The organism is Ignavibacteriales bacterium (assembly GCA_026390815.1).
GTDB lineage: Bacteria > Bacteroidota > Ignavibacteria > Ignavibacteriales > SURF-24 > JAPLFH01.
Genome location: JAPLFH010000041.1, coordinates 1 through 57,671 on the forward strand (window position 1 = coordinate 1; position 57,671 = coordinate 57,671).

Annotated in this window: 43 protein-coding genes (1 of these 43 running past the window's edge); 7 read left to right on the forward strand and 36 right to left on the reverse strand. The window is 34.2% G+C overall.

Annotation, left to right across the window (positions count from 1 at the left end; translation table 11 throughout):
• Window positions 1-213: 213 nt before the first annotated feature.
• Complete coding sequence (locus NTX22_12745) at window positions 214-2,313, reverse strand: hypothetical protein (protein MCX6151391.1); 2,100 nt, start codon at window positions 2,311-2,313, stop codon at window positions 214-216.
• A gap of 594 nt (window positions 2,314-2,907) precedes the next feature.
• Here NTX22_12745 and NTX22_12750 point away from each other — a divergent pair.
• On the forward strand, window positions 2,908-7,032 hold the full coding sequence (locus NTX22_12750) for an alpha-amylase family glycosyl hydrolase (GenBank protein ID MCX6151392.1): 4,125 nt from the start codon (window positions 2,908-2,910) through the stop codon (window positions 7,030-7,032).
• 302 nt (window positions 7,033-7,334) lie between these two features.
• On the opposite strand, the gene NTX22_12755 is transcribed toward NTX22_12750, so the two are convergent.
• The 17 genes from NTX22_12755 to NTX22_12835 form a co-directional block, all read right to left on the reverse strand.
• Window positions 7,335-10,454 carry a family 78 glycoside hydrolase catalytic domain gene (locus NTX22_12755; GenBank protein ID MCX6151393.1) on the reverse strand — a complete coding sequence of 1,040 codons (3,120 nt, stop codon included), beginning with the start codon at window positions 10,452-10,454 and terminating at the stop codon, window positions 7,335-7,337.
• Window positions 10,455-10,456: 2 nt separating this feature from the next.
• Window positions 10,457-12,310, reverse strand: coding sequence for a class I mannose-6-phosphate isomerase (locus NTX22_12760; GenBank protein MCX6151394.1), 1,854 nt, complete (start codon window positions 12,308-12,310; stop codon window positions 10,457-10,459).
• Between the two features lie 21 nt (window positions 12,311-12,331).
• On the reverse strand, window positions 12,332-13,234 hold the full coding sequence (locus NTX22_12765) for an ROK family protein (GenBank protein ID MCX6151395.1): 903 nt from the start codon (window positions 13,232-13,234) through the stop codon (window positions 12,332-12,334).
• Window positions 13,231-14,442 (reverse strand): alpha/beta hydrolase-fold protein, encoded by a 1,212-nt coding sequence (locus tag NTX22_12770; protein ID MCX6151396.1) that lies wholly within the window; start codon window positions 14,440-14,442, stop codon window positions 13,231-13,233. Before NTX22_12770 ends, NTX22_12765 begins: the two co-directional genes overlap by 4 nt.
• 15 nt (window positions 14,443-14,457) lie before the next feature.
• Entirely contained in the window at window positions 14,458-16,524 is a 2,067-nt protein-coding gene (locus NTX22_12775) for a hypothetical protein (protein MCX6151397.1), read from the reverse strand.
• A gap of 36 nt (window positions 16,525-16,560) precedes the next feature.
• Complete coding sequence (locus NTX22_12780) at window positions 16,561-17,640, reverse strand: DUF4185 domain-containing protein (GenBank protein ID MCX6151398.1); 1,080 nt, start codon at window positions 17,638-17,640, stop codon at window positions 16,561-16,563.
• 68 nt (window positions 17,641-17,708) lie between these two features.
• Window positions 17,709-18,554 (reverse strand): T9SS type A sorting domain-containing protein, encoded by an 846-nt coding sequence (locus tag NTX22_12785; protein ID MCX6151399.1) that lies wholly within the window; start codon window positions 18,552-18,554, stop codon window positions 17,709-17,711.
• A 58-nt stretch (window positions 18,555-18,612) separates the two neighbouring features.
• Window positions 18,613-19,746, reverse strand: coding sequence for a DUF4961 domain-containing protein (locus NTX22_12790; GenBank protein ID MCX6151400.1), 1,134 nt, complete (start codon window positions 19,744-19,746; stop codon window positions 18,613-18,615).
• A gap of 93 nt (window positions 19,747-19,839) precedes the next feature.
• Window positions 19,840-23,298, reverse strand: a complete 3,459-nt coding sequence (locus tag NTX22_12795) for a hypothetical protein (protein ID MCX6151401.1) — start codon at window positions 23,296-23,298, stop codon at window positions 19,840-19,842.
• 12 nt (window positions 23,299-23,310) lie between these two features.
• On the reverse strand, window positions 23,311-25,251 hold the full coding sequence (locus NTX22_12800) for a DUF4185 domain-containing protein (GenBank protein MCX6151402.1): 1,941 nt from the start codon (window positions 25,249-25,251) through the stop codon (window positions 23,311-23,313).
• Between the two features lies 1 nt (window position 25,252).
• On the reverse strand, window positions 25,253-26,209 hold the full coding sequence (locus tag NTX22_12805) for a PorV/PorQ family protein (GenBank protein ID MCX6151403.1): 957 nt from the start codon (window positions 26,207-26,209) through the stop codon (window positions 25,253-25,255).
• Between the two features lie 11 nt (window positions 26,210-26,220).
• A complete protein-coding gene (locus tag NTX22_12810) occupies window positions 26,221-28,038 on the reverse strand; it encodes a hypothetical protein (protein ID MCX6151404.1) in 1,818 nt (605 codons plus the stop codon).
• 20 nt (window positions 28,039-28,058) lie between these two features.
• Complete coding sequence (locus NTX22_12815) at window positions 28,059-30,950, reverse strand: TonB-dependent receptor (protein ID MCX6151405.1); 2,892 nt, start codon at window positions 30,948-30,950, stop codon at window positions 28,059-28,061.
• 168 nt (window positions 30,951-31,118) lie between these two features.
• Entirely contained in the window at window positions 31,119-31,961 is an 843-nt protein-coding gene (locus tag NTX22_12820; GenBank protein MCX6151406.1) for a carbohydrate ABC transporter permease, read from the reverse strand.
• Entirely contained in the window at window positions 31,958-32,866 is a 909-nt protein-coding gene (locus NTX22_12825) for a sugar ABC transporter permease (GenBank protein MCX6151407.1), read from the reverse strand. Before NTX22_12825 ends, NTX22_12820 begins: the two co-directional genes overlap by 4 nt.
• 8 nt (window positions 32,867-32,874) lie before the next feature.
• Window positions 32,875-34,200, reverse strand: a complete 1,326-nt coding sequence (locus NTX22_12830) for an ABC transporter substrate-binding protein (protein MCX6151408.1) — start codon at window positions 34,198-34,200, stop codon at window positions 32,875-32,877.
• Between the two features lie 108 nt (window positions 34,201-34,308).
• Window positions 34,309-35,046: a GntR family transcriptional regulator gene (locus NTX22_12835; protein ID MCX6151409.1), complete on the reverse strand. Its 738-nt coding sequence runs from the start codon at window positions 35,044-35,046 to the stop codon at window positions 34,309-34,311.
• Between the two features lie 243 nt (window positions 35,047-35,289).
• On the opposite strand from NTX22_12835, the gene NTX22_12840 reads away from it, so the two are divergent.
• From NTX22_12840 to NTX22_12865, 6 genes are read left to right on the forward strand one after another with little or no spacing between them, the layout of a single operon-like run.
• Complete coding sequence (locus tag NTX22_12840; GenBank protein MCX6151410.1) at window positions 35,290-36,090, forward strand: SDR family oxidoreductase; 801 nt, start codon at window positions 35,290-35,292, stop codon at window positions 36,088-36,090.
• Between the two features lie 2 nt (window positions 36,091-36,092).
• Window positions 36,093-37,325 carry a hypothetical protein gene (locus NTX22_12845; GenBank protein MCX6151411.1) on the forward strand — a complete coding sequence of 411 codons (1,233 nt, stop codon included), beginning with the start codon at window positions 36,093-36,095 and terminating at the stop codon, window positions 37,323-37,325.
• A 1-nt stretch (window position 37,326) separates the two neighbouring features.
• The gene (locus NTX22_12850; GenBank protein ID MCX6151412.1) at window positions 37,327-38,220 is read left to right on the forward strand and encodes an MBL fold metallo-hydrolase; all 894 of its coding nucleotides are present in this window, start codon (window positions 37,327-37,329) and stop codon (window positions 38,218-38,220) included.
• Entirely contained in the window at window positions 38,217-39,305 is a 1,089-nt protein-coding gene (locus NTX22_12855) for a hypothetical protein (GenBank protein ID MCX6151413.1), read from the forward strand. The genes NTX22_12850 and NTX22_12855 overlap by 4 nt, the downstream gene beginning before the upstream one ends.
• Window positions 39,302-40,144 carry a fumarylacetoacetate hydrolase family protein gene (locus NTX22_12860; GenBank protein ID MCX6151414.1) on the forward strand — a complete coding sequence of 281 codons (843 nt, stop codon included), beginning with the start codon at window positions 39,302-39,304 and terminating at the stop codon, window positions 40,142-40,144. Before NTX22_12855 ends, NTX22_12860 begins: the two co-directional genes overlap by 4 nt.
• On the forward strand, window positions 40,141-40,896 hold the full coding sequence (locus NTX22_12865) for a glucose 1-dehydrogenase (protein ID MCX6151415.1): 756 nt from the start codon (window positions 40,141-40,143) through the stop codon (window positions 40,894-40,896). Before NTX22_12860 ends, NTX22_12865 begins: the two co-directional genes overlap by 4 nt.
• Before the next feature lie 209 nt (window positions 40,897-41,105).
• Here the strand turns inward: NTX22_12865 and NTX22_12870 are convergent, their stop codons facing one another.
• From NTX22_12870 to NTX22_12955, 18 genes are all read right to left on the reverse strand, one after another.
• Entirely contained in the window at window positions 41,106-42,254 is a 1,149-nt protein-coding gene (locus tag NTX22_12870; protein ID MCX6151416.1) for a hypothetical protein, read from the reverse strand.
• A 356-nt stretch (window positions 42,255-42,610) separates the two neighbouring features.
• Window positions 42,611-43,216 (reverse strand): hypothetical protein, encoded by a 606-nt coding sequence (locus NTX22_12875; GenBank protein MCX6151417.1) that lies wholly within the window; start codon window positions 43,214-43,216, stop codon window positions 42,611-42,613.
• 245 nt (window positions 43,217-43,461) lie between these two features.
• On the reverse strand, window positions 43,462-43,773 hold the full coding sequence (locus tag NTX22_12880; GenBank protein MCX6151418.1) for a hypothetical protein: 312 nt from the start codon (window positions 43,771-43,773) through the stop codon (window positions 43,462-43,464).
• A 345-nt stretch (window positions 43,774-44,118) separates the two neighbouring features.
• Window positions 44,119-44,685 carry a M23 family metallopeptidase gene (locus NTX22_12885; protein ID MCX6151419.1) on the reverse strand — a complete coding sequence of 189 codons (567 nt, stop codon included), beginning with the start codon at window positions 44,683-44,685 and terminating at the stop codon, window positions 44,119-44,121.
• Window positions 44,686-45,081: 396 nt separating this feature from the next.
• Entirely contained in the window at window positions 45,082-45,744 is a 663-nt protein-coding gene (locus NTX22_12890; protein MCX6151420.1) for a DUF4395 domain-containing protein, read from the reverse strand.
• A gap of 123 nt (window positions 45,745-45,867) precedes the next feature.
• Window positions 45,868-46,911 carry a S41 family peptidase gene (locus tag NTX22_12895; GenBank protein MCX6151421.1) on the reverse strand — a complete coding sequence of 348 codons (1,044 nt, stop codon included), beginning with the start codon at window positions 46,909-46,911 and terminating at the stop codon, window positions 45,868-45,870.
• Complete coding sequence (locus NTX22_12900; protein MCX6151422.1) at window positions 46,908-47,756, reverse strand: hypothetical protein; 849 nt, start codon at window positions 47,754-47,756, stop codon at window positions 46,908-46,910. Before NTX22_12900 ends, NTX22_12895 begins: the two co-directional genes overlap by 4 nt.
• Window positions 47,753-47,920, reverse strand: a complete 168-nt coding sequence (locus tag NTX22_12905; protein MCX6151423.1) for a hypothetical protein — start codon at window positions 47,918-47,920, stop codon at window positions 47,753-47,755. The genes NTX22_12900 and NTX22_12905 overlap by 4 nt, the downstream gene beginning before the upstream one ends.
• The gene (locus NTX22_12910; protein MCX6151424.1) at window positions 47,910-48,632 is read right to left on the reverse strand and encodes an SDR family oxidoreductase; all 723 of its coding nucleotides are present in this window, start codon (window positions 48,630-48,632) and stop codon (window positions 47,910-47,912) included. The genes NTX22_12905 and NTX22_12910 overlap by 11 nt, the downstream gene beginning before the upstream one ends.
• Window positions 48,633-48,705: 73 nt before the next feature.
• On the reverse strand, window positions 48,706-49,245 hold the full coding sequence (locus NTX22_12915; protein MCX6151425.1) for a hypothetical protein: 540 nt from the start codon (window positions 49,243-49,245) through the stop codon (window positions 48,706-48,708).
• Between the two features lie 135 nt (window positions 49,246-49,380).
• On the reverse strand, window positions 49,381-49,815 hold the full coding sequence (locus NTX22_12920) for a hypothetical protein (GenBank protein ID MCX6151426.1): 435 nt from the start codon (window positions 49,813-49,815) through the stop codon (window positions 49,381-49,383).
• 435 nt (window positions 49,816-50,250) lie between these two features.
• Complete coding sequence (locus NTX22_12925; protein MCX6151427.1) at window positions 50,251-50,415, reverse strand: hypothetical protein; 165 nt, start codon at window positions 50,413-50,415, stop codon at window positions 50,251-50,253.
• A gap of 189 nt (window positions 50,416-50,604) precedes the next feature.
• A complete protein-coding gene (locus NTX22_12930; protein ID MCX6151428.1) occupies window positions 50,605-50,745 on the reverse strand; it encodes a hypothetical protein in 141 nt (46 codons plus the stop codon).
• Between the two features lie 49 nt (window positions 50,746-50,794).
• Window positions 50,795-52,276, reverse strand: coding sequence for a putative Ig domain-containing protein (locus tag NTX22_12935; protein ID MCX6151429.1), 1,482 nt, complete (start codon window positions 52,274-52,276; stop codon window positions 50,795-50,797).
• A 229-nt stretch (window positions 52,277-52,505) separates the two neighbouring features.
• Window positions 52,506-53,204 carry a LytTR family DNA-binding domain-containing protein gene (locus NTX22_12940; protein MCX6151430.1) on the reverse strand — a complete coding sequence of 233 codons (699 nt, stop codon included), beginning with the start codon at window positions 53,202-53,204 and terminating at the stop codon, window positions 52,506-52,508.
• Window positions 53,204-54,931, reverse strand: coding sequence for a histidine kinase (locus tag NTX22_12945; GenBank protein MCX6151431.1), 1,728 nt, complete (start codon window positions 54,929-54,931; stop codon window positions 53,204-53,206). Before NTX22_12945 ends, NTX22_12940 begins: the two co-directional genes overlap by 1 nt.
• Before the next feature lie 1,144 nt (window positions 54,932-56,075).
• Entirely contained in the window at window positions 56,076-57,059 is a 984-nt protein-coding gene (locus NTX22_12950) for a hypothetical protein (protein MCX6151432.1), read from the reverse strand.
• 234 nt (window positions 57,060-57,293) lie between these two features.
• Window positions 57,294-57,671 carry the 3' portion of an RES family NAD+ phosphorylase gene (locus tag NTX22_12955; protein MCX6151433.1) on the reverse strand. Its footprint extends 213 nt past the window's final position, so 378 of the gene's 591 nt are visible here — the last part of the coding sequence; its start codon lies beyond the right edge, outside the window; it ends in the stop codon at window positions 57,294-57,296.

Consider the following 57,671-nt stretch of genomic DNA (forward strand, 5'->3'; position numbering starts at 1 on the left):
TAGGCAGGTGTGTACGATGTTGTGCAATTAATTATTTACTAAACATCGGTAACATCCCCATGGGGATGTTCGTGCACGATCTCTTGCTTTAATAGTATCACTAAAAAGTGTGCACGATGTGGTGCTATTTGTGAATTAATAGCTATGATGAGCTAATGATTTGCGATGTAAAATAATTTCCCAACCCTGAAGCGAGCTATCCGCTCGCTTCATTTATTTCATCTCTTCTCTCTTCACAAACTTTTTCCCATTCCAGTAAAGAATTTGGGATTTAATAATATTACAATATTCTGGTGTATCGGTTAATGGTGGTTTTAATTTACCATGAACTACTAATGTATCTCGTTGTATTCTAAAACTATTTTCAATTTTTATTTCAATATCTTTTAAATTATATCCCACTAAAAAAAGAATGTCTGCGCTACCCGGTCTCTGGCTAATAGCTTGGAATATGCATTTAATATCAGGATGATTTCTTAAATGATCCTGCTCCATAGAAGCCCATCTTAAATTCAGAAACTTATTATAATCACTGTTGGGATAAAGAATGTGCATTAGGGTTTTGGCTAATGGATAGTTTTTTATTAAATATTCAGGTGTAGTAGGCAATACTTTTGTTCCACTCAATTCCTTTATATCAATTATTGCTAAACTTGTTTTTGCATATCCGTTATTTTGTGGTGCAAAAATAATTTCTTTAGAACTATCATCATCTATATCATAAATAAAACCTTCTCTAATATGACCACTGTTCCATAATGTTCCATCTAATCTTTTTCCTGTTATTAAATCTAACTTAAAAAGTGCCGCACTATATGAAAAATCATTTATTGCAATAGCTACAAGTTGTTTTTGTTTATTTACAGTTATTGTGTCAAGTAGTCTAATGAAATAGGGTGGAGGTAAAAATTCCCTTTGTGAAAAAACTGTATCCTTAAAGATATATTTCCATATTTCATTTCCATATTTATCAAAACAAACAAGTCTGCCTTTTTCTCCCTTATTTTTAAGAAATTGCACTATTTCATGTGTGGCAAATAATTCATTAACACCATCCCCATTAATATCTATTAGTCTAACAAAATATTTTAGATAAGTCTGATAATTATTTTTGGAGTCAAAATTAATATTTAAATTCCACAGTACCTTACCACTCTTATTTTTCACATATACTGTTTGTCCAACACTTTCTAATATCGCAGGGTTATCATCATAATCTCTGATGGCATAATAAGAGGAGAGTAAGATTAAGAGCAAGAGTAAGACTGAAACTCCCCAATGGCGTTTTACATTCTTAGCGGTTCTAACAACCGGGTTTTGTTTTTTAATTTCAATTAAGCTTCTTCTATCTAAAAGGTCGTCAAGATCTTTCGCTGGAACAAGTTTTAGTTTTCTTTCCGGATAAACTTCATTCAATTCATTTATCTTTTGCTCTGCTGAAAGTAAATCATCATTGGGAACCACAAACGAATTAATACTTGAGAAGAAGACAACCTCAACTTTCTTTTTAATAATTTCGTCACCTGTTCGTGTAATTTTTCCTGATGATTCCAATCCACCTGTTGATGCAATGCTGCTTTTTATATTTACAAGGTATGGGGAATTATAATACTTAAGGAGTTTTTCAATAAATCCAATTGCCAGTGTAACGCCAAGCGATTCACCAATGTAGTAACCAACCCTTTCATCAAACTGAATTATCACTTTATGGTATTTACCTATTTTTCTAATTAGTCTCTTAACATAGTTCGTTGCAGATTGCCAGGAATTTTCAATTTGTTTTTGAAGCCGTTCCTCTATTTCAATTTCGCTGGGAATTATTATAAATTGGTCTTTTGACGCTCTTGTTATTTCAATTGTAATGCTGTCAAGGATGCCTAAAGTAAAATTTGCACCATTGTTATTCTGAACTTCAAGCACAGGGAAAAGGAGTTTATTAGTTATTGGATTTTTGTCTTTGCCGATTAGAATATCATACAATTCATTTAACTGCTGTTGTATTATACTGTGAGCTGATGTAAGATCGTTCCTGTAATCCGACAGAAAATCAAGCGCACTTACTTTATTAATCTGTTCAAGAACATTTTGTGTTATTTGGGGATCGAGATAAAGAGGACTGTATTTTTTTAGAGTTTCTTTGTAGAGATCTATAAATTCCAGAATATATGACTGTGTTATAAGTGGATCATTTGAACTTAGCACAACTTCAAAGAAGTTGTTTATTAATAACAGTTTTTTAAGGCAAGAACCCGGATGGCTAAGTGATTGAATCAGTGCTTCCCTTGCTCTTTCAATAACTACAATGTTTGTCATAACCCCCGAAAGTTTTAATTCGGAGTTTAAGATACAAAATTAATAAATAGATTTGCAAGACTTCTTAATTTATAATTTAACTCTTGTTCACCAACCAAATTTAGGAAAGCCATCCCAACAAATTCTTTTATATTACTCATTCACGATACGCTAAACATTTTATGGAATAACAACGACCCTGCCTTTGCCGGCAGGCTTCAGGACGTTGACGGATCAACTCGAAATATACCGGCTTTAGTCGCAAATAAACTTTTTTTATGGCTAAAGCCCACGTTATTGGGTTTATTTAAACCCCACCATGAATGACGGGGTTAATAAATAAAAGTCTTCGTAAGGTGCTTTGCTCATCCAAAATTTAACCCCCAGCATTCATTTACAAGTATTTTTTGTAATTTTGATTCAGCTAAATTATGGAAAAATATTTTTTAGAAAGTCACGTTACTCATCGTTAGATATTTGAGCCAAAAAACTCATCTCCTTAGTCCCCTTCTATTTCAAAGAGAAGGGGATTTGGGGTAGAGTTCAAAATGCTGCGTAAGGTGACTTAGTAAGTAAGTTTTCTACTTCCTAAATACAGATAATTCCGGAGCCATTATGAAAAAACTTTTTACACTTGGTTTTATTGTTAGTATTATTTCTATAGCGTCTGCACAATTGGTACCCGTCACTTTTCACTTCAAACCTGATTACACACAATTTACAACACTAAGAATAGCAGGAACTTTTAACAACTGGAACAATGCTGACCCAGCAATGGAAATGAAAGACCCTGATGGTGATGGAGAATATGATTTAACAATAGACCTTGCGAAAGATCTGGATCATAATTATAAATTTGTTATGGATGCAAACTGGGGATTTGCTTATACCGATCCGGACAATCCAGTTATTAATATTTTAGATAATAACAACTCAACTTTGCATGTTAAAGATCCTCTTATAACTTATTTACTGCCAAGAGATATAAATTCGAAAAGTGAAAAATTTATTGATGTAACACCAACCGGCTTACCAATAAGAGCAATTTTTGCTTTTACACAAGCTAATCCAATTGATCCGAACACACTCCAAGTAATTATTGATGGCGTTCCTTTGAGTAATCCATCTCAATACTACGATGCGCAAAAGAGAGAATTTAAATATCAACCTAACCCTGCGTTAACAATTGGCGACCATACAGTAATTGTTTCAATTACATCAGCTTTAGGAACAGATGAAAGAACTTCCACATTCAGAAGAGATCCAAATTACAAAGTTTACAATGTTCCGGTTGATTTTTATTTCGATCAAAATAATACCTCAGTTGTATTTTCTCAGAAGGTTACAGATGTAGTTGTAACGGGCACCTTTAATAATTGGAACGATGTCTTTAATCCAATGCGCGATCCTGATGGAGATGGGTTATGGGAAGCAACCGCAACAATAACGCCTGATAAGTATGAATACAAATTCAAACTAAATAAAATAATATGGGTTAATGATCCTGATGAACCTGCAATTGGAACATCTGCAGATCAAAACAGCCTGGTTGTTGTTGTGGCTGATTCAATACCAAAAATAAAATTAGTGCAGCCTTTGGAAGGAACAATCTTTTCAGAAAATCCTGCTAATGTAAGTTTCAAAGCTTTACTGCGCCCTGGAGTTAAATCATCTGGAATAGTTGACGGAAGTATCATTACCAAATTAGATGGAACAAATATTCCGAATAGTTTCGATACTACAACTTCAACTGTAACTTCCACTATGATTTTAAATGGTGAAGGAAGACATATTGTTGAAGTTTCTTTTACTAATAAGGAGGGTTTGTCTGCCAGCGAAATTTACTCGTATGGAATTTATACCAATCCAAAGGGAAAATACATAGTTGATGCATTGAATGATGAGCCTTACTCATATCCTGCCGGAGTACCAAATGGTTCAGCAGATATTCTTTCCGCAAAAATCACAGATACACCAACGCACGACTCTTTGAAATTTGCAATTCAATTAAAAGATGTTACAGACAGAACAAGAATTGGATTGATCATCACAAGCCCCAGCAGCACTTTAGCAAGCGATCCGTTGGGATTAGACATCAGAACTCCGAACTGGAATGGTCAGGGAATTTTTGCATCAATCGGTGCCCCTGGAAACCTTTTTGAAAATCCTATTACTGAAAACCGAATAATGGTAAGCAACAATCCTGTAACATACAGCAATTATTATTTGAACATCAATAATGATGCATTAACAAAAGATGAATTTGATTTTACCATCAGTCTTTCTTTTTTAGATAGCATAATTGGAAGCTGGACAAGAGACCGGCAATTCATGGTTTTTTCATTTATTGCTGCTGATGATAAAAGCGGTAAAGGTTTTGAGGTTGGGGTAAACGAAGGCGGTACAAGTACAAGTGAAGATCCAAATATTTATGATGCAGCATTTATCAGAAGCGGTTTCTGGCAAAAACGAATGTTTAAAAATTTTATTCCTGTAGGTCAGCCTAATGGTCCCCGGTTTGTAACGCTTGATGGAAAAGGAAGAGGAATTCTTTCTGTTACCTCAAACGAAATTTCTGACAGTCTTGCAAAATTCGGAACAGATATTTCTTTCCTTACACCTGGAGTGGAATACTGGTATCCAGATGTAACCGTTCACGGTGAATTGAGTGATCTTTCGATATCAACCATAACTTTTTATTTTAACAATGCTCCAAGTACCCAACAAGTTACCGCCGGTAAATTTGATGTTCCATTAACATTAAAGGAAGGCGAGAATATAGTTTATGTTGTTGCTGAAGATAGTAAAGGTTTTAAATCAACTTCAAAAAATTTAATTATGAATTATAAACCGGATACAGAACCATCGATTGCTATTGATGGAACAGTAACCGGAAGACAAGTAAAACTAACTGCAAATGTAACCTCGCCAATTGGTGCGCAATTTACTTATTTGTGGTCAGCTGATCAATTAAACCCGGCAAATGTATTTCTATCATCTACGCAAAAGGAAGTTACAATAAATATCCCGCAAACTGATGGAGAGTATTACTTCAATTTAAGAGTTAGGGATTCCAAGAATAATAGAATTTATGTTAGAAAATTAGTGCTGGCACAGGGTGATTCTATTTTATTACCGGAAATAAACCATCATCCCAAATGGGTTGATGATGCAATTGTTTATGAAATTTATCCACGATCCTTTACTCAGCAAGGAGGATTTTCCGGAGTTGTGGAAAGAATTCCTGAAATGAAAGCGTTGGGTGTTAACACAATTTGGTTTATGCCAATTTATACAGGACCAACCACTCACGGTTATGAAATTACTGATTATTATGGTTTTGAAGAAGACTATGGAACCGAAGCTGATTTTAGAGCTATGATGACAGCGCTTAAAGCAAACGGATTTAAAGTTATTCTTGATTACGTTGTAAACCACACTTCAATTCAACACCCGTTTATGCAGAATGTTTTTCAGTATAAAGAATACTCGCCTTGGGCTAACTTCTATATCTGGGATGGTGAACCAGGAAATTCCAATTATCAATTTTTATTTGATTGGTCTAGCTTGCCAAATTTAAATCATCAAAATCCTGATGTAAGAAAATATTTTATTAAAGCTGCAAAGTATTGGGTTAGCAATTTTAATATTGATGGATTTAGATGTGATGTTGCATGGGGAGTTGAACAAAGAAATAATCTTTTTTGGCAGGAATGGAGGGAAGCATTAAAAACAATTAAGCCGGATATTTTTCTTGAAGCGGAAGCCAGTTCAGCAGAAGCAGTATTCTATCAGAATAGATTTGATTCCGCAAACGACTGGGAACTGCGTAATAAATTACTTGGTGCTTTGAATGGATCTGTTACAATACAATCTTTACATCAGGAAGCTACACGCGTTTATCCTGAGTACGCTCGTCCGTTTAGATTCCTGGAAAATCATGATGAAGTAAGAGTCGCATCATCGTTCGATACCAAGCGGTCGGTTTTACTCCACACAATTATTTTTACACTTAACGGTGTCCCGTTGATTTATTCAGGTGGAGAAGTTGGAGAAATAACCCGGCGGGAAATGATTAACTGGAGCGATCCCGATAATGTAAAACCATATTTCAAAAAATTAACACAGATACGTAGCAAGTATATCCATGATCCGAAGATAGAGTTAATTGATAACACAGACAATAATAATGTTTACTCATATTCATCTATAAGCGGCAATAATGTTGTTCTTACAGCAGCAAACTTTAGAAATGAATTAAAAAATACTAATATGGATTTATCAAAACTTCCATACGATGGTTCAAGCAATTATTATTTAACAGATTTGATAGATGGCAAGGTTTACAAGGTTACTCCTGAGCAGCGGACTGCTTTTCTAATAAGTCTAAATGAATACCAGGCAAAAGTATTTTATTATGGATTAGATTCAGTAACAGTTGTTGATGTTGAGAATTTTGCAGATACAAAAATTCCATCGCAATATAAACTATTTCAGAATTATCCAAATCCCTTTAACCCGGTATCAATGATCAAGTACCAGATAAAGGAGACTGAAAAAGTTACTTTGAAAATTTATGATATGCTTGGTGGAGAAGTTGCAACATTAGTGGATGAATTTAAAAGTCCCGGAACCTATTATGCTCAATTTAACGGAGCAAACTTAAGCAGCGGAATTTATTTCTATCAATTGAAATCTGGTAAGTACCTGGAAACGAAAAAGCTTGTTCTGTTAAAATAAATTGTGATGATTAACTCCATCTTTTGTTTAAGACGGAGTTAATTCTTTCGATCATTAATTTGTGTAAAGACCAAATAAAACTTTTATACCAGCAAATATTCATTAGCGATAATACCAATTAGAAAATGCTCCAAATTAAAAAACCCCTTTAATATATTTTATAACAATGATTAACTAAGCGGAATCGGCAAGACTTCCTGAATAATCATTCTAAACAAACTTGTGGGTAAGAGAAATTTCTTATTATTTTTTTTGTTTATTATTGTGAGCTTTTGCAAATATGGAAGCATTTACTATACGAGTCATTCAAGTTTACAGCTTATCTCATAACTTCCGGAACCAACCTCTAAATAAACACATCCATTTTCTTTCTTAATAACTTTATGATGTTCTTTTAATTCAAACTCAATGCTTGGAAGAACTATAATTGCCTTGGTATTAAATGGGATTGTTACCTTCATTAATAATTTCTTCACGTTTTTCTTCCAGGCAGATTTAATAACGCCATGAATAGTTTTGAATGATGCTTTTGCAAAAATTAATTCTTCGGGAATAAATGGCTTTATCATTACTTTTTTGAATCCTGGCTCAAGAATAATTATTCCTGCTAAGTCTGTAAACAGCCATTCTCCCACACATCCCAATGAGCAGTGATTGAATGAGTTCATTGTTGGATCATAAAATCCCCTTTCAGGATGATAGCTATCCCAGCGTTCCCACAATGTTGTAGCTCCGTTATCAATCATAAAAAACCAAGAAGGAAATTCATTATTTGTAAGCACTTTCCAGGCAATATCATTTCTGTTAATTGATGAAAGAACGGGCATCAAAAATGATAAGCCAAGAAATCCTGTTTTGATATGATAACCGTTATCAATAATATTTTTGGTAAGATAATTTATTGCTTTTATTTTTTCTTCTGATTCGAGTAATTCAAAATGAATAGCGAGAACAACGGCAGTTTGAGTTAACTGACTTAAACTACCATCATCATTTAGGAATGCTTTTCTGAATGATTGTTTTATTTTGTTAAACAGATCAGCATAATATACTTCATCTTCGCTGGACCCAATAATTGCTGCAATTCGACTCATTAAAGAACAATCATATGCAAAGTAAGCTGTGGCGATAAAACTTTTTGCGGTTTCTTCACCGATGTAAAGCCAATCGCCATAACCATATTCCGGCAATACAAAATTATTGCTCATTTTTTTAAGAGAGAGAGTGAAAGATTTCATTCGTTCATAATATTTTTCAAGAAGGTTTACATCGTTATAATATTTAAAAAACAAATATGGTGTAACAATTCCTGCATCAGCCCAACCAGCGGAGTTAAAATAGACAGGACCCACACCCATATCCACAAATGGTGCAAATGGTGGTAACGCTCCATCTTCTCGTTGTGCATCAAAAAGATCTGTTAACCATTTTGAATAAAACGAAGATACATAAAAATTGAAAGCTGCGGTCTTAAAAAAACTTACTGCATCACCAGTCCAACCTAATCTTTCATCACGCTGCGGACAATCAGTTGGAATATCAACATAGTTAGATCTTTGATTCCATAGTATGCAGTTGAATAACTTATTGAGTTTTTCATCCGAAGAAGTAAAAGTACTGGTCTGTTCTGGTAATGAATTTATTGATATTCCAGTAATAGTATTCTGTTCAATCTTATCAAGACCAGTAACTTCAACATATCTGAAACCGTGATATGTAAAAAGTGGTTGCCAGGTTTCTTCATTATCTCCTTTTGATATGTAAGTATCCTGCGCTCTTGCCATTCTAATATTTTCGGTATAAAGAGAGCCATCGTTGTTAAGCATTTCTGCAAATCGTAAAACAATTTTTTGATTGCTTACATTTTTAAGAACTAATTTTACAAAGCCGGTAAAGTTTTGTCCAAAATCAATAATAAATTTCTGCTTATTAATTTCTTTAATTGATTGCGGTTTCAATTCACATCGGATCTTTACTTCTTCAGCTTTATATGGCGCTAATTCTGGATTAATATCAGGTATAACTTTTACTTTTTTAAAGTTAACATTTTTTGATGGGTAAGTATCCCAACCTTCTATCATCGGTTCAAAATTGGTGTCATAGAATTCACCCATCAGAATATCAGCTTCACGGATTGGTCCTTCGGATGATGTCCAGGTTTCATCGGTAGAAATAATTTCATCACTTCCATCATCATAAGAGATCATCAACTGAAGTTTAAATGCAGGAAATTTTCCATAGTATCCTTTTCCCTTTTCCCAACCGCAATATCCGGAATAATATCCGTCAGCAAGTATTATATTAATAACATGCTCATCTGATAAACCAAGGTTTGATGTGACATCATAAGAATTGTAATAAACACGTTTATTAAAATCACTCCAGCCTGGTGTAAGCCTATCTTCACCAACTTGTTTACTATTAATTCTTAAATGATACAACCCAAGTGCCGTGCAATAAACAAACCCACGTGTTACATTCTTTGTCGTTCGAAAAGTTTTTCTAAAATATGCGGCTGGATTAAATTCTAATTCCGCTTTGGGCACACGCCATGGTTTCTCTCCAACAATTGCTACTTCTTCGGCGTTCACAAGGTTTGTTTCAGATTGTTCCAATGATGACAGCCAACTCTTATCTGTTAGAATAAAAAATGTTTCCCCGGTGGTGAATTTAATTTCTAGTCTAAGAGTAAATCCTGGTTTGTCAATGTATGAGTTTAGTCCGGTTACTTGAAAAATATTCTTGCCTTCCTTAAGAAAATCTTTTACATCACACAACTTCGGTCTTGCCCAGGAAAATATTTTATCATCACTTTGTGCAACAAATTTTTTATTAAGAAAGAGCTGGAATTTTTCATCTGCAGTTACAATTAGGTAAGCAGATTCAATAATATCTATTCGTTCAAGCTGAAACGATTTGTGTAAATAAATAGTTTTAAATTTATCATCGGAATTACTGAATGGATACCAAATCCATTTGTCTTTATTTACTTGAAAACTAATTGTACGTTCTGGTTTTTCATTGTAGATATGAGAAATCCACTTTGCACCCCAATCATTTTTTTCAAATAATCCAGTTGAAAATTTTGCGGGTTCACTCCATAATGTAGGCTCATCTTTTTCATTCCATACCATCACTTGCCAATAGTATGTTTTGGCGGAATGAAGATGCTTACCCGCAAATGCTATTTGAGATGAATAGGAAGATTGGACTTTACAAGAGTCCCAAATGTCCACAGGTTCTATAGAAAGATTATTAGTAGTAGAAGCGACTATAATTCTATAAAAAGTTTGGGAGGAATCATATCCGTCATATTCGGTTATCCAACTGAAACGCGGCTGTTTTTCATCTATACCGGCTGGATCAATTTTATATTCGCATTTTAATTCAACAGGTTTAATTGATGAAAATCTTTTTCCCATTTTTAATTCGGATCATTCAATGGATCAGAAATGCCAATACCGGGTTTTACGTAAACCATCACCATTTTACAGGGACTCTTGCCCTTGTTTACAATTTTTAATTCGCCAGTAGCTGCAGGAATAATCATTGTTTCTAAATATGAAAGTTTGCTAACTCTTCCGTTCTGGGAAAAAATCTCTACTCTTTCACCTTGAACTAAATTAGTTGAGTAAGCGATACCATTGGTATTCATAACAAATTCATTCTCAAACTCAATCCTGTGGATGTTATAAAAAGTAAAAGGCGCTTCATAAAGTACAACTTCCTGCCAACCCTGACCACTTTTTAATATCTTAGGTTTGGCAATAAGATTTTCCTGAACCCATTTTTTTCTTCTTTCAAATCTAATATTTTCAAAACCACGCTGAACGTTTATTGGTCGAAGTTTTCCCTCAAGATCTTTTCTTAAATAATCATAAATTTTAAATGTAAATATGTATGGCGTAGCGCTTATTTCAAGCACCAAATTGCCTTCCCCGCTGCAGTGAATCGTCCCATTAGGAATTAAGAAAAGATCATGAGGTTCGCTTGGTTCTTGGTTAACAAATTTTTCTATATCTACCTCGCTGCCAAATTGAATTGAATCTTCAAGCGCTTTTTTAAATTCCAATGGATCGCATTCTTCAGTTAAGCCAATATAAACTTGCGAATCTGGTTTTGATGCACATATATAATATGTTTCATCCTGAGTAAAAGTTTCACCAAATTTTTTTCTTATATAGTCTGGGCGCGGATGAACTTGTACTGATAAATTACCGCCATCGATTGTATCCAGGTAATCAAATCTTATTGGCCATTCATATTTAAATTGTTTTGAAGCATTTTCACCCAGAACATTTCTATTTTGCAAATACATTAAGCAATCGAATGAGAACTCAAGTGTAACATCATCTTTTTCAATTATGATTCCATTTTCAGGAACGATCATTTCAAATGACCAAGCAAAATTTGGTGCTTCAGGATCAAGCCCCATATGCCCTTGCATAAACTTTCCACCCCAGGGACCAGGAAAAAACCACGGACGCAACCGGAATGGTGTAACAGAAATTTCAGTTAAAGCATTTCTAAAATCATTTCCTTTAATTGCGGTTGGTTCAACTGGATTTTGAAGATCGATAAAAAGATCGAGTGAAGGAAGTAATTGTTTTTTCAATCTGTTTAATGCAGGCCACTCAACAAAGTAAGATCGTTTATAAAACTGTCCGAAAGATAAAGGCTGAATTGAACCAAGATTGCAAACCTCACCATTACGTGCATACTCCTGAATATAATCTTTAGGAACATCAATGTACCACAGGTTATCATACAATTCTATAATTGAAGAACCTGTACCGTAAATGATTGTAATATCTTTGGCTTTATTGCCGCGCTTTATTGATGAAGTTATACGAAGCTCTGATATTTTTTTTACATCGAAAAGATATTCAAGACCGAAGGGATAATGCATTCCAAAAATAGGGTCATCTCCGCCAAGGAATGGTTCAATTCTTTTCAGAATTTCATCATCAGAAGCATAATAATTTCTAACATCAATAAATTCGTATTCAATTTTAAAATATTTGAGTGCGTTAGTAAGTCCCGAAATAAATTCTTCCCAATGAATACCCTGATAGCCATCAATAACAAGCACACGGAGCCCATTGTGTATTTCTGCGGAGATATTATCAGCTAATGCGTTGTATCCTTTTTCAATTACTCCACTGCTGATTGGGAATTTAGGTAATGTATCAAATGGACCCCGCGGAAACTTCGTCATTCTTTCTGGCAGCAATGCAATGAAGGGATCTTCAATATGTTTTGAATTCTTATCAGGCATTAATTCTCCTTTATAAATTTTTTATCTTCCTAAAAATGCAACTCCGATTGCAGCAGCATTATTACCCAGCAATGATTTCTTTATTTCCACTTTGTTTTTGGGGAATGTCCACGCACGTTTATGCACTAACTTAGTTAACGGTGGAAGAATTATATCGGCAGAGTTCATAACTCCTCCACCTAATACTACTGTATCCGGTCCGTACGCGTGAATTGCATTAACTATTCCGATAGAAAGATCATCTATAAATTCATTAAAAATTATAACACATTTTTCATCACCGGTTCTTACTCTATTAAAAAATTCCGGAAGTACATCGACGGAACTGTTTAAAGATGAATGCTTTTCTTTTATCTTTTTAGTTAACGCTGTGGCAGAACAGTACAATTCTAGGCAGCCTTTATTTCCACAGGAACAATCAGGTCCATTTCTATCTATGCTTATGTGCCCTCCAAGTAGACCGCCTAATGAATCAGATCCGTAATATGGTTTTTCATCAACAACAAGCGAGCAGCCAAATCCAGTTCCTAAAGTCATGCATACCATTGCTTTGCTTCCTTTGCCCGCACCGAATTTATATTCACCCCAGGCGTAAGCGCGTGCATCATTTTCTATTGCAAATGGAAATCCAAGTTCATCAGAAAAAGCTGTTCTAAGATTTATACCTGCAAGCATTTGACCGGCGCCGATATCATTTTCTACTATGCCGGTTTCTGTATTGATTAAACCTTTGATAGCAAATCCACCGCTCTCGATTCTGTAATTCCCAATTACCTTCCTTGCATGTTTGATTAAACTATAAAGGAGGTTTTCTGAAGAAGAAAAATTAGCAAGTTTTTCCTCAACAAAGTGAACAGTGCTGCCGTTGTTTTCAAAAACACCCGCTTTAATATTTGTACCGCCAAAATCCATCCCAAATTTCATTTCGGTTCTCCGTATACACCAAAGAAATAAATCAATCCATCAATTAGATGACGTCTCCAATTCCCCCAAGTGTGTCCTTCAAAATATTCCTTATAAATAAAATTATATCCTTTCTCGGTAAGCACTTTTTTCATTCGTCTGTTTGCATTTAAAAAATCAAGTTCTGCGACTGGCAGAAAATCGGCACCTACTTTTTTCTCATAAGTTCCAATATCCACAAATAAGTTGATAGGCTTTATTGCGGAATCTCTTATCAATTTAATTATGCTGTCATCTTTGAACGAAAAATAACCGGATTGCGAATAAGCATTTTGAAAAATATCATTTCTCAAAAAAGAAATATAAGTGGAAATTAATCCAGCGAAAGAGTCTCCAATGATAAGCCGTTTGCCAGCGGATCTGATGGTCGAATAATTTTTATCGATAAAATTAACAAGTTCATCACAGAAAAATTTTACGTAATCATCATTCATCCCATACTCAGTTGATCTGTTTGGCTCTGCTGGTTGATGCATATTTGGCGGAGTGACAAATACTGCAATACATGGTTCAATTTTATTTTCAACAATTAATCTATTGATTGAATATGGCGCCAGAGCATACTTGATATAATCTGGTCCGTCATGAAAATAAACAGTTGGATAACTATTCATCTGACTGTAATTGGGTGGAAGATAAACGTGCACTTCGTGATCATAAGGTAACGCCCCGGATGGAAGAATATGTTTAATTAACCCCTGGTAACTTCCTTCTTTGCCATAAAGATAATCTTTAAGGTATGGATGTCTTTGATACTTTGGCATTACAAATTCTGAGAGTGCACCTAAACCGTACAATGATTTAAATTTATTTGATGGATCGCAAATATCATTGCCGTCAACTATCAACTGGTATTGTATACTTGCTTCAGATTCGAGTTCAAGTGCAAGAAAAAATAAATTAATATCGTTTAACTTTTTAAATTGAATTGGATCAGTCCAGCCAGTAATATCACTTAGTAATGCAACATTGTGGGCATCACCTTTATAAATCAGAATTACCTTCGAATCATTTTCATAAAACGGATATTTTTGCTGATCTAATGAGAGTAAAATATTCTGAAGTATTTCTGCTCTTAATTCATTGGAAATATTGTCCCAATTTTCCAGGGATTTACTCAATCCCTTTATAAGGTTCTGCTGTAATTTCTGATCGGTTTTGCTTTTCATTTATCATTCAAATAATTATGCTTTCTTTATTCCATTAACATTAGCGTTATAAAGTTTTCCTTGATAAGAAATATTTTTCAATTCTGCTTTAGCATCAAAGCTGCCAAATTGTGGGGTTGCACTAATACCTTTATTCAAAGTTGCATTTATTCCAAAGATAGATTCAATAATAATATTTGTCCAGCTTCCGCTTGATGATACTGTCCAATCAGTAATGTACGGCATATCAGGAGGAGCTTTCCTCGCGCCACCACTGTCAGGGTCAATTGCTGATTCAACAAAATGCGCCTGCCCTAACGGACCTTGATTAACGGATTTTGATAATCCTTTCATCCACTTAAGTGCTAATTCTATATTGCCAGCTTTGAATAATGCTGTAACAGCCTGCGCGGGCCAGGCAGGATAAGCGCCATTCCACTGATGATCTGGTCTAACGCTAAACATTGCATTATCATCACCCGGGGATAGCGCACGCATCCAGGTTGGTGATTGCAGTTCCCGTATAAAAAATTCAACCATTTCATTTTTTTGTTTTGCGCTCAGATCATTTGGAATCATATTAAGAATTGTTATGAAATCGTAGCAATGTCTTACTTCAACTAAACTACCATCCGGAAATCTTGTTGACCAATAACCTTTTCCATCTACATATAGTTTATTTATTTGGGGAATAAGATCATCCGCTTCTTTTAGAAAATTATCAATCATATCCTTTTTACCAGTCGGTTCACAAAGTTCTGCAGCAGTTCTAAGGTTAAATACATTGGCCGCATTAAGTGAAGCAACTTCGTGAATGTAAGTGCTGACGCATTCTAATAAATTATTTATTCCACCATAATCAGCTAATCCATTTGGTGATCTAAAATTTTTCCAGTTGGATGCATATTTAAGAAGCAAATCAATTACCGGAGATTTCAGCCCTTCTTTAACTTGAATTATTTTGTTAAGCCATTTGAAATCGCCATTCCATCTAAGATAATTTTTTGAAATTTCTGTTATAGCAAAATCATTTACAGAATACCACGGACCAACAGGCTCACCAGTTAAATATTCAGTCCCAAAATGTTTATGTACATCCATAGACATCCAAAGTTCAATATACTTTTTCATAACCGTTGGATCGAGAAGTGCGTGCGTAAGTGAGCTGAGTGCATAGTCCCAAATGAATGTTACTGATTGCCAGTACTTCGGCATAAGTGTATCATATGTTCGCCCCATAACGGAAAAGGGATTATCTCTACGGAAATAAATTACACCAAGCACACCCATATAATAAAGTTTAGCAATTTCTTTATCTGTAGTTTCAAGCAGCGGCATTGAACCTGAAAATCTTGAATTGCCCGGTGTAAACGCTGCTTTTATTTCTTCGTTCCATTCATTTCTGCAAAGTTGAATCTCTTCACTAACATTTGATATAATTTTTTTATAATCAGTAAGAACGTTTGAAAGAGAATCCCCAACAACAGTTACGTAATCAATAGTTTTTGATTCACCCGGAGCTAGAGATAAATTAATTTTAATTCCATTGCGAGTAATTTTTCCATTTAAAGAAATTCCCTGCACCTGGAATGCGTTACTATTCTTGGCTGAGTAGATTAACAAATTGTTTGATTCATCAATTTCAATTTTATGATCAGTTTCAAATGGTGGCAAAGGATCATTCCAGCTTTTAACTGCTTTAGTAACACTACCAGTAAAACCATATTTCAATTCAAGATTCTTTTCCACTCCGCTTATATTTTTAAATGATAGACGAACAGCACAAGCCATTTTACCCATTGGAAGAATTGTAGTTGTATTAAGTTTAAGACCTTCGTACTCTGCTTCGCGCTCAATTCTATCGGCAAACCAGGTGAATTTTATTTTTGTGCCAGTTGCAGGGAAATAAATATCATCAATGAATAAACCAGCAGTAATAATATCTGAACATCCAAAGGGTGGAAAATTCAGGCTTCTGATTCCAGTTAAATCAAAATCTGATTGCACACAACCGATAAAGTTTGTTAATCCAGGAAGATTAAAAATATCTCCGTGTTTATGAATAAGAACATCACTTTTAAGATCTTCAACAGTTGGAATCATTTATTCTCCGGTATATTCTATTTTTATAATCAATAATTATTCAAAGGTAATTTCAATTAAATGAGGATAATATTCCTCAAACTCTATGTAAGTAACATAAATAGTCTTCCCACCATCTTTTGCAAATGAAGGGTGTTCTTTACCAGCATAGATTAGCTCAAGCTGCGGTCCTTCTATTTTTCTTTGAGGAACAACTTGCCAAAGAGTTGTTGGCTCGCTCCACGGACCCCATGGAGTTGGGGAAGTTCTACCAACAATTTTTCCGGATAATTCTAATGAGTGAATAGAGAGGTAACAATCAAGATATTTATTATAGTTTACAGAGAGTTCATTTGGCATACCGGAAAATACTGGCTTGGACTGCTTTACATTTTTTGTCCAGCCGTCTTTTTCAGAAATAAAATATTCGTAAAGATCTATTTTTTCTATTTCACCAGGTTTGATTCGTGCAAGGTGAAGATTATGTATTCCGTTCCGATCATTTTTAGTACCGTACAAATAAACATATTCATTGCCTGCCTCGTAAAGAATGGCAGAAGCAAAACAAGGGTCGTCTTCCTTCCATAATATGTAAGAGTCATTATAAAAAACTCTTGAAAATTTCCAGTCTTTTTCATTCCCAACCGCAAGACCGGAACCGATAACAACAAAATTAGCCGGTGGCTCACCATCTTTAAGCATTTTAATTTTTATGAAATAAAGATAAACTTTGTCTTTAATCGCTACCCCGTGCAGGCACCATATCCTGTACCAGTTATAGTCTTCATCAGCTTCGTGCGGGATTAATTGTTTAAGCTGAATGTTATCATCAAGTATATACTTAAAATTCTTAAATCCATTTTCCCCAGTTTTATCAAAACATAATAATCCAGTATTCGTAATCATTTTTTCTAAGCCACCTATTCCGGTCATATCAACAGGACCAAGCGGAACACCACCCGGATACCATAAACTTTCGCCTTCAGTTCTTTTGCCAATGAGTGTATCACCAAAAAAGAACAAGCATTTATCATTTAAAGGAATTGAATACGCTCCATCCTGCCCAACCATTTTATTTGGGTTGTTCTGAAATTGTGGACCAAGGTCCCTAACTTTTTGAATTTTTAATTCTTTCATTTTATAAAATATTTTTAATGATTAACCGGCTTTAATTTTACTCAAAGCCGGCACAACAAAATTTATAATTACTTAAGCAAAACCATTTTGTTCGTTTGGATAAAATCTGAAGTTATAATTCTGTAATAATAAATTCCACTTGGTAAATTCTCAGCTTCAAAATTAATTATGTAACTGCCCGCAGATCTAAATCCATTTACAAGTGATTTAACTTCCTTTCCGGATGCATTAAATATGCTGATACGTACATCACCGGATTGTTTTATGGAATATGTAAAACTGGTGGTTGGGTTAAATGGATTTGGATAATTCTGTGTTAGTTTGAATTCAGTTGGAACACCTGGGATTTTTTCTTCTACATCTAAAGATCCGGTAACTTTTACCTTATGATTCATGGAAGTATCCGTACCTGCTAATTGTTGGTCAACATCCTGATCATTTAAAAACTTCAGCATATCAATGGTATTTACAGTAACAAGATATCCAATATTGAAATCGCCACTTGTTATCCCGACTCTCAGATTGATTGTTGTTTCGTAAACAACATTTGCATTGTGCAGGTATCCAACATCAGAAAGCAAATTAATCCATTTCATTCCTGCTGGTCTTTGAATTACAGTATCAACATTGCCCCATACCGGTGTAGCTGAAGTATCAAATTCCATAGTACCTGCACCCATTGGTGAGTTATAGGTACCGCTAATAAACGACCAGTCTTCCGGGACGAGTATTGCAAGTGCTCCTTTATGTGCGTTATTGTGTTCAGCATTCATATCTGAAATTGTAATAGTTGTTGTAAAAGTTTGCCCGGCATTAACCTGGCTTGGTTGATTTACATCTTCTATAAGGCATCCTGCAAAGGTAAATATTGTAATTATTCCTGCAAAAAGAATAAGTGATTTTAATAATTTCATTTTTAACTCCTGGAATTATGATGCCCGCCATTGTTACGGGCATCTTAAAATACATTTTTTACTTTAACAATAACATCTTAGCTGTTTGATTGAATTCAAATCCATTGGAACCTTTAGCATTTAGACTATAAAAATATATTCCACTTTGCAGATTAGCTGCATTAAAATTAAAGTTTTGATTTCCTGCCTGATACATTCCTTTAGCTACAACTTTAACAAGTTCGCCAATTGAATTGTAAACTGACAATGTAATATCTGATTCAACTGGTAAACTGATAGATAAAACAGTTGATGGGTTGAACGGATTTGGATAGTTCTGAGAGAGATTAAATTCTTCCGGAATCGATTGATTAACTTCAACTACTTTGGAATATTCAAACGTTCCTTCAAAATCCATTTGTTTCAAGCGATAAAATAATTTTCCATTAGCCGCACCTTGATCAACAAATGAATATGAAGTTTTTTGTGTTGTAGTTCCCTTTCCGGAAACAGATCCAATTTTATTAAATACTTTGCTATCAGTGCTTCTCTCAATATCAAATCCAAGATTATTTGTTTCTGTTGCAGTCTCCCATTTAAGTTGTACTCCGTTCTTAGTTCCTGTTGCCGAAAAAGAAGTAAGTTCAACCGGAAGAACTCCGGAAACAGTAATTGGATTATTCAAACTTACTGAGTACCAGGTTGGATCAGTAAAATCAAGTGCAGCATCTGATACAAAATAACCTAAATTGAAAGCACCTTGAGTAGCACCCGGTGTCATTTTTACATGAACAGTTACATCTAATGTAGCGGCAATTACAGCTTGTGCAGTAGATGACTGATAAACTACCCACTTCATATTTGCACCACTGGGGAATCTGTTTTCAAGAGAGTCTGTCCAGAAATCAACTTGTCCACCAGGTTCATTATCAGCTACATTTGCCGGTAAAAACAAACAGGAACCATTATACCCACCAGTGAACCAAACGGAATCTACCTGCCAGTCGTTAGGAAGTTTTAGACCAACTATTGCATAATGTGGATTAGCGTCGACATTACCCTCTACACTTACTAATACTGTAGCAGTAAATTGTTCAAATCCCTGAACAGAAGATGGTTGAGTAACCGTAAGAATCACGAAGCATCCCGCAATTATTAATGCGGCAATTGCGGAAATACCAAGAACAGAAAGTTTTGTAACTTTGCTTTTCATTTTACTTGCTCCTTTTTTTTATTTATAGGTTGTTGTTTATTAAAAAAATGAATCCCTGTAAAGAAATGACAAAAAACCTCCTTTTATAAATGATTATTTATGGATCGATTTAATTAAAATATCAGAAAATTCTCCGGGTTTCAATTCCACCTTGATAATATTATCATTAACATCTAAAAGCTGAATTTTATTCCCGAGCAGATCAATTGTCTGTGCCTGGAAATCGACAAATAATTTGCTTTTAATTCCAACCGTTTGATTATTTTGGCTATCGGAATTCAGTAGCCTGATGATGATTCCTTGTTCAACAGATTTTAGATTAATCATAACAATGTTTTTGTTATCAATAGTTAAATATTCTTCTGATGAAGGTACAGCACGGAACCAGCTTTTTCTAATTTGCACTGGTGTGTTAAGTTCATATCCCAGCATAGATGTTTTAGCAGGATCAAAACTTCCTTTGCCAGAAGTAAATGCATAATGGAAATCAATTTTTCCTTTCAGATTTTCGTGCCTGTTCCAATCATTTGGAAAATTAGTAACTGGATTGGAAATGATTACAGGATCAGTTGCCTGCTCATCTTTCCTTATTCGGATAACTCTTGCATCAGCAGTCGACCAACAAATATTTTCATCATCATTAAATATGGAAGCAGATCTTCTTAGCGAAACTCCATCGTGAATAATTCCGGGAAGCCGATCTTTATCCATTTCAATATATCCGCCAAGAATTTCCGATTTTACTTTTGCATTTGGCACATTAAAGCTAAACGGCAGACCATATTCCTCAAGTATTTTTGTTGGTTTCATTGCTTCAAGATTTGCAGCTGCGCTTACAAATACTTTGTCAATTCCATCAAGTAAAGAAAATTCGATTGTTTCAATTACATCATTTTCTCTTTTAACTCTTAAAGTAATTCTAACCGGACTTTCATCAATAATTTCATAGCTAATCTTACTCCCCAATATGGTAGAATGATTTTGCTTTAACGATGCTTTTTCAATTGTTGGATCGGCAAATCCAAAACTACTTTTTTCATTAATCAATTCTTTACCGGATTTTTTATCAATAATGCTCGTTACTGAAAAACGCCCGATATCAAAAGTAATTTTGTAAAATTTATTCTCTATTGAATTAGCAGTCTTTTTTAGATCACTTATAGGTTCTGTTGATGTGGATTTTGGTTTAAGCAAATACTTTTTATAACCAAATGAAGGAAGATCTCTTGCCACAAAATATTGTCGATGATCTTTTCTAAAACCTGGAATAATTTGATTTGTTTCAGCATCGATTATGTCATACTCAGGTGAAGTATCAAACGGATATTGTATTTCCACTAAATCATCTCTTTTCCAGGAAAGCGTGTTGAAAACAATTAATCCTTCAGAAGTAAGACTTTCTTCAGGTTTGGAAATTCTGTGCAAAGCTTTTAACAAAACAGATTCAGTTCCTAACAAAGCATCTTCCACATAATTCTCACGGTAGTCCATCGTTAGTTTATTATCCTCAGGTGAACCGTACCCAAATTCCAATCCGCTTCCATGCCCGCTGAATTGCAGCAAACTTTTATATGCTTCACTAATTTCCATATTCATTAGGCGCTTGGTGCTGTCTAAAAGATTGCTTAAAGTAGATAGCTTCTCAGCAGATAATAATTGATGCTGGCTCCACCTGGCTTTTTTATTTCGGTTAAATTCACCCTGATAAATAATATCCCAGTTGGAAGTCCAGTCACCTTTTAAAACTGGCAGTTCATCGTACGCTTTAGAATTAATTAATTCTAAAGTGAATTTGTTTACGTCGCTGCTGATGAATTTTGGATACTCATAGTGCTCATTCCATTTCATTGCAAGAAGATATTGATGACCGGCAAGAATGCTATTATCGCTGAAAGATGTGTTAATCAAAATAATATCCGGCTGATAGTTTCGCGCTTCAAGTTTATTTATTCTTTCCCAAATCATTTGTTCAACTGTATATAAATCATTTGACTCAAGTCCATATGCTTTTCCTTCATTATAAGCTTCGTTCAAATAAGTAACCACTTTACTTCCATCTGCCGCTTCCCATTTAAACACTTTTGGTAAGTTACGCTGAATATTATAATCACTATAAAATTCATTAATTCCCTCAGCAAGAAATTTTACACCAGCTTTTGAAAGAGCCTGTGGCAAAAACCAGGATTGACCTGGAACATCATTATAAACGGCACCACTAAAAGTGATTCCGTATTTATTTTTATACTCAAGCGCTTTATCGAATGAGCGTAACATTTCTTCTTCAGAAACCCAACCGGTAAATGGATTTGTGTAAATTGGAGATAATGCAACCCTGCCCTGTTTGATTAACTCAATCAGTTCCAGAAATTTATCTTTGCTTCTCAACTTCTCATAAGCCACAAGCTGCCAGGTTGTTTCAATAGTCCAATGAAAATCAGGATGCTCTTTACACATTTTTAGAACATCATCAAGAGTATTACAATGAAGTTCTTCACATACCGGTTGTGGATTTGTATAACCTACATCGGTATGATTAAGAAGCATTAAGTGAAGGCTGTATTTTTTTTGCTTCTTAAGTTGAAAACTTTTTTTAATTAATTCTCCACCTAAATTAAGTTCAGACTGAACAATAATATTCTCCTTGATTTCCGGTATGTAAAACGAGTGCCGTGTTTTTCCAAATGCAACTGTGTCTATCTTAAACTCATAGGATTTATTATTATAATCAATCTTTAAAGTCGCAGAAGTAAGTTCATGGATTAATGAATTAATCTCAACATCAATTCTTTGTTTTAATTGGCTATCTATTTTTTTAAAATAAAAAGTAGATACAGCATTAAAATCCGGTTTATTATTTTTTGTTCGGATAAGATATTTAACGTTAGAAATAGGGCTGCCATTTTTTTCAAGAAGTCGGGCAAAGAATCCCCATTCCCATTTAATCATTCCAAAGAAAGCTAAACCTAAATTGGTATGAGTGTTCAAAACTCTCACAATCAGATCATTTGCTCCTTTCTTTAATTTTATTTTAATTGTATCCTGATCTTTTAAAGCGTTACGAGCATTACTTGTTGAATAAATTTTTTCTTTGTTAAGGTAAACTTTTATTTGGGAGTTGCTGCCAAAAGTAAGAAGCGCTTCTTTATCGTAATCACTTATAATTGTTGTAAAAGCATATCCAGCGCGCGAGTACCAAATCTTTACAGGAATTTTGGTGTTAACATTCCACTCCAGCGTACTGTTAAAATCAACAAATCCCTTTTTATCAATTGACTGTAAAAACCATTTTGATTTTTCTTTCTCAGGTAGAATTGAAGTTGAAGAATCTCCTTCAAACGGAAAGATATCCGGTTCTCCTATTGCCGATGTATCTTTAGGATTTCCAAACCCAACAAGTGGAAATTCAATTGGACCTGTAACAAGCCAGGCAGGAATAAATCCTTGATCGTTTCCATTTAGTACTATTTCTGCGTTCTTATTTTGGGCAAGTACAACAATGTTTGGAATCAATAGTAACCAAAATAAAAGCTGATATAACTTTGAGGTTTTCAAATCAAACTCACTTTATCTAATTAAAATCATTTTTTTTGTTTGAACAAATTCACCGGCTTCCATTCTGTAGAAATAAACTCCTGATGCCAATCCTCCCAAGATGGATGAAGCATCGAAACTAATTTCACAATTGCCAGCACTATAATTTCTATTTAATATTTCAGAAATCATCTCACCAAGTGCATTGAATATTTTTATAGAAATATTCGATTTCTTTGGAACACTAAAAGATATTCTTGTTGATGGATTGAAAGGATTAGGATAATTCTGATTTAGCTTAAAGTCAGCCGGTAAATTATTATCATTATTTGTTACTGATGTAGTGGAATCATTAATTGTTAGATAAATAAATCTGGGTCTATAAATATCAGCATTGTTAAAATGATCCCAAAAACTATATGAGTTCACGTTGTAACTAATCAGCAATTCATCAAGGTTAGATAAATTTGGATGAGCTTTTGCGTTATAAACAAAAATATCAGGATCGATTAAAATTTCTGGACAATTATAAATGGATTGGGAAATACCAAATGGACCAGTTGGGCTTTCACCAATTTTAATTGCAACGCTATTACTAGTTTGAAAAACTAATAAATAATTTCCGTCTTTAACCGGGGATACACTGAATTCCTGTGATATGCCATTGGTTATCGGAGCACAGTTTTCAATCCCACTCACCCAATTAGTTCGGTTCCAAAATTGCCATAGAGAAAAGTTTTCTATTTCTTCAGGAAGAACACGGGCAGCTACAAGTTCCTTTCCAGTTGAACCGCTTCGTGGTCCATAAATATAAATATATCCATCAGGAAACGGATTACCGGAATTACTTGTCATTGGCATTATAGCCTGTCCCAAAACAATTTCCCAATTAGCGGCTTCATTTTTAACAAACAACGGTGTATCAAACTGTTGAACATTGGAAATAAATTTCTGTTCATCCAAAGTAAACTTTAATAAAGCCACTCCATTTACTTCAAAACCCAAGCCCCCGATAGTACCATTTAACCGCAGAGCAAAAACATAAATGGTATCGCTTAATGAAATTCCATCCATCAACCAGTACCAATCCCCTGGTTTTGCATTTGGTGTAGCAGGAACAAAAACCGCCTTAGGAGAATTACCAGAATCTTTCCCCCAGAAAAATTTAATTTCATTTGAATCTGGATTGTTACTTTGCAATAAAGCTAAAGTATTATTTACAAGCTTAGCATTAAGTCTGTGGTTGGAGCTATCAACTTCACCAATAAATGTATCGCTAAATAAAATTAATTGATTGCCAGCCGGATTATTTGAAGGGGCATCATATTCATTTAATGGAATTGAGTAAATTCCATCTGCTCCTGTCCAGCCGCTTTTTCTATCAAGAAGATTATTCCATTCCACAGCAGAACGAGTTTTATAAGTAACCCGGCATAAATTTGAATCCGGAACACCAATAGGATGCGGATAAGAAATTGAAACCCAGGTTGGATTTCCTGAAGATACTAATCCCGAAGTAGCTTTTGTTGTTAAATATCCAAGATTAAAACATCCCTGTGTTTGTCCAACTTTCAATTTCAATTGAACATTAAATGAACTGATATTATTATAGGCATAACCCTGATCAGAGATCAGAACAATCCATTTCATATTTGATCCAAACTGATTAGCCGGATAATATAGATCTATGGAATCCTTCCATTCAGAAGAAATACTTAGAGTTCCATTACCTAAAACGGAAGAATACGATGCTGATATCAATTCCCAATCGACTGGAGCAATAATACCAAGTATTCCTTTGTGCGCATTTGGTTCCGGTACTATATTATCAGTTATTGTCAAACTAACATCAATAATTTCTCCGGGCTGTGCAGATGTTGGTTGTTTAACCGATTCAAATAAACACCCATTAAAAAAAGGCAAAACAGAAAGTGATATTGCGATTGTCAAATATTTAAATTTCTTCAAGTTCATCTTAATTAAGTCCTATCATTACTGAAAACCTGTGCACGTTATCAAAAACATTTTCTGAAAGAACAAAAGCGTAATCAAATCTGGTTGATATACCACCAAATACCGGTGGGGTTAATCCCAATCCTAAACTCCACTTTCCCTCATCAACATTAATTCTATGTCCTCCTCTTACTGCAATATATTTTAATAATTGAAGTTCAGCACCGAGATTCACCCATTCATTATTATCAGTTGGGTGAACAAGTTCTGCAGCACCAGTTAAAATGAAATCTTCACTGATCTTTAATTTATCTGAAGCGCTTATTCTGAAAAGAAGCGGTGTTCTGAAGTCCTGATTTAACAAACGCATATCGGGTCCAAAATGTTGAAGTGAAAATCCGAGTGTTAAATCTCTGAATCCTGTAGCGTAAATGGCTCCCACATCAAAAAGGATATTATTGATTGAATAATCATCAAGTTTCTCATGAACATATTTTACCTGCATTCCAATCGATAGCCGATCTGTAAATCTTCTTGCAGCAGCTAAACCAAACACATAATCTCCGGCGCTTACCATTCTTCCGGTTCCATCGGGTAATAGTGCTGTTGTTTCTTCAAACTCAGCTATCTGAAGAGTTGCAGCACTTATTGCAAAAACAAAAGTCGCCATTGGAAAAGCAAACACAGCCGAATTATGTTTACTGTTTGCAATCCAACTATTATGCGAAAAAAATACTTGAAAGTTTTCTACATAAGCAATTCCTGAAGGATTCCAGAATACTGAATTTGCATCGTTTACAAGACTTGTAACTGCTTCTCCCATTGCACTTTCTTTTGCTCCGGTACCAATTTTTAGAAATTGTAATCCAGCGGTTCCGGATTTAGAAAAATCAAAACCGTAATCAAGCTGAGCAAGATTTTCTTTAATCGGAATCAGCATCAAAATTATTGTTATTAAAATTTTAGATAATCTTTTCATCTGAAAACCTTTTACTTGATTATTATTAGTGTACCTTGAGCATTACCCACGGTAGATTCAACAGTATAAAAATATATTCCTGGTGAAGTTCTTTGTCGTGCATTGGTAAGCTGATCCCACACTTCCTCACCGGAATTCAAATTTTCATGGTCAAGAGTTCTTAACAGTTCACCGCTTGAAGTGTAAATTCTAATTTTACAAGCAGCCGGTAAATTTGAAAACACAATAAAATTTTCCGTGCCGGAAGTTGGAAAACCGGAAACTTCCTTAAAAGGATTTGGAAACACTTTAACATTAAGCGCATTTGGTGTTGCACTTCTTGTAGCTGTTATTGCAGTTTCGTTTCTGTTAGTTAACCAACTCTCCTGCCCTGCACTATCAAGCGATGTAACAGCATAAAAATATCCGGCACCAAGACTAATAGACTGATCTTCGAAAACCCATTTGTTATTTTCTGAATCATAATATCTTGTTTTGTCAGTAGTTTTTTTCGGATCTATCCTGCGTATCATTGTAAATGGACCTATGAACGATCTATCACTGCGGTAGATTCTGTATTCTTTAAAATTTGCTTTACCGGAAATTGGATTTACCCAATTGTTTTCAACTGGTAACCAGGCAAGTGCAATGGTTTTATTTGATGGAAGTGGATAAATTTCAGTAGTTGGTGATGGTGGCGGAACTGACGCTGCGCGATAGTTATTCTGAAAAAGATTCCTTGCTCTATCCATCGTTTTCTTCAATGAGTCTAATCCATTTGGCAATAATGACTGAGAACTTAATCCCAGCAATGCTTTTTCTAATGGAATTCCGTTCACTGCTTCGGCTGTAACAATTCTGATAGATGCACCCGGAACTAAATTGTAAGGACCTGCACTCATCAAAATAAACGGAGTAAGATGATCCTCAGCTTTTGCCTGAAGAGTTTTATCTGTTCCATTTAAAATGTTAAACAAGCTTTGTGCAGTCGAGCTTTGAATTGAAAAAAATCTTTCGTTGTTAAGTAATTGCGCCCAAAAAATATTTGAAGGTTGAGAACGGTTATCAGATGACGGATCAGTATACAAAAATGAAAATCCTGCATATCCTGTTGTTCTCAATTCACCAGCCGATTCCAGGAAATTACCAATATCAGTTGGAATGCTAAAGTTTGGAGTGTCATCCCAGGAGTAAATCATTTTTCTTGTTGAATCATAAGCAACAAAATCATCAGTTCTGTTAAAATCATCTCCCCATCCGTTATGCACAACAAAATCCTGATAGCTTGGTCTAATTAAATTTGGGAATCCAACGTAAACATCATTTATAGCAGAGGTATTTTGATTAGTAATTACATATTCACAAATAACAAAATTATTTAGTAAGGGAAAACTCCAGACGCGGCTCTTTCTTTCAATAGAAATATTCTCCGTGGTTTTCCATTTAGCAATAATTATCTGCTCCGCTTCTGCGGGATTATAAGTTGTTGAACCAAGTAAGTTTTCAGTTTTTTGTATGGCTTCAAAAGTTCCATTATCTACAAAATCAAATGGACCGTTCTCAGTAAAGAAAATTGATCCATCGGATTTTTTTCCACCGATCCACATTCCGGCGCCTACTGTATAAGATCGTTGATCATCTTTATTCATTTTATTCGGACCGCCGGGCCAATCCATACTTGGGTAATATTCAAACCTGTTCGTTGGACTTGGAGCACCGATTGTTCCATTGTCCTTCATTGTTTCCCAGAGATTTCCCCTATCGTGAATTTTGAAATCAGCATTGCGAACCTGCGCCGATACCGATGTAATAAGGGCAAAACCAACTATTAAAGATTTCATTTTATTCATTTTAATTCCACATACTTAATTTAGAATGAATATTTAACGCCAAAATAAAAACGTCGTTTATCATAATAATTCTGCCAGCTAATATCATAGCCAGAAGCATCAACTGAAGAAATTTTTCCTGATTCCACATAATCTTTGGTTGCGTTTGCATCAAAAACTACATCCCCATACGAACGAAGGTTTTTTGTATTTAAAAGATTTGTGATTTGTAAATAAACAGTAAATTCATGCGAGCCGGATATTTTTATCAGCTTATCAATTTTCAAATCAACATTATGGCTTGCTGGATAGCGGTAATTATCATAAGTATCTGGTGGATCATTTGGCTGCAGATAAGTAAATGTCTGACCGCTTACAAATCTGTAAAGAATGCTCAAACTCATTCCGCTCATTATTGAATTTATAACTGAATTTTCTTCAGGTTCTGGATAACTTAAAAATAGATTTGCCCGAAGAATATGCGGACGGCTAAAACTTCTTTCTGTCGGAATTCTTTTGTTCACTTCAGTATCCCATTCGTAAGTGGCATTACCATTCGCATCAAACGTAACTCTTTTAGGACTCGCTCTTCCAGTCGTTGATTTTGAAAAGCTGTAATTGAGATCGATGTTCATGTATTTGCTAAAAAGAGATCTAAGCGAAATTTCAAATCCTCTTGAATCTCCGTAGTCTCCCGGAAAAAAGGCAGCAAAAGATTGATTTGGTGAAATTTGATTTTTAAATGGATCGTATCCTTTAACCGATCTGTCAAACAATCCAACCCGCTCATCAGTCTGATCAAATACATCTTTATAAAATGCCGTAACATCCAAAACAATGAAGTCACTAAAGTTGTGCTTAATTCCAACTTCAAACATTATAGTTTTTTGAGGTTTGAGTGGTTCAACTGTATAAGCTACTACTCTTTCAGGGTCACCATCATTCGATGGAATATGATTCGGTTCCCTGCCTTGCTGTGCCGCAAGAATTCTTTCTGCAATAATTTTTTCAACAAGGTTAACAGGTTTAAAGTAAAGGAACTCAAACATTTGATCTAATGGCGGCATTTGATAGTAATGCCCGTAATTAAAATGGAGCAGCGAATTTTCTGTAATCGGGAATGACACACCAAAGCGCGGGCTTATCATATTATAGGATTTTGCAGGAATCCGTTTTTTGTTAAGCACATTTTCGTAGGAATATTTAACTCTGCCAAGAGAATCCACCTGATCAAGATCCGGATCTTTTGTTGCATCATATAAAGGATCAATAGCAAGATTAAAATAATTTGATCTTTCAAACCACATTCTATTCGGATCAAAATAATCGTAACGTAATCCAATATTTAAAATCATACTTTCAAATTCCATTTTATTTTGAATGTAAAAAGCAAATTGAAGTGGATGATATGTTTCATTCAGTCCTCTATTTATCCAATCGTCTGGATTTTCTGTAAAAGATGGAAATCTCGAGCTTTCTTTTTCAGAATAAGTATTATAACGGAATTCAAACCCCGCTTTTAAAAGATTACTCGAATTGAATTGCCAGTTCAGATTTCCTACAAGCGAAACATCTCCCGATGAAACCTTATTTTTTAGAACCGGAGAAAATTGATCGAAAGGTTCATCCTCATAACCATCATATCTCATAAAACCAAAAAGTGTTGGATTCTTACTTCTTCCTAATTCAGTAAACTCGCTTGGACTTTCATGAAAATCTATGTTATATGAACTTAGTTTTAATTCATAAAACAGATCATTATTAACAACATGTGTAAACAAACCTGCAAGGCTCCAGTTGTAGGTATCTATTAAAGAACCCCAACCTCGGTAATACTTTGCCTGGCTTGTAAAATCTCCATTTTCCTGAAGAGTTGAATGCGCATCATGATTATAAGTTCCATTAAGTCTAAGTCTAATATCCTTTCCGCGTGTTGAAAGATTAAAGAATAAATTTTCAGTGTTCCGTGAAGGACGAGGGTGAGGAAGTGAATATGCCTGTCTTTTAAATTGAGTTGAGAGAAAAAATCTAACAGGTATTTCATTCAATGTTAGCAATGGTCCGCCAAAGCTTGCATAAAGTGTGTGATCCGGAATTTTCCGATAATCATATATTTGATTTTGCCTGTAAGGTGTCCACCAGGCTGGGTTAAGCGAGCCATCAGGAAGTGTATTATCAATAAATTCTTTTTGTGTACCAGGATCGTAAAGATAATTTCCAAAATGATGCTGACCTGGAAACCCATAAATATAATCTATGGACGCATTAAATTTTTCCCCACCTTCTTTAGTTACAACGCTAATTACTCCTGATTGCGCTTCACCGTATTCTGCAGTAAACCCGCCTGTCATTATCTGAACTTCCTGAATGGAATTCATATTAAGATTAGTAAAAGAGCCACCCCAATCCGCTCTACCATTTACCAGCGATGCAGTTCTAACTCCATCAAAGAACCATTTAATTTCATCCTGGCTTCCGCCTCTTATTGAATATCTGGTTTCACCTCTTCCGGCAGAACCTAATCCACCAACAACAGGAATTGGATCTAAGAAAACTCCCGCTTGAACGAACAATCCTTCTTTTGCATCGATAACAGGTAATCTTATCATTTCTTCCGCACCAAGAAATTGAATGCTTGCAGTAACATCCTTCTGAATGACCGGTCTTTGCGCAATTACAACTACTACACCACCAATATCCAGGGTAGTTTCCTCAAGCTCAGCATCAATTCTAGTAGTAAGCTCAGAGCTAACTTTAACATCCTGCACAATAAAATCTTTATAACCAATTACAGAAAATTTAAGTGTGTACTCACCAGGCGGAACCTGCAGAATAAAATATTCCCCATTTAAATTTGTAGCCGATCCGTAAGTTGTTCCGATTATTGTTACATTTGCACCGGGGAGTTTTTCACCAGTTTTTTTATCAATCACCGATCCCTGTATCTTGCCGGAGTTCCCAGCCATAATATTTGAATGAAATAAAAAAAACAAAATCGGAAGGATGATTTTTAGAATTGAAACAACTTTTATTCGTGATGATTTTTTCAATTTGCAAAAATTATTTAATTCCATTTTAATACCTGAATAGATTATTGTGTATCAATCTTTTAAGCCGCTCATTATAAAACCTTGAATAAAATATTTCTGGAATACGAAAAAAATTAAAAGCATCGGTAACATCATCAACATTGATGCAGCCATTAACAAAGACCATTCCGTAACATTCTGACCAACAAACATTCCCAGACCCAGTGCGATAGTTCCTTTTGCCTGATCTGATAAATAAATTAATGGACCAAGAAAATCATTCCACGAAAACATAAAAGTTAATATTGCAACTGTAGCAAGAGCAGGTTTTGCATTGGGTAAAACAATATTCCAATAGATTCTGAATTCTGAACAACCATCAATCCTTGCAGAATCTAAAAGATCTTTTGGGATTGAAAGGAAAAATTGTCTTAGAAGAAAAATATTAAATGCGCTTCCGCCCAGGAATGATGGAAGCGTAAGCGGTTTAAAACTATTCAACCATCCGATCTCTTTAAAAAAGACAAAGACCGGGATCATAATTACCTGGATTGGTAACATCATAGATGCAAGAACAATAATGAATAAAAAGTTTTTACCGGGCCAATTAAGACAGGCAAAAGAATATGCAACAATGGAACTGGATAATACGGTACCGGTGATTGTTATTGCTGAAACAAAAACTGAATTTTTCACAAATAAAAGAAATGGAATCCTTTCAAAAACTTTAGAATAATTATCCCAATGAAACACCGTCGGAATCCATTGCGGAGGGATAGTAAATATTTGTGCATCTCCTTTAAGGGAGGTTGAAAGAATCCACAAGAATGGAATGATAAAGAATAAAGCAAAGGCAGACAGCAGAAGATATAGAAAAGTGCTTTTAATAATTTTTCTGCTTTGGGGAATTTTCACCTCGCACCTCCATCATAATGCACCCACCTTTTGCTTAGCCGGAATTGGATTACCGTTATAACAAGACTGATAACCAACAACAGCCAGGCAAGTGCAGAAGCGTAACCCATTTCAAAATCATTGAACGCCTTATTATATAAGTAAAGATTATAAAACATAGTGGAATTGAGCGGACCACCCTGAGTCATAATATAAGCCTCAACAAAAACCTGTAAGGAAAAAATAATTTCCAGAACTGACCATAAAAATATTACCGGTGAAAGCATTGGAATTGTTATGTTTCTAAACTTTGCCAGCCATCCACCTCCGTCAATATCAACTGCCTCATAAAGATGTTTGGGGATACCTTGTAAAGCAGCAAGGAATACCAGCATTCTTCCGCCACCAATTGACCATACACTCATTAGCACCATTGATGGTTTTGACCAATTTGGATCAAGCAGCCATAGTGGTCCAGGGATTCCCATATATGCAAGGAAGGAATTTATTAATCCAAACTGGGGATTGAACATCCACAACCAAACTACTGATAGAACAACCCCGGTAACAATTGAAGGGATGAAATAAATAGTTCTAAAAAATTTTACACCGCTAACTGCATTATTTACCAATACCGCCAGCAGTAAGGAACCGATGATGCAAAGTGGAACTCTGAGTATTGTATAAACTAAAGTGTTTGATATTGAAGTCCAGAAATATGGATCTTCAAAAATCAATTTCTGATAATTTCCTAATCCAATAAATTGTGGAATTCTTAAAACATCATACCGGCATAAGCTATAGTAAATAGACATGATCATTGGGTAGAGCCCAAAAATAAGAAATCCAATAAACCAAGGCACCATAAAAAGGATTCCAGAGGTTGCCTGCTGTTTGTTTAACTTATTTATTTTTAAATTGATCATAAATTCTTTCAATTGATTGAAACTTTACTTCGAACATAATTATCATATTCTATCGTTTCATTTAAATGCATTTGAATCGTTTTTTCTGCTTGCATCAATGCTTCCAGTGGAGATTGAATTTTGTGAATAACGCGTTCCTGCGCACCCATAAACTCTCGCCAAAATACATCGTGTGCAAGCGGTACAATTGTTGGAGTTTTACTGTGTTCAAGTAGATCGACAAAAATTTTGTTCGGATGATTAAGAGATAAAAATGCAGGATCATTTGCTGCTAATTTATTTGATGGGAACAAAAGCTCTTTCTGTCTTTCTGCTTCTGTTAGCTGGATATTTTTTTGAACAGCAAATTTCATTAACTCCCATGCTGCTTCTTTATTTTTAGCACCTCGTGGAATAGCTAACCACCAGCTGCCAGTTGAAGAAACTGGTGCATATCCTTCAAAGGTTGGAATTTCTGCTACACCATAATCAAGATTTTTATTATATAATTTAATTTGATCCGGAAATGAATTATCCAGAACCATCATTGCAAGTTTTTCAGAAATAAAACCGTGTTGTTCTGCAAACCCAAATCCTGCTATAAAAGAAGAAACATCTTTTATATTATACTGGTTATAAAAATTAACAATCCAATTAAAAGCATCTAAAGTAGGTTGATTTGTCAAACTAACTTTTGTCCCATTATCCGATAGCATTTGGGCACCAAGTTCCCATGCCATTAGTACTGAGGTTTGAACATTTCCATAAGTTGGTATAAATCCCATCTGAGTAAAATTCCCTTTAGAATCTTTCATAGTCAACTTTAATGAATATTCCACAACATCATTCCAAGTTTTAGGAGGTTTTTCTGGATCTAATCCGGCTTTTCTAAATAATTTTTTATTGTAGAAGAATGCATAAGAGTTTGAGTAAAGCGGTAGCGCGTAGATATTATCTTTAAATCGCATTTCTTCCCAAAGTGCAGAAAAGAAAATAGTTGAATCAAACGAATCCCGCTTTATCAAATCATCGAGTGGTGTTAGAGCCAATCTTGTAGCCCATTTTGCTACGGGAGTAACAAGGAAAACTAAATCCGGCGGATCTTCACTTAATATTGATGTAAGAATTTTTTTTTCGTGTTCGTTCCATGGAAGAGGTGTTGACTCCACAATGATATTTGGATGAGTACGGTTAAATTCAGTTACATGAAATGGCAATTCCTTCAATGCACTAACCATCCAGTATTTTAATCTTATTTTACCATCAACTGGAGGTTTGCTATCCGGCATAAACAAGAATAAGCCCATAGCAATTAAAGCAGCCAGACTTAGTACAATGTTAATTAAGTGTTTCATTCTTCTGGATTTAGTTAGTACTTAAATATTTATTTATCTTAACCTCATTTGAACCAGAGTACTGTTTTATAGAAACGTTACATCATCTTCCCGACTTTTAAATCTATTCTACTTTCCATTTTGAATCTCAATCAAATAAGTAAAATGTTCAGCATTATAATAACCGATATTGAATTCTACCGGTCTTCCACCGGGATCGAGTACAAATCTTTTTCTTTTAAGAACCGGAGAACCAACTTTGATCTTTAATTTTTTTGCAATCTTTTCATCGGCAAGTTTTGCACTTATCTCTTCACGGGAAGTAGCAACCACTGTGGCGTACTCTTCTTCCAGCAATTTATAAAGAGGTTTACTAAAATCCTCCTTACCGGATAAACCAACTCTTGGATGAAAATAAGAAATAAAATAAACTATTGGTCCTTCATCTAAACCGCGCAGTCTTTCCATACAAATAACTTCTTTATCATGCGGTATAGAAAAGAATTTTGTTACTGCATCTTCCGGTATTATCCAATTAACATCAATTTCATAAGTTTTAAATGCAATCCCCTTCCCATTCATTTCCTGTGTAAAACTATGCCAGTTGTCTAACCTGGTAACAACATTGTTGGTATTGGATACTCTTGTTCCAATCCCTTTTTTTCTAACAAGAAGTCCTTCATATACCAAATGATTAGTGGCATGTCTAACAGTATTACGGGATATTCCTAATCTTTTTGCAAGCTCAACTTCGTTAGGTAACAATTTACCTTTGCTGTATTCCGGCAGCTCAATCATTTCTCTCAGCATCCTCTCAACTTGAACATGTAGAGGAAGTGCACTTTTATGATTTATTTCTATTACCATAATTCAATAAAAAATTTTAATTGTACATTTATCAATTTATTACTTATTTTCCATGTGCATATGTCCATACATATGGACATGGACAAACTTAACTTGTAAAAATTCTTTTGTCAAGAAAAATTTAATAAATTATTTTATTGCGTTACTTTTATATCAATTGAAAGTAATTATTTGGTCCAGGTTTTTTAAAGCTGTTAGAATAAAAATGGTATAAAATTTTTTCTACAATAAAATTAAATCAATATGAACGACAAAACAGAATTCCAGAATAACGTAGCTTTAATTACCGGAGGAGCCATGGGCATTGGTGGCGCAGTTGCCAGGCTACTTGCTAACAGGGGCGCAAAGATACTTATAGTTGACAGAGCCGAAGAAGCTGCACTCAAAACCATTTCGGAAATCAAAGCAGATGGAAATGATGCGGAATTCTTTAAAGCTGATGTTTCAAATATCCAGGACTGTTCTGATGCTGTTCAGAATGCAATTAATCTTTATGGCAAATTAGACATCCTCTCAAATAATGCAGGTATTCAACGTTATGGAACGGTTGAATCAACACCAGAAGATGAATGGGATGAAGTGATGAACATTAATCTAAAAAGTGTTTTTTATATGTGTAAGTTCGCCATCCCACATCTTAAGAAAACCAAAGGAAGCATAGTTAATATGACTTCCGTACAGGCATTTGCCACACAAAGAAATGTTGCAGCGTACACAACTTCCAAACATGCTTTGATTGGCTTAACAAGAAGTATGGCTATAGATTATGCCCGCGATGGAATACGCGTAAACTGCGTTGCACCCGGCACGGTTGATACACCAATGCTGCATTATGCTGCTTCACTTGATCCTGATCCGGAATCTGTTTATGAAAATTGCAAAAGCATGCACCCTGTTGGAAGAATTGCCAAAGCAGAAGAAGTTGCAGAAGTTGTTGCGTTTCTGGCTTCTGAACGAGCCTCGTTTGTTACAGGTGCCTGTTATCTGGTAGATGGAGGATTGCTTCTTCCTATCGGCGGTGAACCAAAAACATCCAGGGATTAAAAATGAAAATAGTAGATATTAAAGCAACCACAGTAACTGTTCCGCTTGAAGCACCTTTAAGACATGCTAATGGTGCACATTGGGGAAGATTTGTAAGAACTATTGTTGAAGTAATTGCAGATAATGGTTTGATAGGTCTGGGCGAAATGGGCGGAGGCGGCGAGTCAGCCGAAAATACTTTCCGATCATTAAAAAGTTATTTAGTGGGGCACGATCCTCTTCAACTTGAACAGTTGAGATGGAAAATTATGAATCCTGTTGCTTCATTATATAATAACAGATATCAGATACACGCTGCAATTGAATTTGCCTGCATGGATTTAGCAGGAAAATTTCTTGCGATAAGAGCATGTGATTTATTAGGTGGCGCTGTACGAGAAGAAATACCCTTTGCCAGCTATCTTTTCTATCGGTATAAAGACAAAAAATCTGGACTTGGTGGTGAATCTTCGGTTGAGCAAATGGTGAAACATGCAATAGACTTAACTACCAGGTATGGTTTTAAAACTCACAAATTAAAAGGCGGTGTTTTCTCACCTGAACATGATGTAGAAGTTTATAAAGCGATTGCCTCTGAATTTCCTAAAGCTTCATTACGATTAGATCCCAATAGTATCTGGAGTGTTGAAGAATCTATTAAAGTTGGAAAAGCAATTGAGCATTTAAACAATGATTATTTTGAAGATCCAACTTTTGGATTGGAAGGAATGCGACGGGTAAGACAATTTGTAAAGATTCCAACAGCTACAAATACTGTTGTAATTAATTTTGAACAACTTGCCTCAAACATCCGCTCAGAATCTGTTGATGTGATTTTATTAGATACAACATTTTGGGGCGGTTTACGCCAGGCGTATAAAGCAGGACAAGTTTTAGAAACATTTCAGTTTGGTACAAGTGTTCACTCATCCGGTGAGCTTGGAATCCAGCTTGCAACAATGCTTCATTTGGGAGCTTCACTCCCCAACCTTGGATTTGCTGCCGATGCACATTACCATCATTTAACTGATGATATTATAAAAGGTGGAAAGATGAAATATGTTGATGGAAAAATTAAACTTCCAACTTTACCCGGATTAGGAGTAGAACTTGATTATGATAAAATGAAACAATATTCTGAATTGTTCAAAGAACTTGGTGGTTACCAGTATGACAGGGACCCCGGCAGACCAAACTGGTTTACTGTTATGCCGGAAAAAAATTATGCTGATCCAAACATAGAATTAGAGATGTAAAATGAAATTAGACAACAATATTTTTTATACAACTAAGGAACTAATGCCCGGGGTTCCACTTAATATTTATGCTTTGCGGGGAAAAGAATATTCCATCCTAATTGATACCGGAATAAAAAGCATGCGCGACCAGCTTATTTCCTTATGCAACGAAACTAGAAATATCCGGAATGTACTTATCACCCACGTTCATGCAGATCATATTGGATGCAATGTTGCCGTAAAGAAATTAACAGGCGCACAATTTTTTGCGGCTGGGGCAATCGCCTGGATTGAAAATTTGGAAACACATTATCAAGAGTTTTGCATTCCTTCAGAACATCTTCCGGATACACAAGAACAAAGGGAAGAAATTCTTGGTTTGATGGATGGTACTGTTAATGTTGATACTTTAATAACTGAAGGTACAACATTTCGACCTGGAATTGATATCGAATTGGAGACAATTGCTTTACCAGGTCATAAACTGGAAGAAGTTGGATTCTTAAATCATTTAACAGGTGATCTTTTTACCGGTGATATTCTTCTTGCTTTGGCTGCTCCATTCTTTCATGGATTTCAGACTGCCCGCGGATTCAAAAATAGTTTAAATAAAATGAAGCAAATGATTGCTGAAGGTAAAATAAATAGAGTACTTGCAGCACATCATTATCCGCTAAAAAAAGAAAAAGCCTTGGACGCAATTAGAACAACAGAAATATTTCTGAACGATGTTGAGCACGTAGTGATAAAAGAAGCAAATGGAATTGATTTCCCAAGTTTATGGAAAAATGTGTGCAACCGTATGAACAAGCAGCTTGAGTTCAGAGGATTTGCAATGCTCGAAGTTCAGGTGAATGAACTTATTGAAGATGGAATTCTTTACAAAGACAATGAAAAAATTTATAGAAAATGAAAACTCTCCTAATTAAAAATTCTTGTGTTGAAGTAGGAATATTAAAAGAATGTGGTCATCTATTCCCTGTTCGCTTTTTCTTTGATAAAGAAATTATTGAACCAATGCACATTTCTCCCTGGACAAATGAAGAACTCGATCCATCAGTTCCACCAATGCTTCAATATTTACGTGGTGATTTTTTCTGCGCTCCTTTTGGTGATAGTGATTTACTTGTAGATGAATCCCGTGCTCACGGCACATCTGCAAATGATAAATGGGACGATATTCAAACAACCAAATCATCAATCAAACTAAAGCTTTCCAAAAAAATTTCTGGTTCTGAATTAATAAAAGAAATTAATATTAATGACGATGAATCAGTTATATACCAAAAGCATACATTCGTTGGAGGTGATGGCAAAATTCCGGTCGGTCATCACGCAATGTTGAAAATACCCAACAATTGTTTTATTAGCTTTTCAGATTTCGCTTTTGGTGGAACTCCATCACAAGCAGTGGAGACAGATCCAGGACTTGGAAAATCTATCCTAAAATATCCACAGCAATTTTCTGATCTTACTTTGATTCAGAGATCTGACGGGAATCTTATTGATGCATCTGTTTATCCTTTCGATACAAACCACGAAGATCTATTTATGATAATTTCTAAACAAGATATTCCATTCGGATGGTCAGCAGTAAGCTGCCCGGATAAACGTTGGTTATGGTATTCAATTAAGAATAAAAATATTTTGCCAAATACAGTAGTTTGGTTAAGCAATGGTGGAAGATATTATCCTCCATTTTCATCAAGACATAAAAATGTAATTGGTATAGAAGAAACAGCAAGCTTCTTCCATCTTGGGCATAAAGCATCAGTAGAAAAGAATTTCCTTAATGAACGGGGATTTAAAACTTTTATTGAATTGTCGCCAAACAAAGTGATTACAATTCCATATTTATTTGGTGTGGTTAAAATACCCGGTAACTTTGGAAGAGTAAAATCAATTAAAGAGTTTAAAGATGGAATTGAAATAACCGATAACAATCAACTTAAAGTACAAGCTAAAGTAAACTTAAATTTTATCAAGGATAATAAATGAAACTTGGAGCAATTAAAAACAAAGGGGCGGCAGTATGTTTTGATGATGGATATGTTTTATTAAGTAAGTTAGGATTTACCGGCTCACTTGAGCAACTCATATCTGCCGGGACTGATGTGTTAGGTGAAGTAAAAAATAAACTGGCTTTGAATAATGAGTTTATTCCATATAAGAATGAAGATCTTGATGCACCACTTAGAAAGCCCGGTAAGATCGTAGCAATAGGACTTAATTATATTGATCACGCTTCAGAATCAAAAATGGAATTGCCAAAACATCCACTTGTATTCACAAAATTCAATTCTTCAATTACAGGGCCATATGATCCGATAATTATTCCTTCATCAGTTACTGATAAAGTTGATTATGAAGTTGAACTTGCTGTAATAATTGGCAAGCAGGCAAAAAATGTTACAAAAGAAAATGCGCTTCAATATGTTTTTGGTTATACAATTATTAATGATGTTTCTGCACGGGATATTCAATTTGAAGATGGTCAATGGGTTAGAGGAAAATCACTGGATACTTTTTGTCCGATGGGTCCGTATTTAATCACAAAAGATGAAATCAATGATCCACAAAATCTTCAACTTACCTGTGAAGTTAATAATAATATTTTACAGAACGCCTCAACAAAAGATATGATATTCAGCGTGGCTGAACTTATTTCGGTTTTATCAAATTCATTTACATTTGAACCTGGAGATATAATTTCTACCGGTACGCCAAGTGGCGTTGGGTTTATTCGTAAGCCGCCAATTTACCTGCAGAATGGTGATGTTATAATAACAGAAGTTCAACATATTGGAAAATTAATTAATAAGGTAAAAGTATTATGAAACGCCTTGATGGTAAACGTGTAATTGTAACCGGCGGAGCTTCTGGTATTGGGAAAGCAATCGTTAAAATGTTTGTTAATGAAGGCGCTAAAGTGATAGTCGCTGATATCGATCTGAAGTCAGCAAAATTACTAAGTGATGAATTACTTGATCAAGCAAAACCTTTCGAACTAAATGTTACTTCAGCAGAAAATTTTTTATCTCTTATTAATTTCTGTGAAAGAGAATTTGCTGGACTTGATGTATTGGTAAACAATGCGGGGATCGGATTGGCAAGTAAACTTCCCGACACTTTGGAAAGTGATTGGCAGCGTGTAATTGATGTTAACTTAAAAGGAACTTTTCTTGGAATGAAATACGCAATTCCATTAATGAAAAAAACTGGGGGCGGATCAATTATAAATATTTCATCAATCGCTGCTCTGGTCGGATTAGCAGATCGTGCAGTTTACTCCGCCTCCAAAGGCGGTATAATTGCGATGAGCCGTGCCGCTGCTATTGATCATATAAATGATAACATCCGGATTAACTGCATTGCACCAGGTACAGTTGATACACCCTGGATTGAAAGAATAACGCAAACTTATGCAGATCCATCAGCAGCAAAAAAATCTATGATCGAAAGACAACCTCACGGAAGATTAGTTTCTCCCGATGAAATAGCTTCAATGGCTGTATACCTTGCATCAGATGAATCTAAATCTACGATAGGTTCAGTTATGGTTGTTGATGGTGGAGTAACAGCTAAATAAGTTTAACTTTCCACCTTAATACATTTTCCTTGCCATAAATAATTTATCCAAATTACAAATAGTCCCATTAGTCGCTTTACGCCTGCCCACCATAGGTAAATTTGTAGTTAATCGAGGCTTATTCCAACACAAGATTATAACTCAGCAAGCTTCCTTTTAATCCTTTATAACGTTAGGTAGTATATTGTATTTACATATTATCTTTCTAATCATTGGATTAAAATATTTCCCTTATATGTTGGCTGATTCTTGCGCTCAGGATTACTTTGTGAAAGTTCATCAAACCGTTCACAAGCTTTGATTAATTCCAACTTTTGATTACAAGTATCAGTCTCGTTTAGATAATTACGTTGGTCAATTAATAAATTACTATCTTCTGAAAATGATAATATTTTACAAGATAAAGGAGTCTTTGGTGGACATCCTTGCGAAGCCAAAACTGATTTTATATAACTTGTAGCAAAAATACCTTCGAAATAAATAGATATACTGCAATTTCGAGAATTAGAGTTACATATTTGCAATGAAGTATTTATTAGAGATTTAGCAACTAACGTATTCCCGCTACTATCAAAATATTGGTATGATGGTGGATTCCAATCCCTTGGAAAGTTAGAAATTAAAATTGCACTGGATTCATATAGCCTGATTTCTTTAGCTAAGTTACAAAGTTTTGATAAGCTACACACATCATTTAAAAATATTTTCTTTTTAATGTTTTTAATTGTTTGCTCGTATTGTGTTTTATTATTTTTTAAGGTAATCTGTAAAGGAAGACCCCCAACATATAAGATTCTATTTGCTTCGGAGATATTAAAATCGTCAATAATAAATTTTGTTAATGTATCCAAACAGTCAAAGTGAAAAAATTGAAATGAATCCAAGTATAAAAATGATTTAGATAGCATTGGTTGACAAGAAATATCTGAAATAATACATCTTCGATAACTATCCTCAAAAAGAAATAGAACCAAAACAGTTTGCTGTGATTTATCATCATCCAATGTAATTAAAGGTGCTCTAACAAAGGCTGAATGTGTTTCAGCTAAACCTAACTTCTTAAGAGTTGGGATAACAGATGAAGTAACATTATCTGTTAATATAAATGTGCTTTTAATATTTGAAGATAAATTATGCTTTTCTAAAAACTCCATCATTTCTGGATTTAAATCATTCTGTAATTCATTTAAAACTTTATATAGTTTTTCAGAATCACAATTTTTATCGTCTTCCAATACTAATATGCTATGGGTTATTTTTTGCGGATCAATTTGAAAAGGTGAATCTGAAGAAGAAATATTTACAGTTTCCCACAAATGGTTTTCTTTTTTCTTAAAGAAACTTTTAAATAAATTCATAGTAAACCTCCTTCACTACCTAATGATGTGTTTTGTTAAAATACAACACAGCCGAATAAATTATTTAAAGATCTCCGTAAATCTTACTTTTGTAAAATTAAAATTATTTCAAAGCTAATTTCCTCAACACCCAAAATGACGAATCTCTTATTCTCTAATAATGGGTTATCTCAAGGAATTTTATCCTTCACCTCGTTTTTGTAGCAGCGTAAAATTTTAATTAACATATTCAAACAAAAATATTTTTCTCTTTAGACTTCTCCGTACTATTGACTTTTTCCTTTTTTAAGCGGTTAGGTGTTTTTGAAATTGCCTATAATCTTTGCCTGTTATAATATTTCTTACTAGCATAATAATTATTCTTTACTAATATTTTCAGGAGGTAAATCTTCCTTTTCGATTGGCGCGACTTTTTTACTCAACATAAACAACCTAAGTGAGGAAACGAAACCTGCAATTGTAACTCCATAAATTATTAGCGAGTCGGAAAGCATGGCAAGAACGAATAAAAATAATGCTATTGCCAAATATCTACTTGATTGAATAATTAATCCCGTTCGCTGATGTAGAAATAATTTCCCATGTAAACCTCTTCTACTTGCTCTGTATCCAAGCACATTTGTCAGGTGTTGTGTATCAACTATTAATAACATTCCCCAGATAAATCCTATGAAAAATTCCTGTAGTAGGTTTGGCATGAATAATAATGCAACGGGCAGCCCAATACCTGCGATTATTGTAGCTGTAAAATGCCGGAGATTAAATATTTTTAGTTTTGCTACTGATTCCTGTATCGCCGGGTTGCCCTCAATTGTATTTACAGGGTAGCTTTTATAGTGTTTTGAATAATGTTCTTTCCTTTCCTTTTCCTGTACAAGAGTTAGTAAATAATCGCTCCACATTAAGAGTATTGTAATCATGCCAGTAATAAGCGGATTATTCATTAAGAATTTTAATACCATTTTTATGCCTTATATTTATACCATTTTATAAACACATAACGTCGTCCGTCTTGTTTGGCAGGTTATATGTGTTTTTACACTTTAGATAAAATTCTTTTTGCTTTCTCCATTCTATTCATAAATTTTTCAAGATTTGGTAACCCATCGCTTTTTTCTGAATAAACAATATTTTTTTTACACCTTGGTTAAAAAAAAAGAATTGACGCATAACTGCTAGTTGCCAGCAGTGATTTATTTTTCTAACCTTAGTGCCCACTAAACGGTGTCCCGAAAATGCCAACAGCAAGTTCTGCCCAAATGAGGAGGAGTGCTGCCAGAAAAACTACACAGATGGCGATTCGGTACTTTATTTGATTTATCTTCCTCAGAATAAATTCACACATCAGACCAGTGCCGAGTAGTAGGATAGCAGCAACAACAAAATCGAGTACTGTCCAGCTTACCTCATCTGAGAACTGCATCGCTACTAGTGGTATAAATAGTAGAACCACTACAGCTAGCACAATTGCGATAAGTCTTTTGTTCTGCGTAATCATATATTTTTTGCTTTTATTCATTTTCTTCCATTCATAATTCTATATTTTTATTTTAACTAAGCACATAACGACGTGTTATGTTAAAATACAACACAGCCGAATAAATTATTTAAAGATCTCCGTAAATCTTACTTTTGTAAAATTAAAATTATTTCAAAGCTAATTTCCGCAACACCCCAATTGACGAATATTTATACTCAATTAATCGGGTTTTCTCTCGTTATTTTATTCTTCTTCCCATTTTTGTAGCAACTTAAAATTTTAATTTACCTTTGTCAAATAAAAATATTTTTCTCCTTGGACTTCTCCGTTTTATTGATTTTTTTCTTTTTTAAGCGGTTAGCTGGTGGCTCACTTTGCCAAGATTTAATATGGAAGTGCTTTGTATGATACACCTTCTATTAATCCTATCGGATGCTGTATCGTGTTCTTGAAATCAAAGGGAATCGTCTGGTCGCTTCTGCCGTTGTTGGTATTCGTAACATCGAAATGTAAATGTGGTGGACCTCCGCTCCCTGAATTGCCACTCATACCGATGGTGTCGCCCGGTATTACTGCCTGACCTATCTTCACCAAAGCTCCATTTGTTGTTAGATGAACATAGCGCGCATAGGTCGAATCCTCATGAATAACGATGACTACGTTTTCATGACCTGCAGTCTGGTCATAGTCCGAATAACTCTCAAGAATATATACAACATGACCTCTTCGGGCGGTAGTAATAAGTGTTCCGATTGGCATCGCAAAATCCACAGCATAGCGGAATGTACCATTGTGTGAATATGGGTCGTTGAATTCCTGCGAGCATATATATTCCCGCCCGACCGGATAAGGCAAAACATACTTAGCCTCTACCGACAGCACCTCATCGTTTTCAGGAGTGCACGATAGAAAAAGAAAAAAAAGCGCACAGAACATAACAATGGACTTCATAGTGTTTCCTCGAGATAAGTTGTTGAATCTGGATCAGTACTAATTACAAGCCTTCCGTGTTTAACACTGTATGAAAGGCAATATGCAATTCACTTTCTTGGCGCCAACAGCTAACGCCATTGCTGATAAGCGGCGCCCAAGAATAGGGAAGCTATATAAAAAACAACTTTCTATTATAAATTAAAATTTATTTAACAGAACAACTAGTCCCATAATACGCTTTGCGCCTGCCCACCATAGTTAGCCTTGTATCAGGAGGGGCTTATTCCAACACAAGATTATAACTCTGCAAGCTTCTTTATAACGTTATATGTAAATTATTTCCCTTTGTTACCTGCTGTTTGATGTTTTATTTTTTATAAACTCGTATATCTACAATAAACATTAATATATTTTTTATTTTGATTGTAATGAACTTTCAATTCCAAACAAATCATATGGTTTTTTACTAAAATTATCATTAAATAAAAATACTGCGAGAAAAATATATGCAATAAATCCAAAAACAATAAGTATCTGAATCTTGGATGTTTTTTGAACATCTTGTTTTGATTTTACCTCACAAACTTCACCAGGGCAGTGTTGAGCTTTTTCTTTATAAAAAATCGAATAAAATTTACATCCTAAACAAATTCCAAAAGCTGTTTCAAAAAATAAGAATATCAGACAAATCATACAGCCTAGACCAGTTATTGGGCTGTATGCATTCACTACCACTAAATGAATGAATATTATGGATGCCAAAACTATACCTATTATCCAGGCGAATTTTTTTGGTTTTGCACCAACATATTCTGGAGTTTGTTTCCTAACAATCAAACGCCCAATTATTAAGGAAGGAGAAAATTTTGGATTAATAAAAACACGTATTACAATATCTGTAAGAAATATCGTTATAGCATACTTTATCATTAAAAAATCCCCTTTTAGAGCTGCTAACATTATTGAGATAAACATAATTATAAATAGTATCCCTGCTGCAGCCCTTATTTCCCGTTCATTTAGTACAGGAATGTTATAACCTTCAACATCCTCTCCAAATTTTAAAATTTTGTTCATACCCGACTCCTCTTTTTTGTTCATATGTATGACGTATTGATATTTATGTTAGTTACATTAAAGTATTGAGCTTTGAATAAGCATGCATTTTTTTTTCAAAATATATTACCAATAACTAAATGTCTATTTCGAATTCTGGATAATTTCAATTCCTTTTTCCAAAATTCTGTCAATTCCATTTGCTGAATCAGCGGCTGTGGTTAGTACTGGAACATCTGGAAAAATACCAACACCCTCCATTATGCGTTGTTGATCGTCTGCATAATATCTTGTTGATAACCGGTAAGTCCATCCGTTTGGTAATTCCCGATAAATAGGAGCGCCAACTCCACCGCCAGTTGTATCACCAACAATATTAACATGCGGAAAAGTACTCATAGCCATAACAAACATTTCTGCAGAACTTGCAGTGGTACGACTTGTAAGTACAACTACTGGCTTAAGAAATTGGTAAGCTCCTTTCGGATCAATAGTAGAATTTTTCCATGGAGAAAAATCTTGTTTTCCAGGTCCAACCTTCTCGCGAAACTGTGCATACACTCGCGATTTATCTGCGAAACGTCCTGCTACCATTTCGGCATTGATGACGTTACCTCCAGGATTCCATCTAAGATCAATTATGATACCTTTCATGTCTTTCCACTTTGAAAGTATTTCATCTATTACCAAATACCGTTCATCGGTTAATGATAATCCATCTGTCCCACCGCTAAAAGTTGGAATGATCATATAGCCGATGGAAGAATTCTTACAAGTTCTGTATTCAATTATAGAATTTTGTCGGGAACCGCATTGTACATACTTACACGCATTGATTAGTCTCATGCTGGGATAAGAACTAGGAGCCAGGCTTTTCCAGTAAACATCGCCAAATGGAGTATGTAAATCAATATGCATATCGTTAATGCCGCTAACGATGTTCGAGAATAGACTAAAAAGTTGCTGTTCGGTAGTGGATGAAGAAATCTGTGGACGGTACAGAGTATAGACTGAATCCCAATCAATGTGACGTATAGAAAATTGCGCATAATATCGATCAAAGTCATTCCAAAATATTTGGAAATTTTGCTCAGGTGTATTTTGTGGATCTGGTTCTAAAAACATTTTTTCGCAACCGTAAAAACCGAAAAGTAAAAAGAAAATATAAATAGCATTTGTTATCTTCATAGTTTCGCCGTCATACCAATTAAAAATTGATTGTTCAAAACTTTTGAACTGGATAGAGACTCATACTGTTCAAAAGAGTAATATTGAAAACGGTACTGTATGCCAAAGCCAATATAGTTGCTTACATAAATATTATAGGAAATATCTGCCTGAATTTCGAAGAGTTTAGTAAAGCTGATAAAATTGCCTTTTTTAAAAAGCTGCCAAAGAATGCTTTGTTCAAAATTAAGATCATCAAACTTCTCGCTTACGTTTGCATTGTAGCGGTTAGATAATAGTGCATAGGAAATACATGGAATATTAATCTCTACTCTTAAGAAATTATTTGATTCATCTTGAAAAGAAGTCTCTGTTAGAAGGTAAATACCTAGTCCAGTCATTTGCTCTGCGGACGTGTGGCTTTTGTCTTGCATAAAATAGTGGGTTCTAAGATTAAGGATGCTGGTGAGTCTTGAACCTAAAAAACAAGTGGTATTAAAATCCTCAAATGCTTTAACTTGTGTGGCAAATGAATATTCAAAATTCAGATTTAGATTTTTAATATAATGCGATGCTTTAGTTTTGTTGGTAATTGAAGAATTCAGTTCGCTATTGTCATAATAGAATAAGAAAGTATGGCGGTTTGATAAACCACGGAAACGATATGAAAACTCTATCGGAATCTGTGTGCCTCGATAAATAAGTGGTGACATCATCTCATCACGAACGGTATGCAAACTCATTCCAGAGGAAAGGGTAAAGAGATGCTGAGTTTCAAATAATATTTTAGTTGATACCTCTTGGGAAAAGGAATTTGTGTAACCGAAGGCGATACTGATTATTATAACACTTATTATGTTCTTCATTTTATAGTTTTTGGTTTCCCTGTACCAAACATCCAGGCTGCAATAGCTCCAGAAATTGTCATTGCAGTTACGCTGCAAGCATAATCAACAAATACAGTGGATTGAGAAAAAAAGTTGGATGAAGCATATAATCCTAGGTTAACGGTCTGTAGTTCAATTTTCATAGTTATATATCACCGGCATTTTAAATTTCCACTTGTTCCATAATTCATCATTCAGCAATAACTCAGCCATAAAACAACTAACATTTATTCTGCTCGTTTTTCCCGCATCGAAAACAGGACTTTGTTTAGGTGATTCAAAAATTTTATAATCACTTTCTTTCTCCTCATCTATCAAAGTATCAGGTCTTACTGCTGTCCACTCTAATTTAGAATTATTTTCACCTATAGTATTTGAAAGATACTTAGCAACTTCCACATTATCTTTTTGAGGAGGCAGTGCAAAACTTAAAAAAGAAAGAACTATTCTATCTTTCAACGAATATTTCTCATTTAATTTTCTATTTCTATTTGCAGTAGTATTCATAAGAATTACTTTTACTTTATTCTCCTTACTTGCTTCAATTGCTTCACAAATGTTTCTTATGCAATTTGTAACAAGCATCCTAGGTTTTCCAAATATTCCACGGAATGAAATATTGTGTCCAAGACAAGAAATCACAGCATCACAATCATTGATCAAATCCAAATATTTACCTCGTTTAAATTCGTAAACACTTCCAACAACACATTTCAGCAGCTTATTATTCAGATAATTTGTTGATGCTTTATTAATATCGCGCACAACTATTTTTGTTTCAACATTTCTGTTAAGAAGTTGTTGAACAACCAATCGGCCAGTTGCCCCAGTAGCACCGAGAACTAAAACTTTCATAAATATTTCCTCAACAAGTTTCTTCAATATGTTTAACAGTGTTGCCGTTGCTGCACTGTTAATACTGATTTTTCTAAAGACCTGTAATTTTGTAAGTCGCTATTACCATAAGTTCACTCAGAATACTTACTGTAAAAAAATAACCATTATGTTTTAAATCTATCTTGAGTTTATAACTCGCTCTTATAACAATTAGAAGCAAAATTATAAGGATAAATATTCCTACTGTATATGTGCCAAGTTCCATAATTGAAGATACTCTAGCTTCATCTTGTTGACTAAATCCTCCAAAGACAAGAGAAAAAAAACGGAGTACAAATTGAAAGAATAAAACCGGATAGGCATATATTGTTGAATACTTTTCTAATATTAACAGAGAGACCACAGCCAACAATATCGTAAATGCAGGTCCACTAATACTTACATATAAATTATGACTCTCATTTATATAATGCCCCGCTTTGGGCCAAACATAATTTAGACTATAAATCATGTCATTCCCTAAAATCTCACCCACTATCCAGTGTCCAAATTCATGAAAGAGATATGAGAAATAAGCTATGGGAATAAACAATACGTAAAGTCTAACTAATATGTTTTTATCAACAATCATAATTTTATTATTCCTTTATTTATAAAAATATTTTTTACAACAACCTACTTTTTAAAGCTAAACCCAATACTGTAACTTAGGCCGAATCGTTAAAAAGTGCCCGTATTAAGACGCTGTTATAGGCCTTATGTCGCATTAATAATTTTTTTTCCCTCTACCTAGCATCCAGGCTGCAACTGCTCCAGAAATTGTCATTGCAGTTACGCTGCAAGCATAATCAACAAATACAGTTGCTTGAGAAAAAAAGTTGGATGAAGCATATAATCCAAAGTTAACTGAACCCCAAAAGAGTAAGGCAAATACAAATCCATACTTTAAACCAGAAACAAAGGTTTTTGCACCAGACCATTTAATTACTGTTGTTATAAGAAAGCCCATTGCCAATGATGTAACAACCATAGCCCACACTATTAACTGGTCAGGTTGTTTGTGAAGTTGCTTCATGAATTCTTCCGATACAGCAGGATGCGACTGATAGAAGTCTTTTAAAATAAATATATAAGCAGCAGCGTTTAGCAAAAGGTTAATTAATGTGGTAATTAAACCGGATATAAGAAATTTTTTGTTCATATTATATTTTCATTTCCCTTTATTATAAAGAATAAACCCATCAAATAGCATGACAAAACAAAAATGAATATAGACAACATACAATATTGCAATATTAGGTTTTGAGAACCTTGCGGATAAATTATTTGCAGTATTACACGTGTTGCCCATAATAGTACAGATATTGAAATCAAAACTAAATATGTAAATCGATCATGTGTCGCTCTAAATACAATAATTATATTTGCTATTCCTAACAACACAAGAAGTAAAGAGAAAAATATATTTATTGCACGAACAGCAATGATAAGTTCAGTAGCTGAAGGATCAATATAGGAGTACCAATTCCATATACTTGGTATAAAAAAGTGCCAGATTCCAAATCCTATTGAGATAAGACTGGCAACTAATATAAAACCATTTCGAGCTAATAAATTTTTCAGAAGTTTCCTTTAGTTAATCCAATTTCATCTGAATTTTTTTCATTATTAAAATATCATTTTCAAACTTTACTTTTTGAAATTTTTTCATAAATGCAAATAATGTTCCGCATAAGCCGGAAATTAAAACTATTGGAACAAGAATTTTTATTGCGTATGGAATTCCAAAGAAATAATACATCGGAAAAACGACTTCCGTTACAAGTATAACTGCAAAAAAATATGCTATTAAACTGGCTACATATAAAAAAATTTTAATATAACTTCTTTTAAACAATAGTTTTGGTGTTAAAAAAAATAAAGACATATAAAAGATGGGAATTGAACCTAACAATGAAACAATAATTACATCACTGTTATTTTGAACAATTTAAAAAAAACTTTCAAATTCAGAAACTGGCAGCCCGGGTAAAGATGTTGTTACTTGAACCGCCCACTTAAAGTAAAATACAAGTAATGGAATTGTTATCCAGAACAAAATATGTAATCCGATTTTTTTTAACTCTTTCATAAAGTCTCTATTCTTAACCATAATTATATTTTTAATTTTTCATCGAGATTTATTTCAGGACAACCATCTTCTTTTGAACGCAAAAAGTGTTAGTCTTTAAAACATAAAAATAAATCCCGCATGAAAAATTATTAGCATCAAATTCAAACGAATGATTACCCGCATTTAAGTTTCCATTAAAAACATCTTTTACCTCTCTGCCAAGTGTATCGTAAATTTTTAGAGAAACAAATTCACTTTTGGAAATTGCAAATTCGATATTTGTTGTTGGATTAAACGGGTTAGGGTAATTTTGATATAGATTCATACTTTCTGGAAGTTGTTCTCTATCCTCTTCTACACCAACAGGATCGGCAACGACAGTAATACTAAATGTAGCATAAGCGCTTGCATTGGCGGTATCTTTGGCAGTTACTGTTACTCTTTTAGGAAATCCGCCTACTATAGTTGGTATGCCTGAAAATGTTCTTGTTGTTGAATTAAAAGATAACCAATCCGGCAAGGGGTTTCCGTTGCTCAATTTTGCACTTAACGTGAGAGTATTATTCCCATCGTCATCAAAAAATGTGCTGTCTGGTAAAGTATAACTGCATAACTTACCAGCTGGAAATGATTGATCAGGAATCTGATAATTTAAATATGGGACAAAGTTTGTTGCTCTCAAGCAATCAATAATATTATCTATTTTAACCCAATAAGTATAATATGAAGGCATATTTTGTCCTCCAGAGGTGAAGAATAAATATTTTCCATCTTGGGTAACAAATTGTCCATATTCCCATTCATAACCGGGTTTATTTATTGGTGCTCCAAGATTTTTGGGATTTGTCCATCTGCCATTATCCTTTTTAAAACTTAAATAAATATCACCGGCTCCACCTGTAACATTCTTGCTAAAAAAAATATACGATTCATCAGCAGCCATGAAAAAATCATTTTCTTGCATCGAGCTGTTTAATGGTATTCCTAAGTTTTGTAATATAGTATCCTGGTTAACTGTTATCAGCTTGCTTAAATTTCCATCTGTCGGAGAACCTTCGTAGTAAGAAGATGCATAAGAGTTATTTAGATTTGTCCTTTGGAAATAATGTGTACGCAGGTTTTTGGAAAGAAGGCGGACAGGTACACTCCACCCCGAATCAGTTCTTATCGAGAAGTAAGTGTAAAAGACATTATTTTGCATGTATATAATACTATCATTAACTGATAATTTCGGCGCAGTATATCCTTCAAAAACGTTAAAAGGTCCTTGCCATTTATTATCCTGGTATTTAATACATCTTACCCTATAACTAGAAGGTGGATAGGTGTTTAGTTCGCCATAATATATTTCCTTGCCATCAGAGGTGATAGCTATTCTTTCGCAAGCACGATGCCCGCTTGTAACAGGTAAATTAAATATTTTAGGAGTATTTCCAGGAGGAGTTTGCCCTAGGTATAAACTGTCTTCTGGAATAGCTTGAGCAAATATCGAGAATGATGATATAAACAATATTGAAATGACAAATAAAAGTTGCATAATTTTTTTCATAATAGAACTCCATTAAAATTATATGATTTTTTTATAGATGCATTAATTTTCAGCTTACTTAAGTGATAATTAAAACCTTTGCTAAATTAATTAGTGGCAAAGTATGATGTGGTAAAAACCTTGTAAACTGCACCAGGAGTTTGTGAAATGCACTGTTGGATGCTTATGAGAGACTATTTGGAAGGTAAATGTTCTAATACAAATTAGATTTATGAATTAAATCATAAATCTAAACATCAATATTTTTTAGCGATTTAATTTTATTTCTGCTAATTGGCAGGGACTCACCACTTTTTAGAAGAGCACGGTATTTTCCTCCACCAAGCGTTTGGATTGTCTCAATCTTTTCAAGATTAATAATATAGGATTTGTGAATACGACAATAATTGGAAGGTAATAAAGGAACAAGCTGCTTTAGGGGTTTGTCGTAAATAACAATACGCTCATCTTTAAGATGCAGTTCTGCGTAAATATTTGCTGATTTAAAATAACTGACTTCTTCAATAGGGATAACCTTAATTTCAAATCCCTTTTTTACAGAAAGATATTTAATTGAATGTCCAACCAAAGCATGGCTTGATTGTAATCTTCGAAAAGCGGCTTTCAATCTTTCAATATTGTATGGCTTAGGAATAAAATCCAGTACTCCATATTCAAATGCTTCAATTGCTCTATTAGTATTAGCAGAAATAACAATTGTATGAAATGACTGACTTACAACTTGTTTTAGTAAATCAAATCCATCTTTTGCATTTAGATTCAAATCTAAAAGTAAAACATCAATGGGTTTTTCTTTCAGATAAAACATCGCACTGTCCAATGTAGTCTCGATGTGGATAGATGTAATTCCTTTATTCAGAATTTGCTCAACCAGCAATTTTATATCTTCGGCAGTAGGTCTTTCATCTTCAACGATTAATATTCGCATTAACTGTTCCTTATTTCAATTAAAGATTCCCAACCCTGAGCTAATCTATTTGATCTGAATTTCCATCTGTTGGGATAACTTTCTTCTAATCTGCCCTTGATATATTTTGCACCAAAGCCTGTGGAACCTTTAGATTCTTCAGAATTAAATTCTCCATCATTGGTAAGAATATATTTTACACAATCCGGATTTTTTATCGTTTGTAATTTAAAAGTACCGGCGATTTTATTTTCATATCCGTGCGTTAATCCGTTTTCAACAAGAGTATGAAATATCATTGGCGGTATAGTATCCTGTTCATCAATATCTAAAGTTTCCATCTTATAATCAGCACCTTTGCGGTAGCTCATAATTTTAAGATGCGCTCTGCATAAATCAATTTCCTGGCTAATAGGAATTTGCTTTAAAGCAGAAATTTGATTTATCATTCTGAACTCTTCAGCCAGGGCTTCTATAAGTTTGATTGCTGAATTGGAATCTTTTCTGAGCCATACAATTATTGAGGTCAATGTGTTTAATACAAAGTGTGGATTTATATTTTTCTTCAATAATTCATTTTCTAAGCGTGAAGATTTAAGTTGCGCTTCTTTTTCTGCTGTTTCTTTTCTTGCAAACTGCCTTGCTATAGATAAGCTTGTGCAAATAACCATAGTTGTTGCCAATCCCGCAAAAGCAAAATTTAAGAAATATGCTGCCCAGGCTGCTATAATTCCAATAAAAATAATTACGCTTTCTTCCCGCCGTTTGTACAACGCCCACATCGTTATTATGCTGCTAATAATAAGTACAGTAATAGTCATTATGTTAAAGAGGTTTCCGATGTTCGTAAAAAACAAAAAGATGAAAAGAGTTGTTACTATAATAACCACAATAATTTTTTTAGGAAAAGAAAACAGGTAAATGAAAAATGCAGGGAATAGGACAGTAAACAAAACATTAATTGCTTGATAAACATAATATTGCCAGTACACAAAAGTAGTCCGGGTATCTACGAATATTGGAGCCAGCATTGTTACCGAATCCAATATAACAATTAAACAAATTAAGCTAAATAACAGGTGCTCAATTTTTCGTTTCCTTGCGATGTAAAGAAAAAGATTAAAAAGAAATGGAATAAATAAAATGCCTGTTATAAAAAATGCTTGATAATTCCATTGAAATATTTTTTTTACCAAAGAATCATACTTACCAATAATTAAATCGCCATAGAACCATTTCCAGGATGAGTAATTATTATGATTCGATATTCTAAAAACGAGAGTATGCTCACCGCGTGTTACAAGATTAGGAGATAGTGCGAGATTAAAATTGTATGCACCTGCTTTTTCATCTGTTTTAGTAACCCCAATTATTCCATTTTGTGCAATCTTAATTCCATCCCAATAAATTTCATAAGCAGTTACAAAATTTATTGGAAAGAGTCCTAAAACTTCCTTGCCGCTCAATGAATCCTTAATTACAATATTGGTTCTTAAAATCCAGTTGCCTTCAGTGTATCTTACATCATCTATGGTGGGTTTAAATAATTGCCACAATGAATCCGGAAAACTCGGAAGAGAAAGTTTGGGATCTGCGTCTTTAACTATTTGCCAATAATCTAAGAGGGTAGATTTCTTTAAAGATGAAATAATGTTGTGTTGTGGTTCAGTTGCTGTAATTTCAATATTTATTGCTCCAAGAAGAATAATAATAAATCGAAAAGCAGAAAGAAGCTTTATTTTTTTCACAATACTTTATTTAATCTTGATGAAAAAAAATTTAATTACAGGCATAAAATAAGAAACAACTTTTAATTTCTGTAATAAGAGAGATTATTTATCTATGAACCGCTTTAATAACTTTCTAAAATATTAATTATCAAAGTAAAATAATTTACATTAATTAAGTACATCAAAGTTACACTAAAAAACTTTCTCCTGTGTCCCGAGTTAAGAATTGCAAATAAAACACATTTTTATGGTTTTACATTTTCATTTTTTTATTTATTTAGAAAGCTGGGTAAGAACAAAATGAATTTTTAGCCGCCGCATCGATATATATTTGGTTCCGGGTGAGCAAAAGAGCATTGGGTCACCGGGTTTGAAACATTTAATTTCATTTTATCCAGCCACCCGATCTATAGTTGATTCATTTAATTAGAACTTTCTAAACTTATTTAGTCATTCCTTAATAAGTCATTTTTAGATTTGGAGTTGGTAAAACAGACTGCCAAGATCTAAATAATAGTTTTCAAACTCCTTTTCTATTTCCTTCCAAAGTATCTTTTCTGCCAACTGGTATTATGTGTCTTTTGGATTCAACATTTCTTGCAATACTTGGCAACTCTTTTTTTTTGTTTTGTTCTGTTTTTCTTCTTCTATAAACTTTAAACACTTTTTATGGATTGACTAATTAAACTCCTTTTATCTGAGACAATTATTAAAAATACTTGGATTAAAGACAACCATCTTTTTGCCAAATACAGAGACATTCTGCCGCCTCCATGCCTCTGTATTCATCCATTTTCCTCTACACATTTCGTGTCTTATATTTTAGGAGTGCAGTATAAGCCTTTCTTAAAAACAAATCCAACTTTTCTTCCAAATCTATTCCATCAACTTTTTATCGTAATTATTTGATGGGCTTAGGATGTCGGCATTCATTGATATATTAAATAAAAATTATCCCCACTGATTCAAAACTAAATCGGAATAACTAAAAAATCACCCTCCCATTAAAAATAATTTATCTAAATTACAAATAGTCCCATAAGTCGCTTTACGCCTGCCCAACACCGGATTATCATAGTGATGCCGATGGCAAAACTCGGCAAGTTTACCTACCGAAGCTGTTGTTTAGCGTAGGTAGGCTTCGCTTTAATCCTTTATATCGTTATGTGTTCACTTCAAGAATTTGCCCCACTTCTTCTTTAAGTTTTATGAGATCTATTTTTGGCAAATCTATCATATATTTTTCAACTAACGATATTATTTCTTTACCCTTGTTTTCAAACTTGGCTTTTTTAATAAGTTTCTTTAAATGATTTTTGACAAAATCATTCGTTTTATATTTTTTATAATTATCACTATTCAAAGCAGTATCCATAAAAAACATATATTGCGCTTCTGTACAATATGAAACTATATACTTATAAACTGCATCTATAGGATTCCCATCCGATAGCATCATATTGCCCATCAATTCATAAATTGCAGAACATTCATCTAGTTTTTCAATTTTGCTTAATTGTGCATTATATAAAAACCAGATTTCATCTCTTGAAAATAACCTGTCAGAATATTGTAAGATTAATTGATTGAGCTTTTTTCTATAATAAAATGTTTTTTGATTAGATAATTCGGTGACGATTAAATCGTGAAGTCTTTGTTTCCCTTGTTGATTATTTTCTAAGAAATAAATCCTTAGAAAAAGTTCGATTACTTGAATAGATTTGCTGCCAATTTCTAATAAATATTTGAGGCATTGATCTGCAAGCGCATACTCTTTATTTTCTACTTGTTGTAATGCAAAATGTAACAACAACTTTTCAAAATCCCAAAATTTTTGTTTGTACTTGTTTGCCTCATTGATCAATGAAGGAATTGTTTCCATTGGGATTTTTTGGCCTAAGAATATTTCAAAAAGGTCGTCATTTGTGTTGGGACAAAGAATTTTAATACTTTCATAATTTTTTATTTCTTGAGTTAATAGATTACTTGGAATGAAAGAATGCTCCAATTTCACAAATGAAATCTCTTTGAAATAATCACTGCTGTTTTTTGTAGGGGAAGAACCAGTAACAGGAAATGATTGATTAGTTTCTAGCCTTGGGATTTCATTATTTTTTTTGTTAAATATTTTATCAAATAAAGACATAATGGTAACTTCCTTTTTTGACACCTAACGATGTTGCTTTTCACCCGTCCGCCCAGAACAAACAGCTAAGTTTTGTCAACGCAACTTTATTTTATAAATCAGTTTTCTTTTACAAATCAACCTTACACAACAAACTAATTCTGAAAAGCTAAACCCGAATGCCACTCAATATGACCGCATCGAAGACAGCGGTCGCTGTTTAGGCACTTGTTATACGGTATTTCGTTTAAAAACTTATTCATACCCATATTCAGTAGAAATTATTTTTATCATACTGCATTTAGAATTGTCTAATTCAGCAAGTGTGGGGTCAAATAAAACAATATTATATGAACTAGTTAATATATCTTTATCATAACTACTATGATACAACACTCCATCATACTTTTCTTTTTTAATAAGTTCACAGATGAATTGATAAGGTAGGTAATCGACTTCTGGTCTTGCCGATAATTGTGATTGTGAAAATGTTAATCGAATGCAATGGTTTAGACTGGTGATGTAATTATTTTCAGAAATTGGAAATGAATAAATAAAACTTATCATATTAACATTCTTTCTAAGAGAAAATTCACCGATTGTAAGAATATCACTATGCTTTGGTAATACTTC

What these genes read in the sequence shown, in the direction of transcription:
- NTX22_12890 (MCX6151420.1), bottom strand. Translation starts at nt 45,744, where the DNA reads ATGAACAAAATTTTAAAATTTGGAGAGGATGTTGAAGGTTATAACATT.
- NTX22_12745 (MCX6151391.1), bottom strand. Translation starts at nt 2,313, where the DNA reads ATGACAAACATTGTAGTTATTGAAAGAGCAAGGGAAGCACTGATTCAA.
- NTX22_12850 (MCX6151412.1), top strand. Translation starts at nt 37,327, where the DNA reads ATGAAATTAGACAACAATATTTTTTATACAACTAAGGAACTAATGCCC.
- NTX22_12765 (MCX6151395.1), bottom strand. Translation starts at nt 13,234, where the DNA reads ATGAAATTTGGGATGGATTTTGGCGGTACAAATATTAAAGCGGGTGTT.
- NTX22_12925 (MCX6151427.1), bottom strand. Translation starts at nt 50,415, where the DNA reads ATGTATTATTTCTTTGGAATTCCATACGCAATAAAAATTCTTGTTCCA.
- NTX22_12830 (MCX6151408.1), bottom strand. Translation starts at nt 34,200, where the DNA reads ATGAAACACTTAATTAACATTGTACTAAGTCTGGCTGCTTTAATTGCT.
- NTX22_12750 (MCX6151392.1), top strand. Translation starts at nt 2,908, where the DNA reads ATGAAAAAACTTTTTACACTTGGTTTTATTGTTAGTATTATTTCTATA.
- NTX22_12855 (MCX6151413.1), top strand. Translation starts at nt 38,217, where the DNA reads ATGAAAACTCTCCTAATTAAAAATTCTTGTGTTGAAGTAGGAATATTA.
- NTX22_12895 (MCX6151421.1), bottom strand. Translation starts at nt 46,911, where the DNA reads ATGAAGATAACAAATGCTATTTATATTTTCTTTTTACTTTTCGGTTTT.
- NTX22_12860 (MCX6151414.1), top strand. Translation starts at nt 39,302, where the DNA reads ATGAAACTTGGAGCAATTAAAAACAAAGGGGCGGCAGTATGTTTTGAT.
- NTX22_12930 (MCX6151428.1), bottom strand. Translation starts at nt 50,745, where the DNA reads ATGAAAGAGTTAAAAAAAATCGGATTACATATTTTGTTCTGGATAACA.
- NTX22_12940 (MCX6151430.1), bottom strand. Translation starts at nt 53,204, where the DNA reads ATGCGAATATTAATCGTTGAAGATGAAAGACCTACTGCCGAAGATATA.
- NTX22_12920 (MCX6151426.1), bottom strand. Translation starts at nt 49,815, where the DNA reads ATGAACAAAAAATTTCTTATATCCGGTTTAATTACCACATTAATTAAC.
- NTX22_12935 (MCX6151429.1), bottom strand. Translation starts at nt 52,276, where the DNA reads ATGAAAAAAATTATGCAACTTTTATTTGTCATTTCAATATTGTTTATA.
- NTX22_12880 (MCX6151418.1), bottom strand. Translation starts at nt 43,773, where the DNA reads ATGAATAAAAGCAAAAAATATATGATTACGCAGAACAAAAGACTTATC.
- NTX22_12780 (MCX6151398.1), bottom strand. Translation starts at nt 17,640, where the DNA reads ATGAAAGAATTAAAAATTCAAAAAGTTAGGGACCTTGGTCCACAATTT.
- NTX22_12910 (MCX6151424.1), bottom strand. Translation starts at nt 48,632, where the DNA reads ATGAAAGTTTTAGTTCTCGGTGCTACTGGGGCAACTGGCCGATTGGTT.
- NTX22_12770 (MCX6151396.1), bottom strand. Translation starts at nt 14,442, where the DNA reads ATGAAAAGCAAAACCGATCAGAAATTACAGCAGAACCTTATAAAGGGA.
- NTX22_12905 (MCX6151423.1), bottom strand. Translation starts at nt 47,920, where the DNA reads ATGAAAATTGAACTACAGACCGTTAACCTAGGATTATATGCTTCATCC.
- NTX22_12845 (MCX6151411.1), top strand. Translation starts at nt 36,093, where the DNA reads ATGAAAATAGTAGATATTAAAGCAACCACAGTAACTGTTCCGCTTGAA.
- NTX22_12775 (MCX6151397.1), bottom strand. Translation starts at nt 16,524, where the DNA reads ATGATTCCAACTGTTGAAGATCTTAAAAGTGATGTTCTTATTCATAAA.
- NTX22_12810 (MCX6151404.1), bottom strand. Translation starts at nt 28,038, where the DNA reads ATGAATAAAATGAAATCTTTAATAGTTGGTTTTGCCCTTATTACATCG.
- NTX22_12865 (MCX6151415.1), top strand. Translation starts at nt 40,141, where the DNA reads ATGAAACGCCTTGATGGTAAACGTGTAATTGTAACCGGCGGAGCTTCT.
- NTX22_12870 (MCX6151416.1), bottom strand. Translation starts at nt 42,254, where the DNA reads ATGAATTTATTTAAAAGTTTCTTTAAGAAAAAAGAAAACCATTTGTGG.
- NTX22_12755 (MCX6151393.1), bottom strand. Translation starts at nt 10,454, where the DNA reads ATGGGAAAAAGATTTTCATCAATTAAACCTGTTGAATTAAAATGCGAA.
- NTX22_12790 (MCX6151400.1), bottom strand. Translation starts at nt 19,746, where the DNA reads ATGAAAAGCAAAGTTACAAAACTTTCTGTTCTTGGTATTTCCGCAATT.
- NTX22_12900 (MCX6151422.1), bottom strand. Translation starts at nt 47,756, where the DNA reads ATGAAGAACATAATAAGTGTTATAATAATCAGTATCGCCTTCGGTTAC.
- NTX22_12875 (MCX6151417.1), bottom strand. Translation starts at nt 43,216, where the DNA reads ATGGTATTAAAATTCTTAATGAATAATCCGCTTATTACTGGCATGATT.
- NTX22_12835 (MCX6151409.1), bottom strand. Translation starts at nt 35,046, where the DNA reads ATGGTAATAGAAATAAATCATAAAAGTGCACTTCCTCTACATGTTCAA.
- NTX22_12825 (MCX6151407.1), bottom strand. Translation starts at nt 32,866, where the DNA reads ATGATCAATTTAAAAATAAATAAGTTAAACAAACAGCAGGCAACCTCT.
- NTX22_12805 (MCX6151403.1), bottom strand. Translation starts at nt 26,209, where the DNA reads ATGAAAAGATTATCTAAAATTTTAATAACAATAATTTTGATGCTGATT.
- NTX22_12760 (MCX6151394.1), bottom strand. Translation starts at nt 12,310, where the DNA reads ATGCCTGATAAGAATTCAAAACATATTGAAGATCCCTTCATTGCATTG.
- NTX22_12840 (MCX6151410.1), top strand. Translation starts at nt 35,290, where the DNA reads ATGAACGACAAAACAGAATTCCAGAATAACGTAGCTTTAATTACCGGA.
- NTX22_12800 (MCX6151402.1), bottom strand. Translation starts at nt 25,251, where the DNA reads ATGAACTTGAAGAAATTTAAATATTTGACAATCGCAATATCACTTTCT.
- NTX22_12785 (MCX6151399.1), bottom strand. Translation starts at nt 18,554, where the DNA reads ATGAAATTATTAAAATCACTTATTCTTTTTGCAGGAATAATTACAATA.
- NTX22_12885 (MCX6151419.1), bottom strand. Translation starts at nt 44,685, where the DNA reads ATGAAGTCCATTGTTATGTTCTGTGCGCTTTTTTTTCTTTTTCTATCG.
- NTX22_12915 (MCX6151425.1), bottom strand. Translation starts at nt 49,245, where the DNA reads ATGATTGTTGATAAAAACATATTAGTTAGACTTTACGTATTGTTTATT.
- NTX22_12950 (MCX6151432.1), bottom strand. Translation starts at nt 57,059, where the DNA reads ATGTCTTTATTTGATAAAATATTTAACAAAAAAAATAATGAAATCCCA.